Annotated in this window: 52 protein-coding genes (1 of these 52 running past the window's edge); 33 read left to right on the forward strand and 19 right to left on the reverse strand. The window is 67.6% G+C overall.

Annotation, left to right across the window (positions count from 1 at the left end):
* Positions 1-175: 175 nt before the first annotated feature.
* The 3 genes from G3O06_RS12415 to ugpC all read right to left on the reverse strand — a co-directional run bounded on the left by G3O06_RS12415 (position 176) and on the right by ugpC (position 4,642).
* Positions 176-1,435: an extracellular solute-binding protein gene (locus G3O06_RS12415; RefSeq protein WP_174972802.1), complete on the reverse strand. Its 1,260-nt coding sequence runs from the start codon at positions 1,433-1,435 to the stop codon at positions 176-178.
* Positions 1,436-1,498: 63 nt separating this feature from the next.
* The gene (locus G3O06_RS12420) at positions 1,499-3,484 is read right to left on the reverse strand and encodes a beta-galactosidase (protein WP_205816192.1); all 1,986 of its coding nucleotides are present in this window, start codon (positions 3,482-3,484) and stop codon (positions 1,499-1,501) included.
* A gap of 9 nt (positions 3,485-3,493) precedes the next feature.
* Positions 3,494-4,642, reverse strand: coding sequence for a sn-glycerol-3-phosphate ABC transporter ATP-binding protein UgpC (ugpC, locus tag G3O06_RS12425; protein ID WP_205816193.1), 1,149 nt, complete (start codon positions 4,640-4,642; stop codon positions 3,494-3,496).
* Positions 4,643-4,831: 189 nt separating this feature from the next.
* On the opposite strand from ugpC, the gene G3O06_RS12430 reads away from it, so the two are divergent.
* Complete coding sequence (locus G3O06_RS12430; protein ID WP_205816194.1) at positions 4,832-5,872, forward strand: LacI family DNA-binding transcriptional regulator; 1,041 nt, start codon at positions 4,832-4,834, stop codon at positions 5,870-5,872.
* Positions 5,873-6,046: 174 nt separating this feature from the next.
* On the opposite strand, the gene G3O06_RS12435 is transcribed toward G3O06_RS12430, so the two are convergent.
* The gene (locus G3O06_RS12435; protein ID WP_205816195.1) at positions 6,047-6,688 is read right to left on the reverse strand and encodes a GntR family transcriptional regulator; all 642 of its coding nucleotides are present in this window, start codon (positions 6,686-6,688) and stop codon (positions 6,047-6,049) included.
* A 131-nt stretch (positions 6,689-6,819) separates the two neighbouring features.
* Here G3O06_RS12435 and G3O06_RS12440 point away from each other — a divergent pair, with 131 nt between their 5' ends.
* Both G3O06_RS12440 and G3O06_RS12445 read left to right on the forward strand, forming a co-directional pair.
* Entirely contained in the window at positions 6,820-7,296 is a 477-nt protein-coding gene (locus tag G3O06_RS12440; protein ID WP_174984229.1) for an OsmC family protein, read from the forward strand.
* Between the two features lie 29 nt (positions 7,297-7,325).
* The gene (locus G3O06_RS12445) at positions 7,326-7,970 is read left to right on the forward strand and encodes a glutathione S-transferase family protein (RefSeq protein WP_205816196.1); all 645 of its coding nucleotides are present in this window, start codon (positions 7,326-7,328) and stop codon (positions 7,968-7,970) included.
* Between the two features lie 70 nt (positions 7,971-8,040).
* Here the strand turns inward: G3O06_RS12445 and G3O06_RS12450 are convergent, their stop codons facing one another.
* Positions 8,041-8,991 (reverse strand): LysR substrate-binding domain-containing protein, encoded by a 951-nt coding sequence (locus G3O06_RS12450; protein WP_175000118.1) that lies wholly within the window; start codon positions 8,989-8,991, stop codon positions 8,041-8,043.
* 114 nt (positions 8,992-9,105) lie between these two features.
* On the opposite strand from G3O06_RS12450, the gene G3O06_RS12455 reads away from it, so the two are divergent.
* From G3O06_RS12455 to G3O06_RS12485, 7 genes are all read left to right on the forward strand, one after another.
* Positions 9,106-10,857 carry an IlvD/Edd family dehydratase gene (locus G3O06_RS12455; protein ID WP_205816197.1) on the forward strand — a complete coding sequence of 584 codons (1,752 nt, stop codon included), beginning with the start codon at positions 9,106-9,108 and terminating at the stop codon, positions 10,855-10,857.
* A gap of 105 nt (positions 10,858-10,962) precedes the next feature.
* The gene (locus G3O06_RS12460) at positions 10,963-11,892 is read left to right on the forward strand and encodes a dihydrodipicolinate synthase family protein (RefSeq protein ID WP_205816198.1); all 930 of its coding nucleotides are present in this window, start codon (positions 10,963-10,965) and stop codon (positions 11,890-11,892) included.
* Between the two features lie 36 nt (positions 11,893-11,928).
* Positions 11,929-12,858, forward strand: a complete 930-nt coding sequence (locus G3O06_RS12465; RefSeq protein ID WP_174984241.1) for a Gfo/Idh/MocA family oxidoreductase — start codon at positions 11,929-11,931, stop codon at positions 12,856-12,858.
* 74 nt (positions 12,859-12,932) lie between these two features.
* Positions 12,933-13,946, forward strand: a complete 1,014-nt coding sequence (locus G3O06_RS12470) for an arabinose ABC transporter substrate-binding protein (protein ID WP_205816199.1) — start codon at positions 12,933-12,935, stop codon at positions 13,944-13,946.
* A gap of 20 nt (positions 13,947-13,966) precedes the next feature.
* Complete coding sequence (gene araG / locus G3O06_RS12475; protein WP_205816200.1) at positions 13,967-15,529, forward strand: L-arabinose ABC transporter ATP-binding protein AraG; 1,563 nt, start codon at positions 13,967-13,969, stop codon at positions 15,527-15,529.
* Between the two features lie 33 nt (positions 15,530-15,562).
* Positions 15,563-16,582: an L-arabinose ABC transporter permease AraH gene (gene araH, locus G3O06_RS12480; RefSeq protein ID WP_205816201.1), complete on the forward strand. Its 1,020-nt coding sequence runs from the start codon at positions 15,563-15,565 to the stop codon at positions 16,580-16,582.
* Between the two features lie 45 nt (positions 16,583-16,627).
* A complete protein-coding gene (locus G3O06_RS12485) occupies positions 16,628-17,530 on the forward strand; it encodes an SMP-30/gluconolactonase/LRE family protein (RefSeq protein ID WP_205816202.1) in 903 nt (300 codons plus the stop codon).
* A gap of 101 nt (positions 17,531-17,631) precedes the next feature.
* Here the strand turns inward: G3O06_RS12485 and G3O06_RS12490 are convergent, their stop codons facing one another.
* Positions 17,632-18,036: a hypothetical protein gene (locus tag G3O06_RS12490; RefSeq protein WP_205816203.1), complete on the reverse strand. Its 405-nt coding sequence runs from the start codon at positions 18,034-18,036 to the stop codon at positions 17,632-17,634.
* 283 nt (positions 18,037-18,319) lie between these two features.
* Between G3O06_RS12490 and G3O06_RS12495 the strand changes: the two genes are divergently transcribed.
* The 7 genes from G3O06_RS12495 to G3O06_RS12525 all read left to right on the forward strand — a co-directional run bounded on the left by G3O06_RS12495 (position 18,320) and on the right by G3O06_RS12525 (position 27,663).
* Positions 18,320-18,847, forward strand: a complete 528-nt coding sequence (locus G3O06_RS12495) for a MarR family winged helix-turn-helix transcriptional regulator (protein WP_205816204.1) — start codon at positions 18,320-18,322, stop codon at positions 18,845-18,847.
* 232 nt (positions 18,848-19,079) lie between these two features.
* A complete protein-coding gene (locus G3O06_RS12500) occupies positions 19,080-19,910 on the forward strand; it encodes a p-hydroxycinnamoyl CoA hydratase/lyase (RefSeq protein WP_205816205.1) in 831 nt (276 codons plus the stop codon).
* 36 nt (positions 19,911-19,946) lie between these two features.
* Positions 19,947-21,395, forward strand: coding sequence for an aldehyde dehydrogenase (locus G3O06_RS12505; protein ID WP_205816206.1), 1,449 nt, complete (start codon positions 19,947-19,949; stop codon positions 21,393-21,395).
* The gene (locus tag G3O06_RS12510; RefSeq protein ID WP_205816207.1) at positions 21,392-23,293 is read left to right on the forward strand and encodes a feruloyl-CoA synthase; all 1,902 of its coding nucleotides are present in this window, start codon (positions 21,392-21,394) and stop codon (positions 23,291-23,293) included. Before G3O06_RS12505 ends, G3O06_RS12510 begins: the two co-directional genes overlap by 4 nt.
* 201 nt (positions 23,294-23,494) lie before the next feature.
* Positions 23,495-24,700 (forward strand): 3-(3-hydroxy-phenyl)propionate transporter MhpT, encoded by a 1,206-nt coding sequence (mhpT, locus tag G3O06_RS12515; RefSeq protein ID WP_205816208.1) that lies wholly within the window; start codon positions 23,495-23,497, stop codon positions 24,698-24,700.
* Between the two features lie 64 nt (positions 24,701-24,764).
* Complete coding sequence (locus G3O06_RS12520; RefSeq protein WP_174972835.1) at positions 24,765-25,913, forward strand: porin; 1,149 nt, start codon at positions 24,765-24,767, stop codon at positions 25,911-25,913.
* 28 nt (positions 25,914-25,941) lie between these two features.
* Entirely contained in the window at positions 25,942-27,663 is a 1,722-nt protein-coding gene (locus tag G3O06_RS12525; protein ID WP_205816209.1) for a tannase/feruloyl esterase family alpha/beta hydrolase, read from the forward strand.
* 71 nt (positions 27,664-27,734) lie between these two features.
* Here the strand turns inward: G3O06_RS12525 and G3O06_RS12530 are convergent, their stop codons facing one another.
* Positions 27,735-28,211, reverse strand: a complete 477-nt coding sequence (locus tag G3O06_RS12530; protein WP_205816210.1) for an Lrp/AsnC family transcriptional regulator — start codon at positions 28,209-28,211, stop codon at positions 27,735-27,737.
* Positions 28,212-28,369: 158 nt separating this feature from the next.
* Here G3O06_RS12530 and G3O06_RS12535 point away from each other — a divergent pair, with 158 nt between their 5' ends.
* Together G3O06_RS12535 and G3O06_RS12540 are read left to right on the forward strand one after the other, a co-directional pair.
* Positions 28,370-29,602 carry a diaminopropionate ammonia-lyase gene (locus G3O06_RS12535; protein ID WP_205816211.1) on the forward strand — a complete coding sequence of 411 codons (1,233 nt, stop codon included), beginning with the start codon at positions 28,370-28,372 and terminating at the stop codon, positions 29,600-29,602.
* A gap of 49 nt (positions 29,603-29,651) precedes the next feature.
* On the forward strand, positions 29,652-30,839 hold the full coding sequence (locus G3O06_RS12540; protein ID WP_205816212.1) for a M20 aminoacylase family protein: 1,188 nt from the start codon (positions 29,652-29,654) through the stop codon (positions 30,837-30,839).
* 80 nt (positions 30,840-30,919) lie between these two features.
* Here the strand turns inward: G3O06_RS12540 and G3O06_RS12545 are convergent, their stop codons facing one another.
* On the reverse strand, positions 30,920-32,752 hold the full coding sequence (locus G3O06_RS12545) for an amidohydrolase (RefSeq protein WP_205816213.1): 1,833 nt from the start codon (positions 32,750-32,752) through the stop codon (positions 30,920-30,922).
* Positions 32,753-33,032: 280 nt separating this feature from the next.
* On the opposite strand from G3O06_RS12545, the gene G3O06_RS12550 reads away from it, so the two are divergent.
* The gene (locus tag G3O06_RS12550) at positions 33,033-33,242 is read left to right on the forward strand and encodes a hypothetical protein (RefSeq protein ID WP_205816214.1); all 210 of its coding nucleotides are present in this window, start codon (positions 33,033-33,035) and stop codon (positions 33,240-33,242) included.
* A 78-nt stretch (positions 33,243-33,320) separates the two neighbouring features.
* Here G3O06_RS12550 and G3O06_RS12555 read toward each other — a convergent pair whose 3' ends face one another.
* From G3O06_RS12555 to G3O06_RS12565, 3 genes are all read right to left on the reverse strand, one after another.
* Positions 33,321-34,679, reverse strand: a complete 1,359-nt coding sequence (locus G3O06_RS12555) for an aspartate aminotransferase family protein (protein ID WP_205816215.1) — start codon at positions 34,677-34,679, stop codon at positions 33,321-33,323.
* A gap of 295 nt (positions 34,680-34,974) precedes the next feature.
* The gene (locus tag G3O06_RS12560) at positions 34,975-35,484 is read right to left on the reverse strand and encodes a GNAT family N-acetyltransferase (protein WP_174917893.1); all 510 of its coding nucleotides are present in this window, start codon (positions 35,482-35,484) and stop codon (positions 34,975-34,977) included.
* Between the two features lie 127 nt (positions 35,485-35,611).
* Positions 35,612-36,247, reverse strand: coding sequence for an XRE family transcriptional regulator (locus tag G3O06_RS12565; protein ID WP_205816216.1), 636 nt, complete (start codon positions 36,245-36,247; stop codon positions 35,612-35,614).
* 288 nt (positions 36,248-36,535) lie between these two features.
* Here G3O06_RS12565 and G3O06_RS12570 point away from each other — a divergent pair, with 288 nt between their 5' ends.
* The 3 genes from G3O06_RS12570 (at position 36,536) to G3O06_RS12580 (ending at position 39,669) form a co-directional block, all read left to right on the forward strand.
* Complete coding sequence (locus tag G3O06_RS12570) at positions 36,536-36,889, forward strand: RidA family protein (RefSeq protein ID WP_043186509.1); 354 nt, start codon at positions 36,536-36,538, stop codon at positions 36,887-36,889.
* A gap of 31 nt (positions 36,890-36,920) precedes the next feature.
* Complete coding sequence (locus G3O06_RS12575) at positions 36,921-38,171, forward strand: FAD-binding oxidoreductase (RefSeq protein WP_205816217.1); 1,251 nt, start codon at positions 36,921-36,923, stop codon at positions 38,169-38,171.
* Positions 38,172-38,277: 106 nt separating this feature from the next.
* Entirely contained in the window at positions 38,278-39,669 is a 1,392-nt protein-coding gene (locus G3O06_RS12580) for an amino acid permease (RefSeq protein WP_205816218.1), read from the forward strand.
* A 227-nt stretch (positions 39,670-39,896) separates the two neighbouring features.
* On the opposite strand, the gene G3O06_RS12585 is transcribed toward G3O06_RS12580, so the two are convergent.
* Positions 39,897-40,559, reverse strand: a complete 663-nt coding sequence (locus tag G3O06_RS12585) for a glycine zipper 2TM domain-containing protein (RefSeq protein ID WP_205816219.1) — start codon at positions 40,557-40,559, stop codon at positions 39,897-39,899.
* Positions 40,560-41,023: 464 nt separating this feature from the next.
* On the opposite strand from G3O06_RS12585, the gene G3O06_RS12590 reads away from it, so the two are divergent.
* The 3 genes from G3O06_RS12590 (at position 41,024) to G3O06_RS12600 (ending at position 44,029) form a co-directional block, all read left to right on the forward strand.
* A complete protein-coding gene (locus tag G3O06_RS12590) occupies positions 41,024-42,223 on the forward strand; it encodes an amidohydrolase family protein (RefSeq protein WP_205816220.1) in 1,200 nt (399 codons plus the stop codon).
* Between the two features lie 80 nt (positions 42,224-42,303).
* On the forward strand, positions 42,304-43,488 hold the full coding sequence (locus tag G3O06_RS12595) for an amidohydrolase family protein (RefSeq protein WP_205816221.1): 1,185 nt from the start codon (positions 42,304-42,306) through the stop codon (positions 43,486-43,488).
* Between the two features lie 67 nt (positions 43,489-43,555).
* Complete coding sequence (locus G3O06_RS12600; RefSeq protein WP_205816222.1) at positions 43,556-44,029, forward strand: nuclear transport factor 2 family protein; 474 nt, start codon at positions 43,556-43,558, stop codon at positions 44,027-44,029.
* Between the two features lie 107 nt (positions 44,030-44,136).
* On the opposite strand, the gene G3O06_RS12605 is transcribed toward G3O06_RS12600, so the two are convergent.
* Positions 44,137-44,997 carry a LysR family transcriptional regulator gene (locus tag G3O06_RS12605; protein ID WP_011353685.1) on the reverse strand — a complete coding sequence of 287 codons (861 nt, stop codon included), beginning with the start codon at positions 44,995-44,997 and terminating at the stop codon, positions 44,137-44,139.
* Positions 44,998-45,182: 185 nt separating this feature from the next.
* Here G3O06_RS12605 and G3O06_RS12610 point away from each other — a divergent pair, with 185 nt between their 5' ends.
* Entirely contained in the window at positions 45,183-45,857 is a 675-nt protein-coding gene (locus tag G3O06_RS12610; protein WP_205816223.1) for an ankyrin repeat domain-containing protein, read from the forward strand.
* 3 nt (positions 45,858-45,860) lie between these two features.
* Here the strand turns inward: G3O06_RS12610 and G3O06_RS12615 are convergent, their stop codons facing one another.
* On the reverse strand, positions 45,861-46,550 hold the full coding sequence (locus G3O06_RS12615) for a nucleotidyl transferase AbiEii/AbiGii toxin family protein (RefSeq protein WP_174972864.1): 690 nt from the start codon (positions 46,548-46,550) through the stop codon (positions 45,861-45,863).
* Positions 46,547-47,026, reverse strand: a complete 480-nt coding sequence (locus G3O06_RS12620; protein WP_174972866.1) for a helix-turn-helix domain-containing protein — start codon at positions 47,024-47,026, stop codon at positions 46,547-46,549. The genes G3O06_RS12615 and G3O06_RS12620 overlap by 4 nt, the downstream gene beginning before the upstream one ends.
* 490 nt (positions 47,027-47,516) lie before the next feature.
* On the opposite strand from G3O06_RS12620, the gene G3O06_RS12625 reads away from it, so the two are divergent.
* Positions 47,517-48,320: an ABC transporter substrate-binding protein gene (locus tag G3O06_RS12625; RefSeq protein ID WP_174917884.1), complete on the forward strand. Its 804-nt coding sequence runs from the start codon at positions 47,517-47,519 to the stop codon at positions 48,318-48,320.
* Positions 48,321-48,351: 31 nt separating this feature from the next.
* Positions 48,352-49,200 (forward strand): phytanoyl-CoA dioxygenase family protein, encoded by an 849-nt coding sequence (locus G3O06_RS12630; RefSeq protein WP_174972868.1) that lies wholly within the window; start codon positions 48,352-48,354, stop codon positions 49,198-49,200.
* Between the two features lie 81 nt (positions 49,201-49,281).
* Here G3O06_RS12630 and hutC read toward each other — a convergent pair whose 3' ends face one another.
* Together hutC and G3O06_RS12640 are read right to left on the reverse strand one after the other, a co-directional pair.
* Positions 49,282-50,019, reverse strand: coding sequence for a histidine utilization repressor (hutC, locus tag G3O06_RS12635; protein WP_174972870.1), 738 nt, complete (start codon positions 50,017-50,019; stop codon positions 49,282-49,284).
* 30 nt (positions 50,020-50,049) lie between these two features.
* On the reverse strand, positions 50,050-50,592 hold the full coding sequence (locus tag G3O06_RS12640; protein ID WP_174917881.1) for an XRE family transcriptional regulator: 543 nt from the start codon (positions 50,590-50,592) through the stop codon (positions 50,050-50,052).
* A 134-nt stretch (positions 50,593-50,726) separates the two neighbouring features.
* On the opposite strand from G3O06_RS12640, the gene G3O06_RS12645 reads away from it, so the two are divergent.
* From G3O06_RS12645 to G3O06_RS12655, 3 genes are read left to right on the forward strand one after another with little or no spacing between them, the layout of a single operon-like run.
* Positions 50,727-51,509, forward strand: a complete 783-nt coding sequence (locus G3O06_RS12645) for an aldolase (protein WP_205816224.1) — start codon at positions 50,727-50,729, stop codon at positions 51,507-51,509.
* 50 nt (positions 51,510-51,559) lie between these two features.
* Entirely contained in the window at positions 51,560-52,456 is an 897-nt protein-coding gene (locus G3O06_RS12650) for a dihydrodipicolinate synthase family protein (protein WP_205816225.1), read from the forward strand.
* Positions 52,453-53,160, forward strand: coding sequence for an MOSC domain-containing protein (locus tag G3O06_RS12655; protein ID WP_205816226.1), 708 nt, complete (start codon positions 52,453-52,455; stop codon positions 53,158-53,160). Before G3O06_RS12650 ends, G3O06_RS12655 begins: the two co-directional genes overlap by 4 nt.
* A 21-nt stretch (positions 53,161-53,181) precedes the next feature.
* Here the strand turns inward: G3O06_RS12655 and G3O06_RS12660 are convergent, their stop codons facing one another.
* Positions 53,182-53,946 carry an SDR family oxidoreductase gene (locus tag G3O06_RS12660; RefSeq protein ID WP_205816227.1) on the reverse strand — a complete coding sequence of 255 codons (765 nt, stop codon included), beginning with the start codon at positions 53,944-53,946 and terminating at the stop codon, positions 53,182-53,184.
* A gap of 377 nt (positions 53,947-54,323) precedes the next feature.
* On the opposite strand from G3O06_RS12660, the gene G3O06_RS12665 reads away from it, so the two are divergent.
* Positions 54,324-55,031: a YceH family protein gene (locus G3O06_RS12665; RefSeq protein ID WP_205816228.1), complete on the forward strand. Its 708-nt coding sequence runs from the start codon at positions 54,324-54,326 to the stop codon at positions 55,029-55,031.
* A gap of 91 nt (positions 55,032-55,122) precedes the next feature.
* Here the strand turns inward: G3O06_RS12665 and G3O06_RS12670 are convergent, their stop codons facing one another.
* Positions 55,123-56,246: the 3' portion of a hypothetical protein gene (locus G3O06_RS12670; protein ID WP_205816229.1), read on the reverse strand. Its footprint extends 142 nt past the window's final position; only the last 1,124 of its 1,266 coding nucleotides appear in the window; its start codon lies beyond the right edge, outside the window; it ends in the stop codon at positions 55,123-55,125.

Here is a 56,246-nt window from a genome sequence, read left to right on the forward strand (position 1 = left end):
GGTGGCAGGCGGCGCGTTGGGTGGTTCGGCCGGTGCTGTCAGCGGGGCGGGCGGGGCGTTGAGTGCTGATTTGTACAATCGGCAGTTGCATCAGAGCGAACGGGATTGGGCGAAGTCGAAGGCCAAGCCTCCTGAACGGGCGCGGCGGCGCGGGGCCGCCGGTTGGGTCACGCGGTCACTTCTTGTAGATCCGCTTGCGGGTCTGTTCGAGTTGCGCGAGCACCGTATCGAGCTGCGCGGGATTCGCGAGGAACTGCTGCATGCCCTTCATCCCCTCGTCGGCCATTTCCTTCGTCATGTCGCGATCGTAGAACTGCGCGACGCCGCCCTTCGTGTCGGCGAGGATCCGGAACCCGATGCGCGAGATCGGATCGGCCGGCTCGGGCGACTTGCTGTTGGCCGATAGCGAGCCGAGCCCTTCCGCGAGCTTCGCGCCCATCTCGGGCGTTTCGACGAACGCGAGGAACGTGTGCGCGTCGGCCTTGTTCTTCGCCTTCGTCGGGATATGCAGCGATTCGACCGGGCCGTCCTCGGCGGTCGGCACCTTCGGGTCGATGATCGGGAAGCGGTAGTAGCCCATTTCCTGCTTCACGTTCGGCGGAAAGCCCGCCGCGATGAAGGTGCCCATCAGCATCATCGCGGCCTTGCCCTGGAACAGGAACGGCTGCGCGCCGTCGAGATCATAGGACAGCGCGTTGTCGATGAAGTAGCCCGCGTCGATCAGCGATTTCCACGTCGTGTAGACCTTCTTCACGCGCGGGTCGGTGTACGGCACGTCGCCGGCCATCAGTTGCTGGTGGAACGCGTTGCCGTTCAGGCGCAGGTCGAGATAGTCGAACCAGCCGGCGAGCGTCCACGCGTCGCGGCCGCCGATCGCGATCGGCGTGATGCCGGCCGCTTTCAGCTTCTTGCACGCGTCGAGAAACTGGTCCCAGGTCTTCGGCTCGTCGGCGATGCCGACCTTGTGGAACAGGTCCTTGCGGTAGAACAGCCCCCACGAGTAGTAGACGGTCGGCGCCGCATACTGCTTGCCGTTGTACGACGATGCATCGCGTGTCGACGCGTACATTGCCCCCCAGCCGTTCTTCGTCCAGTCGCCGCTCAGGTCCTCGAACAGCCCGCGCTTCGCGTAGTACGCCATCCGCTCGCCCGCGTGCCAGTTCACGACATCCGGCGCGACGGTCGTGAGCCATGCGGGAAGCTGTACCTTGTACGCTTCCTCGTCGACGAAAGTCGCCTTCACGTCGATGTCGGGATGCGCCTTGCGGAACGCGTCGAGCGTCGACTGCCAGACCGCGCGCTGGCTGGCGCCCTTGAACGCGATGTTGATCGTCAGCGTGCCGGCATCGGCGGGCGCCGTCATGCCGAGCGATGCCAGTGCGACAGCGGCGGCCGTGGCGAGCCGGGCGGCGGCGCGAAGGGGGCGATGTGTCATACGTGTCTCCAGTCCTGGGTGTCGTTGTGCGTGACCGGCGCGTCGTGGCGCCGGTGGCGGGTGCTACGAACGGCTTCGATACACGGCCACGTCTTGCGGCCCGACTTGCGCCGTGCCGAGCACGAACGCGGACGGCGGCACCGCGTCGATCGTGTGCGGCGCGTCGCCATAGTTGAAAACGTAGGTCAGGCCGCCGCGCCGGCTCACCCGCACGCCGTCGCCGAGCGACGTCGGCGCGAGGCCGGCTTCGGTGGCGACATCGGCGAACAGCCGGGCGGTGGTCGCGTCGTCGAACAGCGCGGCCCAGTAGTGCAGCGTGCCGTGCGACACGCAGGCCGGGTGTCCGTCGGCGAAGCGCGCACGCACGACGCTGCGCGTGTCGTCGTGCAGCTCGACGAAGTCGCGCCAGTGGCGCGCATTGCCCGAGAGCGGCGCGCCGTCGCGCAGCGTGCCGTCGATTCGCTCGGTCACGTTCGGCCGCAGCGATTCGACGCGCCACACGCGTACCGGCAGGATCGACGCGAGCGGGCCGGGCGGCAGCGTCGGCGGGATCTGCAGGTCGACGGTCTTCGAGCCGGTGCGCGGCCCGAACACCGCATGCGCGCCCGAGGCCGCGAGCCGTGCGGCGAAATCGTCCGGGACGACCGGCAGCGGCGGCACGACGACGACGCGGTAGCCGTCGAGCGGCGCATGCGCGGAAACGATGTCGACGTCGAGGCCGAGCGAGCGCAGCGCCGAGTAGTACTCGAACGCGAAGCGCGGGTAATGGAAATCGGCGCCCTGCGGCTGCACTTCGAACAGCCACTTCGCGTCGTAATCGAAGACCAGTGCGACGGGGGCGCGCACGGCGCCGTTCGCATCCGCGCCGGCGTCGTGCACAGTTGCGATCTCGCGCGCGACGCGCTGCGCCTCGCGGCCGCCTTCGTCGAGCTTGTCATCGGGCGTGTGCAGGCCCGCATGCATCTGCTCCTGCGCGAACGGTGCCTGCCGCCAGCGGAAGTACGACACGCAGCCGGCGCCGTGCGCGAACGCTTCCCAGCTCCACAGGCGCACCATGCCCGGCAGCGGCGCGGGGTTCCACTGCGCCCAGTTCACGGGCCCCGGCTGCTGCTCCATCACCCAGAACGGCAGCTTCGACATGCCGCGATAGAGGTCGTGATTGAACGACGCGAAATCGGGATGGCCGGTGCGCAGCCAGTGCGCCTTGACGTCGGGCGCGAACCATTGCTCCTCGAGCGCGCCGAGCGGATAGCTGTCCCAGGTCGCGATGTCGAGGTCGCGCGCCACATCGTAATGGTCGAACTCGGTGAACAGCTGCATGAAGTTGTGCGCGACGGACCGGCCCGGCGAATGCGCGCGGATCACGTCGACCTGCATCCGGTGATAGCGCGCGACTTCGTCCGACGCGAAGCGCCGGTAGTCGAGGCGATGCGACGGGTGGGCCTCGGTCACGGTGCCGACGGGCGCGTCGACTTCGTCGAAATGGCGATACTCCATGCTCCAGAACACGGTGCCCCATGCGCGGTTCAGCGCGTCGATCGTGCCGTAGCGCGTCTTCAGCCACGCACGGAAGCGCACGAGCGCGGCCGGCGAGTAGCTGACGACGGTCTGGTGGCAGCCCAGCTCGTTGTCGGTCTGCCAGTAGCGCACGGCCGGGTGGCGGCCGTAGCGTTCGGCGACCGCCGTGCAGATCTGGCGCGACGCTTCGAGATAGGTCGGCGACGAGAAGTCGTAGTGGCGGCGCGAGCCGAACGCGCGCGGCCGGCCGTCCGCGCCGATCGCGAGGATGTCGGGGTGGCGATCGACCAGCCATTTCGGCGGCGTCGCGGTCGGCGTGCACATCACGATCTCGAGGCCGGCTGCGCCGAGCACGTCGACTGCGCGATCGAGCCAGCCCCAGTCGTATTCGCCCGGCGACGGCTCGATGCGGCTCCACGCGAATTCGGCGATCCGCACCTGCTCGATGCCGAGCGCTTTCATCCGGCGGGCATCGTCGGCCCACATCGTTTCCGGCCAGTGTTCCGGGTAGTAACAGACTCCGAGGCGCATGCCCGATCCTTATGCGTAGTGGTGAACGTGGACGTCGGCGCACGCGGGCACCGCGCGGCCGTCTTCGGTGAAGAGATGGCAGGCCGCGGCCGGCGCATGTACGAGCACGCGTTCGCCGCTGCGAACCTGCGCGTCGCCGGGCATCTTCGCGATGAGCGCGTTGCCGCCGGGCTGGTCGAGATGCACGTAGGTCTGTTCGCCGAGGCGTTCGACGAGCGCGACGTCGCGTGCGAGTGCTGTCGCTTCGTGCGCGGCGCCGAGCGTCAGGTGTTCGGGGCGAATGCCGAGCGTCACGGTGGTGCCCGCACCGAGCGTCGAGCCGTCGCGCGGCAGTACGAAGGTTTCGCCGGAAGGCGTGAGCGTGACGGTCGTGCGATGCGCATCGCAGGCGGTCACGATGGCCGGCAGGAAGTTCATCCGCGGCGAACCGATGAAGCCCGCGACGAAGCGGCTGGCCGGGTGGTGGTAGAGGTCGAGCGGCGCACCGACCTGCGCGATGCTGCCGTGCTGCGCGGTGTCGGCGCCGGCATGCAGCAGCACGATCTTGTCGGCGAGCGTCATCGCTTCGGTCTGGTCGTGCGTCACGTAGACGACGCTCGCGCGTTCGAACTGCCGGTGCAGCCGCGCGATCTCGATGCGGGTCTGGCCGCGCAACGCGGCGTCGAGATTCGACAGCGGCTCGTCGAACAGAAATACGCCGGGTTCGCGCACGATCGCGCGGCCGATCGCGACGCGCTGGCGCTGCCCGCCCGACAGCGCTTTCGGCTTGCGATCGAGCAGCGTGTCGAGCTGAAGGATGCGTGCGGCGTCGCGCACCTTCCGGTCGATCTCGGCTTTCGGCACGCGCGCGAGCTTCAGCCCGAACGCCATGTTCTCGTAGACCGTCATGTGCGGAAACAGCGCGTAGCTCTGGAACACCATCGCGACGCCGCGCTCGGCGGCCAGCACGTCGTCGACGCGGCGGCCGTCGATCGACAGCTCGCCCGCGCTCAGGTCCTCGAGCCCGGCGATCATCCGCAGCAACGTCGACTTGCCGCATCCGGACGGCCCGAGGAACACGCAGAACTCGTGCGCGCCGATCTCCAGATCGACGTCGCGAATGACCGGCGCGTGATCGCCATAGGCTTTCTGCACGCGCCGCATCGAGATGCTCGCCATTGTCTCCGCTCCATGTTCTAATGCGCTTTCATCATTGATTAAGCGCTTAATCATCGCGATCAAAAAAAGAGGCGATGCGATCGCGGCCGAGTCGCGCCCGTCGGTCGGGCGGCAGGGTGTGCGGCGATAGTGCGCCGCTTCGGTGAGCGAAGCAAATACTGGATAGACGTCTCATATAGTGAGCAGACGATGGCAACCCTGGATGAAGTGGCGCGCCGCGCCGGCGTGACGGCCGCAACCGTGTCGAACGTGCTGCGCGACCGCGGCCGGGTGGGCGAGGCGACGCGTGCGCGGGTGCTGGAAGCCGTGGCGGCGCTCGGGTATCGGCCGCATCTCGCCGCGCGGGCGCTGGCGGAAGGGCGCGCGCCGACGGTCGCACTGATGGTGTCGAGCATCGCGAACCCGTTCTACCCGGAGTTCGCACTGGCGGTAGAGCGTGCGGTGCGCCGCAACGGGCAGTTCCTGATCGTCTGCAATACGAACGAAGATCCGTTGCAGGGGCGTGCGTATCTCGACCAGATCGCCGGCACGATCTCCGAAGGCATTCTCGTGACCAACGCGAACCTGCATCTGCCGGATCTGCTCGACGTGGCGGCGCGCGGCGTGCCGGTCGTGCTGTGCCTGTGGGAGCGGCCAGAGGCGCCGCCCGACGGCTTGCCGTGCGTCGCGATCGATTTCCGCGAAGCGGGGCGGATCGCGACGCGGCACCTGCTCGAGCTGGGCCACGAGCGGATCGGCGTGATCGTCGGCGGGTCGGCGAGCGGTGTGCAGGCGGCGCGCTACGACGGCTTCGTCGACGTGATGCGCGAAGCGGGGCTCGATGCGTCGCTCGTCGCGGCGGAGCCCGATTCGATCGAAGGCGGTGTGCGCGCGGCGGGGCGGTTGCTGGATGCGCATCCGCAGTTGACCGCGCTGGTCGCGACCAACGACCTGCCGGCGATCGGCGCGATGCATGCGGCGGCCGATCGCGGCAGGCGTGTGCCGGATGATCTGTCGATCGTCGGGATCACCGACATTCACCTGGCCAGCGACACGCGGCCCACGCTGACGACCGTTGCGATTCCGACTGCCGAGGCCGCCGGGATCGCGGTCGAGTTGCTCAACACGCTGCGTGAAGCGGGCGGGCAAAGCGACGCGGCGTCGCGCGTGCGTGTCGCGTCGCTGCCGAGGCTGGTAGTGCGTGGTACGACTGGCCGCGCGGCCGACGGGAGCGCGACGCGGTCGACTTGATGCGTGGAGGGGGGCGTACGTTGAGGTCGCCATCGTGATCATTGCGGCCGGGCGTGGACCAGCGCCCGGGATAGCAAACGGCAAGCGGCAAGCGGCAAGCGGCAAACGGCAAACGGCAAACGGCAAACGGCAAACGGCAAACGGCAAACGGCAAACGGCAAACCACCGCCGGCCTCAACCGCCTTCGACGAGCCGCAGCACGATGCGCCTGGCCGATTCGAGATGCGCGACTGTCATCGAACGAGCCGCACGCGCATTGCGTTCGCGGCACGCCTGCAGGATCGCCTCGTGCTCGACCTGGAACGACGGCGTATCCGCGAGCAGCGTGGTCTGCAGGCGCTCGTACCGTTCGACCTGGCTGCGCAGCTCCGCGATCGTCTTCAACTGCCGCGCATTGCCGCAGCACGAATACAGCAGCGCGTGGAATTCGCGGTTCAGTTCGCCCTGCCGGCGCGACACGGCCGCGTCGCCGAGCAGGCGATGGACGAGTTCGGCGCGTGCGAGCGTTTCGTCGTCGAGCCGCTTCACGCTCCGGTAGATCGCGTCGCCTTCGAGCAGCGCGCGCAGGTCGTAGATTTCCCGCACGTCCGATGCACTCAGCATACGCACGACGGCGCCACGATTCCTGAAGATGTCCAGCAAGCCTTCGCGCTCCAGGCGCTGGATCGCCTCGCGCATCGGAATCCGGCTGATGCCGAACCGGTCGGCGAGGTCGCGCTCGACGAGCCGCTCGCCGGCCTGCAGCTCGCCGTTGATGATCATGTCGCGCAACGAGGCGGCGACCGCGTCCGCCGTGGAATCGAGTTTGGCTTCCATGCCTGCATGTTCCGTCAATTTGGAATAATGGTATACCAAATGGGAATCCGGTGCCAAAATGGCGAGCGCAGGCGGGCTTCGCAAAACGACATCCGGCTCGGCCGAAGCAACCCACATCAATGGAGAGCGAGATGGCATCTGGCGAACACAAGTATCGCGTCGCGGTAGAGTGGACGGGCAATCGCGGCACCGGCACGTCGGGGTATCGGGAGTACGGGCGGGATCACGTGATCCGGGCCGGTTCCAAGCCGGATATTCCCGGTTCGTCGGACGCGGCATTTCGTGGTGATGCCGCGCGCTGGAATCCGGAAGACCTGCTGCTGGCGTCTGCATCGGCATGTCACAAGCTCTGGTACCTGCATCTGTGCTCCGAAGCGGGCATTCGCGTGCTCGCCTATGTCGACAACGCGGAAGGCACGATGGTCGATAGCGCTGATGAAGGCCGCTTCACGGAAATCGTGCTGCGCCCGCACGTGACGATCCAGGCCGGCGACGATCGCGAGCGGGCAGCACATCTGCATCATGATGCGCACGCGAAGTGCTATATCGCGAACTCGGTCAACTTCCCGATCCGCTGTGAACCCGTGATCGAGTTCGCCGCCGCGTGATACCGACACCCGCCTGAGTGAAATCGACGATGAAGCTCTTCTACTACCCCAGCAATGCCAGCATGGCGCCGCACATCGTGCTGGAAGAAATCGGCCAGCCGTTCGAACTCGAATTCGTCGACCGCACGCACGACCAGCACAAGTCGCCGGACTACCTCGCGCTCAATCCGAACGGGCTCATCCCGGTGCTGATCGACGGCGACCTGGTGCTGTACGAAGCCGCCGCCATATGCCTGCATCTCGCCGATACGCATCCTGAGCAGCGGCTGGCGCCCGAGCTCGGCACACCGGAGCGCGCGCAGTTCTACAAATGGCTCATGTGGCTCACCAACACGCTTCAGACGACGTTGATCACGTACTTCTATCCGGAGCGCTGGGTCGATGTGGGTAACGCGGCGGGCGGCGCGCAGGTGAAGGCGCGCGCGGAGGCGAAAATCGCGGCGCTGCTGGACCAGCTCGACCGTCAGCTGGAGACGAGCGGCGGCCCGTGGCTGCTCGGCGCGCACTACACGGTGCTCGATCCGTATGCGCTGATGCTGTGCCGCTGGACGCGCGGCTTTGCCGAGCCGGCGCGGCAGCGTCCGGTACTCGGCGGCTATCTGCAGCGAGTGCTCGCGCGCCCGGCAATTCAGCGGGCGTTGCAGACCGAAGGGCTCGCGCAGCCCTGGGTGTAACGCGCGACCCGGGCCGCCTGCGTGTCAGCCGGCGCGCAGGTGCGCCGGGAACGCCGACGAAGCCGCGTCGTCACAGCGCGACGCCATATACCTCCCGCGCAGCCGCGCGAATCGCGTCGGCCATCATCGCGACGGCCGGCGAATGCAGCCGGTCGGTGCGCGTGATGATCCCGAAATCGTCCATCCGGCAATCCATCTCCAGCGGCAGCACCGTGACGATCCCGTGCCGCGCGTAGTAGCGCGCGACGTCCTCGGCCAGCACCGCGATCATGTCGCTCTGTTCGAGCAGCTGCGTGATGAACAGCAGCGCGGACGTCTCGACGAGGTTCGCCGGCGGCGCGAGGCTCGCGCGCTGGAACACGAGTTCGAAGCGGTGGCGCAGCACGCTGCCGGCCGGCGGCACGACCCATGCGGCGCGCTGCACGTCCGCGAGCGACAGCGGCGCCTGCGCGAGCAGCGGATGGCCCGTCCGCACGACGGCAGCCACCGGCTCGCCGGTCAGCGGTTCGTAGCGCAGCCGCAGCTTGTCGTGTTCGGCGGAGAGCCGGCCGAGCACGATGTCGATCTTCTCCTGCGCGAGATGTTCGAGCAGCACGTTGCTGGTGTCGATCTCGACCGAGACGTGCAGGCCCGCATGCGTGCCCTTCACGGCGGCGACGGCCGGCGGCACGAGCCGCAGGCCCGGCGACGTGATCGCCCCCACCGCCACGTGCCCGAGATGGCCGGCCTTCAGCGCGGCCAGCTCCTCGTGCGCCTGGTCGAGGCTGCCGAGCGCCGCGCGCGCGTGGCGGATCAGCGCATCGCCGTACAGCGTCGGCCGCATCCCGCGCGGCAGGCGTTCGAACAGCACCGCGCCGATCGATTCCTCGAGTTCGCGCAGCAGCTTCGATGCGGCTGGCTGCGTCATGTTCAGCGCGGCCGCCGCGCGGTGAATGCTGCCTTCGTCGGCGAGCGCGACGACCAGCAGAAGCTGGCGCGTCTTCAGGCGGCCACGGTTTCCCCACGGGCTGGCTTCGGGCATCGTACGGGTTTATATCGATATCGGAATTGATATCGTAATCGCCAAAAACGTCATTAGCCAGTTATCAAAATTCTGCCTAGACTGCGCCGGTATCCCGTCACCACAGGACTGACGATGTCGGCAACGAAACCCAGGCTGCGCTCCACCCAATGGTTCGGCACGAACGACAAGAACGGCTTCATGTACCGGAGCTGGATGAAGAACCAGGGCATCCCCGATCATGAGTTCGACGGCCGGCCGATCATCGGCATCTGCAATACGTGGTCCGAACTGACGCCGTGCAACGCGCACTTCCGCAAGCTCGCCGAGCACGTGAAGCGCGGGATCTCCGAGGCGGGCGGCTTCCCGGTCGAGTTCCCGGTGTTCTCGAACGGTGAATCGAACCTGCGCCCGTCGGCGATGCTCACGCGCAACCTCGCGTCGATGGACGTCGAGGAGGCGATCCGCGGCAACCCGATCGACGCGGTCGTGCTGCTCGCCGGTTGCGACAAGACCACGCCCGCGCTGCTGATGGGCGCGGCGAGCTGCGACGTGCCGGCGATCGTCGTGTCGGGCGGCCCGATGCTGAACGGCAAGCTCGAAGGCAAGAACATCGGCTCGGGCACCGCCGTGTGGCAACTGCACGAAGCGCTGAAGGCCGGTGAGATCGACCTGCATCACTTCCTGTCGGCCGAAGCCGGGATGTCGCGCTCGGCCGGCACCTGCAACACGATGGGCACCGCGTCGACGATGGCGTGCATGGCCGAGGCGCTCGGCGTCGCGCTGCCGCACAACGCGGCGATTCCGGCCGTCGATTCGCGCCGCTACGTGCTCGCGCACATGTCCGGCATCCGCATCGTCGAGATGGCGCTCGAAGGGCTCGTGCTGTCGAAGATCCTCACGCGCGCGGCGTTCGAGAACGCGATCCGTGCGAATGCGGCGATCGGCGGCTCGACGAATGCGGTGATCCACCTGAAGGCGATCGCGGGCCGCATCGGCGTGCCGCTCGAACTGGAGGACTGGATGCGCATCGGGCGCGACACGCCGACGATCGTCGACCTGATGCCGTCGGGGCGCTTCCTGATGGAAGAGTTCTATTACGCGGGCGGGCTGCCGGCGGTGCTGCGCCGGCTCGGCGAAGGCGGGCTGCTGCCGAACCCGGACGCGCTGACGGTGAACGGCAAGTCGCTGTGGGACAACGTGCGCGAAGCGCCGAACTACGACGACGAGGTGATCCGCCCGCTCGACCAGCCGCTGATCGCGGACGGCGGCATCCGCATCCTGCGCGGCAATCTCGCGCCGCGCGGCGCGGTGCTGAAGCCGTCGGCGGCGAGCCCCGAGCTGCTCAAGCATCGCGGCCGCGCGGTCGTGTTCGAGAACCTCGAGCACTACAAGGCGACGATCAACGACGAGGCGCTCGACGTCGATGCAAGCTCGGTGATGGTGCTGAAGAACTGCGGGCCGCGCGGATATCCGGGGATGGCCGAGGTCGGCAACATGGGGCTGCCGCCGAAGCTGCTGCGCCAGGGCGTGAAGGACATGGTGCGGATTTCCGACGCGCGGATGAGCGGCACCGCATACGGCACGGTCGTGCTGCACGTCGCGCCGGAGGCTGCCGCCGGCGGGCCGCTCGCGGCCGTGCGCAACGGCGACTGGATCGAGCTCGACTGCGAGGCCGGCACGCTGCACCTCGACATTACGGATGACGAACTGCAGCGCCGCCTGTCGGACGTCGATCCGACCGCGGCACCGGGCGTGGCGGGCCAGCTCGGCAAGGGTGGCTACGCACGGCTGTACATCGATCACGTGCTGCAGGCCGACGAGGGGTGCGACCTCGACTTCCTGGTCGGCACACGCGGTGCGGACGTGCCGAGCCATTCGCATTGAGCGGCTGCGCGGCAGCCGGGTTTGGGCTTTTTCCGGGCCCGCGCAACGTGAAACCGTAAACGCATGACGGCCGATCGTCACCGAGGCCGAAGCAGGACGCGAACCATGACATCGAGCAGCACGCCGCGCTATCGCGGCATTTTCCCCGTCGTCCCGACGACGTTTGCCGACACCGGCGAACTCGACCTCGCGAGCCAGAAGCGCGCGGTCGATTTCATGATCGACGCGGGCTCCGACGGGCTGTGCATCCTCGCGAACTTCTCCGAGCAGTTCGCGATTACCGACGACGAACGCGACGTGCTCACGCGCACGATCCTCGAACACGTCGCTGGCCGCGTGCCGGTGATCGTCACGACGTCGCACTACAGCACGCAGGTGTGCGCGGCGCGCAGCCTGCGTGCGCAGCAGCTCGGCGCGGCGATGGTGATGGCGATGCCGCCGTATCACGGCGCGACGTTCCGCGTGCCGGAAGCGCAGATCTTCGAGTTCTATGCGCGCGTGTCGGATGCGATCGCGATCCCGATCATGGTTCAGGACGCGCCCGCGAGCGGCACCGCGCTGTCGGCCCCGTTCCTCGCGCGGATGGCGCGCGAGATCGAGCAGGTCGCGTACTTCAAGATCGAGACGCCGGGCGCCGCGAACAAGCTGCGCGAGCTGATCCGGCTCGGCGGCGATGCAATCGAAGGGCCGTGGGATGGCGAGGAGGCGATCACGCTGCTCGCCGATCTCCACGCGGGCGCGACCGGCGCGATGACGGGCGGCGGGTTTCCGGACGGGATCCGGCCGATCCTCGAAGCGTGGCGCGACGGCAGGCATGACGACGCCTACGCGCGCTATCAGGCATGGCTGCCGCTGATCAATCACGAGAACCGCCAGTCCGGGATCCTCACCGCGAAGGCGCTGATGCGCGAAGGCGGCGTGATCGCGTGCGAGCGGCCGCGGCATCCGATGCCGGAACTGCATCCGGACACGCGCGCGGAACTGCTCGCGATCGCGCGCCGGCTCGATCCGCTCGTGCTGCGCTGGGCGCACTGAACGACCACCGAACGATTCGCGAAGGAGGCATGCACGATGAGTGATCAGGTTTCGCTGGGTGTCGTCGGCGTCGGCAAGATCGCGCGCGACCAGCATCTGCCGGCGATCGACGCCGAACCGGGCTTCAGGTTGACCGCGTGCGCGAGCCGCCACGCGGAAGTCGCCGGCGTGCGCAACTATCGCGATCTGCGCGCGCTGCTGGCCGCCGAACGCGAGCTCGACGCCGTGTCGCTGTGCGCGCCGCCACAGGTGCGCTACGCGCAGGCGCGCGCCGCGCTCGAAGCGGGCAAGCATGTGATGCTCGAAAAACCGCCGGGCGCGACGCTCGGCGAAGTGGCCGTGCTGGAGGCGCTCGCGCGCGAGCGCGGCCTCACGCTGTTCGCGACCTGGCATTCGCGCTGCGCGAGTGCGGTGGAGCCCGCCCGTGCATGGCTCGCGACACGCGCGATCCGCGCGGTGCAGGTGCGCTGGAAAGAAGACGTGCGGCGCTGGCATCCCGGGCAGCAGTGGATCTGGGAGCCGGGCGGCCTCGGCGTGTTCGATCCGGGCATCAACGCGCTGTCGATCGTCACGCGGATCCTGCCGCGCGAGCTGGTGCTGCGCGAGGCGACGCTCATCGTGCCGAGCGACGTGCAGACGCCGATCGCGGCCGAACTCGATTGCGTGGATACCGACGGCGTGCCGGTGCGCGCGGAATTCGACTGGCGGCACGGCCCGGTCGAGCAATGGGAGATCGCGGTCGACACGGCCGACGGCGTGCTCGCGATTAGCCGCGGCGGCGCGCAGTTGTCGATTGCGGGTGAGCCGGTCGAGATCGGGCCCGAACGCGAGTATCCGGCGCTGTACGCGCACTTCCATGCGCTGATCGCGCGTGGAGAAAGCGACGTCGACGTACGGCCGCTGCGGCTCGTCGCCGATGCATTCCTGTTCGGCCGACGCGTACAGACCGAAGCGTTCGGCCGCTGACCACGCGGGCGCGCTGCGGCGCGATCACGCACGACGAATCATTACGGCATGAGCCGACACAAAGGAGACACCGCATGAACCGCACGACCCACACGATTCGCCGCCATACGTTGCGTGCGCTCTTGGCTGCGCTTTGCATCGCACCGCTCGGCATGCAGGGCGCCGCGCGCGCCGACGCGCCGCTGAAGATCGGCTTCCTGGTGAAGATGCCCGAGCAGGCCTGGTTCATCAACGAGCAGAACGCGGCGTCCGCGCTCGGGCAGAAGCAGAATTTCTCGGTCGTGAAGATCGGCACGCCCGACGGCGAGAAGGTGCTCGCCGCGATCGACAACCTCGGCTCGCAGGGCGCGCAGGGCTTCGTGATCTGCGCGCCGGACGTGCGCCTCGGCCCGGCGATCGCCGCGCGTGCGAAGCGCTACAACATGAAGTTCGTGACGGTCGACGACCAGCTCGTCGATTCGACCGGCAAGCCGCTGTCGAACGTGCCGCACCTCGGAATGTCGGCGACCAAGATCGGCAACCAGGTCGGCCAGGCCATTTCCGACGAGATGAAGCGGCGCGGCTGGAAACCCGAGGAAGTCGGCGCGCTGCGGATCACGAACAACGAGCTGCCGACCGCGAAGCTGCGCACCGACGGCGCGACGCAGGCGCTGCTCGCGAACGGCTTCCGCAAGGAGAACATCTTCGACGCGCCGCAGAAGACGACCGACGACGAAGGCGGCTTCAGCGCGGCCGCACCCGTGCTCGCGCGCCATCCGAACGTGAAGAAATGGGTGGTCTACGCGCTGAACGAGGAAACGGTGCTCGGTGCGGTGCGAGCGACCGAGCAGCTGCACATCCCGGCGGCCGACGTGATCGGCGTCGGCATCAACGGTGCGGGCGAGGCGTTCGCCGAGTTCCAGAAGAAGGAGCCGACCGGCTTCTTCGGGACGATCGCGGTCAGCTCGACGAACCACGGCAAGGACAGCACCCAGAATCTCGTCGAGTGGATTCGCGACGGCAAGACGCCGCCGGCCGACACGCAGACGAGCGGCAAGCTGATGACGCGCACGAACTGGCAGGCCGTGCGCGCAGAGCTCGGCATCTGAGCGCACGAGGCGAGAACGCGATGACGACGCAGACGATGACGGCCGTATCCGGCAACGACGGCGACACCGGCGGCGACGCCGGCGCGTCGCGGCCGGGCGGCCCGCTGCTCGCGCTCGACGGCATCACGGTGACGTTCCCGGGCGTGCGCGCGCTCGATGCCGTGTCGCTGTCGGTGCGCGCGGGCGAAGTGCACGGGCTGATGGGCGAGAACGGCGCGGGGAAGTCGACGCTGCTGAAGGTGCTGTCCGGCGTGAACCAGCCACAGGCCGGCACGTTGACGCTGAACGGCACGGTGCAGCGCTTCGCGTCGACGCGCGCGGCGCTGGAGGCTGGCATCGCGATCATCTACCAGGAGCTGCATCTGGTGCCCGAGCTGACGGTCGCCGAGAACCTGATGCTCGGGCAACTGCCGAGCCGGCTCGGTGTGGTCGACGAACGCACGCTCGCCGCGCGCGCACTCGATGCGCTGGAGCGGCTCGGCGAGCACATCGATCCGGGGATTCCGGTGAAGTATCTGTCGATCGGCCAGCGCCAGATGATCGAGATCGGCAAGGCGTTGATGCGCGACGCGCGCGTGATCGCGTTCGACGAGCCGACGAGTTCGCTGTCCGCGCGCGAGACCACCCAGCTGTTCCGGATCATCCGTGCGCTGCGTGCGGAAGGCCGCGCGATCATCTACGTCACGCACCGGATGGAAGAGGTGTATGAACTGTGCGACCGCGTGACGGTGTTCCGAGATGGCCGCCGCATCGACACGTTCGATTCCGTCACCGATCTCGACCGCGACCGGTTGATCGGCTGCATGGTCGGCCGCTCGATCGAGGACGTGTACGGCTATCGGCCGCGCCCGGCCGGTGACGTGCTGATCGAGGCGAAGGGGCTCGCGGGGCCCGGGTTGTCCGAGCCCGTGTCGTTCACCGCGCGGCGCGGCGAGATCGTCGGCTTCTTCGGGCTCGTCGGCGCCGGCCGCTCGGAGCTGATGAAGCTGCTGTACGGCGCCGCGTGCCCCAGCGCGGGGCACGTCGAGCTGAACGGGAAGCGGGTCGCATTCGGAAGCCCGCGCGACGCGGTGCGCGCCGGCCTCGCGCTGTGCCCGGAAGACCGCAAGCAGGAAGGCATCGTCGCGATCGCGTCGGTGGCCGACAACCTGAACATCAGCGCGCGCCGGCATTTCAGCCCGGCGCGGATGCTGCTCGACGCGCGGCGCGAACGCGAGCTTGCGCAACGCTACATCGAACGGCTCGCGATCAAGACCCGCGACGGCGACACGCCGATCGGCGCGCTGTCCGGCGGCAACCAGCAGAAGGTCGTGCTCGCGCGCTGGCTGGCCGAGCGCATCGACGTGTTCCTGATGGACGAACCGACACGCGGCATCGACGTCGGCGCACGCGCGGAAATCTACAACCTGTTCTACGAACTCGCGGAAGCGGGCCGCACGGTGATCCTCGTGTCGAGCGACCTGGCCGAGGTGATCGGCGTGTCGGACCGGATCGTCGTGATGAAGGAAGGACGGATCGCGGGCGAGGTCGCGAAGGCGCAGGCGACGCCCGATGCGCTGATCAAGCTCGCGCTGCCGCGCTAGCGCCCCGCAACGATCAACCGGAATGCAAATGACATGAGCCAGGCAATGCAACCCCAACGCACGTCCCCGTCCCCCGATGCCGCCGCCGCGCCCGCGCGAGCGCGCGGCGGCGTGTGGCAGCTGATCAACCGCTCCGGCATCGTGATGGTGTTTCTCGTGCTGTTCGCGACGCTGTCGCTGACCGTGCCGGACTTCCTCACGTCGCGCAACATCCAGGGCCTGCTGCTGTCGGTCACGCTGATCGGCTCGATCGCGGTGACGATGATGTTCGTGCTCGCGCTCGGCGAGGTCGACCTGTCGGTCGCGTCGATCGTCGCGTTCTCGGGCGTCGTCGCGTCGACGCTGATCACCGCGACGCACAGCGTCGTGCTCGGCATCGCGGGCGGCGTGCTTGCGGGCGGTGCGGTCGGGCTCGTCAATGGCGTGCTGATCGCGCGCTGGCGGATCAACTCGCTGATCGTCACGCTCGCGATGATGGAAGTCGTGCGCGGGCTCGCGTTCATCACGTCGAACGGCGACGCGGTGATGATCTCCGAGGAGCGCTTCTTCGATCTCGGCGGCGGGTCGTTCCTCGGCATCTCGTATCCGATCTGGAGCAACATCGTCGGCTTCGTCGTGTTCGGCTTCCTGCTGCGCAAGACGGTGTTCGGCAAGAACGTGCTCGCAGTGGGCGGTAACGGCGAGGCTGCGCTGCTCGCGGGGCTGCCGGTGATGCGCATCAAGATCACCGTGTTCGTGCTGCAGGGGCTCGTGACGGGCTTCGCGGGCGTGATGCTCGCGTCGCGGATGAGCCTCGGCGATCCGAAGACGTCGGTCGGCCTTGAACTCGGCGTGATCTCCGCGTGCGTGCTCGGCGGCGTGTCGCTGACGGGCGGCGTCGCGACGATCTCCGGCGTGCTGGTCGGCGTGCTGATCATGGGCTCGGTGCAGGATGCGATGAGCCTGCTGAACGTGCCGACGTTTTACCAATATCTGATACGCGGCGGAATTCTGTTGCTCGCGGTGCTGTTCGACCAGTATCGTCGCAACCAGCGGCGCGCGATGAAGATCTGACGAATGCGCGGCTGCCTGCGAATGCGACAAATATCGGGAGACGGCATGCAACAGATTGATCCGGCCGCGTCGGCGACGCTGTTGGCCGACAGCCGCAACACGCTCGGCGAAGGCGCGACGTGGTGCGACAGGACGCACGCGCTGTATTGGGTGGACATCGAAGGCGCGCAACTGTCGCGCTGCCGCGCGGACGGTTCGGACCTTGCGCACTGGCCGATGCCCGAACGGCTCGCATGTTTCGCACTGACGCACGATCCGGACGTGCTGCTCGTCGGGCTCGCGACGCATCTCGCGTTCTTCGACCTGCGCAGCGGCGCGTTCACGCGAATCGTCGACGTCGAGCCCGATCTGCCGACGCGGCTGAACGACGGGCGCTGCGATCCGCATGGCGCGTTCGTGTTCGGGATGAAGGATGAAGGTAGCGAGCCGCCGCAAGCAGTCGGCGGGTTCTACCGGCTCAATGCCGACCTCACGCTGGAGCGGCTCGCGCTGCCGCCGGCCGCGATCGCGAACAGCATCGCGTTTTCGCCGGATGGGTCGAAGATGTATTTCTGCGATTCGCTGGCGCGCGAGATTTTTGTGTGCGATTACCGTGCAGGCGGCGATGTCGCGAACGTGCGGTCGTTTGCGCGGCTCACCGATGCCGACGGCGATCCGGACGGCTCAATCGTCGATCGCGACGGCGGCCTGTGGAGCGCGCAGTGGGGCGGCAGGCGGGTGGTGCGTTATGGGCCGGACGGTGTCGAGACGGATCGCGTTGAAGTGCCGACCGCGCAGCCGAGCTGCGTCGCGATCGATGGTGAAGGCCGGTTGTACGTGACGAGTGCGCGTGTTGACCTGAGCAACGATGCGCTGGCAAACGACGCGCACGCAGGCGGTGTGTTCGTCGCGCAGACGCGCCATGTGGGGCTGCCGACCGCGCGGTTTGCGGGGACACGCACTGGATGAATGGCGGGTGTGGACGGCAGGTTCTATCGGCTGGCAGGCAAAACGAAAGCCCCCGACTTGTGAAGGTTCGGGGGCTTTTCTTTTACACAAAATCACCACAATTAAAATAAAGGTAGTCGGGCGCGAATCCAATCCAATTTGGTGGGCGGAATCGCAAGCAACTGCATCACATCACTGCTTGAGCTATCGTAATATACGATTCCGCCGACGCCATCTACCAGATCTCGCTCAGTTGCCGAATTTACGTAGTATGAAAAATAGCGTTGAGCGCGCAATTCTCCAGTCCCATCAAAAAGCTGAAATCTCACTTCATGCCCATTCCGAATATTCGCGCCGCACAACTTTGCGTAATATTCCACGCCTCCGAATTCCTTCTTCCCCCCGTTCAGTTCTTTTTCAAAAAAATCACACCGACCATAATTTGGCCTGATCATATGAACGGAAAAGCCAATCAGCAAAAACACAAGAATGGCTAACCCAGTGATTCTGGGGGCGCTAATCTGCATATTTCACCAAGTTTTATTTCAACAGGTTTCTTCAACTTCAGATAGTCACTCCACCATGTGAAGGTTGGAGTGAAGCTGTTCTTTTACCCCGTCACGAAGTGTCGAACCATTTTCAAGATGAGAATCGATTGTTTTTGGTAATTTAATTAGTGTGTCCGCCGATAATTTCGTACTTATACGAGGCAACTGAGAACATGGAGGTACGCTGAGAGTGATGTCGCGACTATGCGTTCGCCCCCCGACGTGCTGGTAAGATGGCCCGCAATTCCATCCCGCCCGCACCATGAGTTCCGCACCGACCAAGCCCGCGAATCCGAAAAACGCCGCGACGAGCGCCACGGCAGGCGCCGCGAAAAGCGCCGCCCGCGCCACGGGCGACAAGCCGAAAGCGCGCGTGCAACAACGCCTGACCTACGTGATCGGCGGTCTCGACCGGCTGCTGCGCCGTCACATGACCGACGCGCTCGCACCGCTTGGCATCACGCTCGCGCAATACACGGCGCTGTCGGTGCTCGAGGCGCGCGGCGCATCGTCGAATGCGCAGTTGGCCGAGCGCTCGTGGATCACGCCGCAATCGGCGAACGAGGTGATGAGCGTGATGGCCGCCCGCGGTTTCGTCACGCGCGAAGCCGACCCGTCACACGGCCGCATCATCCTGCTGAAGCTGACCGACGCAGGCGCGGCGATGCTGCGCGAATGCGAAGCCGTGCTGCGCCCGCTCGAGGCACGCATGCTCGGCGACATCCCGGCCGACGACGCGGCCCACGTGCAGCGCGCGCTCGAACTGTTCTCGCGCAACCTGCGCGGCTGATCCGTTCCCGACCCCTCACGACGCGCGGCCCGGGGCGGCGCGCGTCCGCTTCGCTTTCCCGCCGACGGTCGCCTGACCGTTCCCCGATTCCGTCGTTTCCGCCGCTTTCCGATCCGGGTTTACACCGGCGCTCGTGCTGCTTGCAATATCAGGTAGCCTGATATTAAATGAAGCCGTCCGCAGCAGGAATGCTGCGCACCGAATCGCACAGGAACGAACGACAGGAAACGATATGAGCAAGTACGACAACCGCTGGCAGACCGTTGAAGTGAAGGTGGAGGCCGGCGTCGCGTGGGTCACGCTGAACCGCCCGGACAAGCGCAATGCGATGAGCCCGACGCTCAACCAGGAGATGCTGCAGGTACTCGACGCGGTCGAGTTCGACGACGAAGCGAAGGTGCTCGTCCTCACCGGCGCGGGCGCCGCATGGACGGCCGGCATGGACCTGAAGGAATACTTCCGCGAGATCGACGGCGGCTCCGACGCGATGCAGGAAAAAGTGCGCCGCGACGCATCGGAATGGCAGTGGCGCCGCCTGCGGATGTACAACAAGCCGACCATCGCGATGGTGAACGGCTGGTGCTTCGGCGGCGGCTTCTCGCCGCTCGTCGCGTGCGACCTCGCGATCGCGGCTGAAGAAGCCGTGTTCGGGCTGTCGGAAATCAACTGGGGCATCCCGCCCGGCAACCTCGTCAGCAAGGCGATGGCCGACACGGTCGGGCACCGTCGCGCGCTGCACTACATCATGACCGGCGACACGTTCACCGGCGCGGAAGCCGCCGAGATGGGCCTCGTGAACAGCAGCGTGCCGCTCGCCGGGCTGCGCGACGCGACGATCGCGCTCGCCGCGCGGCTGATGGACAAGAATCCGGTCGTGCTGCGTGCGGCGAAGCACGGCTTCAAGCGTTCGCGCGAACTCACGTGGGAGCAGTGCGAGGATTACCTGTACGCGAAGCTCGACCAGGCGCAACTGCGCGATCCGGAGCACGGCCGCGAACAGGGGCTGAAGCAGTTCCTCGACGACAAGACGATCAAGCCGGGCCTGCAGGCCTACAAGCGCTGACGCAACCCGACGAGAGATTGCATGGCAGGAGACAACATGACCGACAGACGGATGCTGATCGCCGGTGAGTGGTGCGCCGCACGTGACGGGCGCACCTTCGACCGACTCAACCCCGCGACGGGCGCGCTGGCGTCACGCGCGCCGGCGGCCGGCCTCGCCGACGCCGACGCGGCGATCGACGCCGCGCACCGCGCGTTTCCCGCATGGTCGGCACTGGCGCCCACCGAGCGCCGCCGGCTGCTGCTGAAGGCGGCCGACCTGATGGACGCACGCATCGACGCGTTCGTCGCGACCGGCGTGGCCGAAACCGGCGCGACGCCGGGCTGGATCGGCTTCAACGTGACGCTTGCGGCGAACATGCTGCGCGAGGCCGCGTCGATGACGACGCAGATCGCAGGCGACGTGATCCCGTCCGACGTGCCCGGCAACCTCGCGCTCGCGATGCGCGTGCCGTGCGGCGTCGTGCTCGGCATCGCGCCGTGGAATGCGCCGGTGATCCTCGGCACGCGAGCGCTGGCAATGCCGCTCGCGTGCGGCAACACGGTCGTGCTGAAGGCGTCCGAGGCGTGTCCCGGCGTGCACGCGTTGATCGGCGCGGTGCTGGACGAAGCGGGGCTCGGTGCGGGCGTGGTCAACGTGATCACGCATGCGGCGGCCGACGCACCCGAACTCGTCGAGCGGCTGATCGCGCATCCGCACGTGAAGCGCATCAACTTCACCGGGTCGACGCATGTCGGGCGCATCATCGCGCGCCACGCAGCGGCTCACCTGAAACCGGTGCTGCTCGAACTCGGCGGCAAGGCGCCCGTGCTCGTGCTGGACGATGCCGATCTCGACGCGGCCGTCGACGCGATTGCGTTCGGCGCGTTCTTCAACCAGGGGCAGATCTGCATGTCGACCGAGCGCGTGATCGCCGCGCGGCCGATCGCCGATGCGCTCGTCGAACGCCTCGCCGCGAAGGCGCGCACGCTGGTCGCGGGCGATCCGCTGGCCGGCCATCCGCTCGGCACGATGGTCGACGTGGCGGCTGCCGCGCGTGCAGCATCGCTCGTCGAGGATGCGCGCGCGCATGGCGCGCAGCTGCCGCTTGGCTGTCGCGTCGAAGGTGCGACGATGCAGCCGGCGATCGTCGATGGCGTGACGCGCGACATGCGCCTGTATCGCGAGGAATCGTTCGCGCCGGTCGTCGCGATCCTGCGCGCGGACAGCGACGACGAAGCGGTCGCGCTCGCGAACGACAGCGAGTTCGGGCTCTCGGCGAGCGTGTTCAGCCGCGATGTCGCGCGCGCGATGGCGGTCGCACGACGGATAGAATCGGGGATCTGCCACATCAACGGCCCGACCGTGCACGACGAAGCGCAGATGCCGTTCGGCGGCACGAAGGCGAGCGGCTACGGCCGCTTCGGCAGCCGTGCGTCGATCGCCGAATTCACCGAGCTGCGCTGGATCACCGTGCAGACCACGCCGCGTCACTACCCTATATGAGCGCCCCGACGATGAATGATGCGACGCGCGCCAGCGGGCCGGTGAACGACACGGATGGCGTGCGCTATCGCGCGGCGGCCGTCGCCGTGGGCGCGGCCGAGATTCGCCGCGCGGAAAACGGCGCGTGGTACCTGAGTTCGCGCGAACCGCTCGGCGACTACCCGACGCGCCTGACCGACTGCCTCGTGCGCGGCGCGCAAGCGCATCCCGATCGCGTGCTGGCCGCGCGGCGCGGTGCCGACGGCCGCTGGGTCGAGATCACCTACGCACAGATGCTCGAACGCGCCCGCGCGCTCGGCCAGGGCCTCGTCGATCTCGGGCTGTCGGTCGAGCGTCCGCTCGCGGTGCTGTCCGGCAACGATCTCGAGCATCTGCAGTTGATGTTCGCAGCGATGCTGGCCGGCGTGCCGTACTCGCCGATCTCGCCCGCGTATTCGCTGGTGTCGACCGACTACGGCAAGCTGCGTCACACGCTCGGCGTGCTGCGGCCGGGCGCCGTATTCGTCGCCGAGCGCGCGCCGTTTGCACGTGCGCTCGACGCGACGTTGCCGGCCGATGCGGCGTTGATCGTCACAAGCGATGCCGATGTCGATGCCGAGGGCCGCGCGGTGCCGCTCTCGCGCCTTCTCGCCACAGCCCCGCGCACGATCGACACGATCCACGCGGCGGTCGGCCCCGATCATCTCGCGAAGATCCTGTTCACGTCCGGCTCGACGAAGCAGCCGAAGGCCGTGCCGACCACGCATCGGATGCTGTGCAGCAACCAGCAGATGCTGCGCCAGACGATGCCCGAACTGACGCGCGAACCGCCGGTGCTGGTCGACTGGCTGCCGTGGAATCACACGTTCGGCGGCAGTCACAATCTCGGCATCGCGCTGTACAACGGCGGCACGCTTTATATCGACGACGGCCGTCCGGTGCCGGGGCGCTTCGACGAAACCGTGCGCAACCTGCGCGAGATCGCGCCGACGATCTACTTCAACGTGCCGAAAGGCTGGGAAGAACTGACGGCCGCGCTCGAACGCGATGCCGCGCTGCGCGACACGTTCCTCTCGCGCGTGAAGCTGTATTTCTTCGGCGGCGCGGGCCTGTCGCAGGCCGCGTGGGACCGGCTCGACCGCGTGACCCATGCGCATTGCGGCGAGCGGATCCGGATCATGGCCGGCCTCGGGATGACGGAGGCGTCGCCGTCGTGCCTGTTCACGACGGGGCCGCTGATGCGCGCCGGCTATATCGGGCTGCCCGCGCCCGGCTGCGACGCGAAGCTCGTGCCGTGCGGCGGCAAGCTCGAACTGCGTTTCAAGGGGCCGAACGTGATGCGCGGCTACTGGCACGCGGACGTCGATCCGCGCGACGTGTTCGACGACGAAGGGTATTACCGCAGCGGCGACGCGGGGGTCTTTGTCGATCCGGAGCGGCCGGAGCTCGGGCTGTTGTTCGACGGGCGGCTGACCGAGGATTTCAAGCTGAGCAGCGGCACCTTCGTCAGCGTCGGGCCGCTGCGCGCGAACGCGGTGTCGAGCGGCGCGCCGTACGTGCAGGACGTGGTCGTCACCGGGATCAATCGAGACGACATCGGGCTGCTGGTGTTTCCGCGCGTCGATGCGTGCCGTGCGTTGGCGGGACTCGCCGCCGATGCCGCCGTGACCGACGTGCTGCGCGCGCCTGCCGTGCGCGCGGTGTTCGAGAAATGGCTCATCGAGTTGAACCGGCATGCGAGCGGCGGTTCGACGTTCGTCGCGCGCATCCGGTTGATCGACACCCCGCCGTCGCTCGATCGCGGCGAAGTGACCGACAAGGGTTCGCTGAACCAGGCGGCCGTGCAGCAACATCGCGCGGCGACGATCGACGCGCTGTACGACTCGGCGCGGCGCGATCCCGACGTGATTTACGCGTAACCGGAAGCATACCGAAGCAAGCAGGTACAACGACCGGCCGGCCACGACACCGGCAGGCATTCTTGCGGCCAGTGAATCAGGCTGCCTGATAAAGTCGGCCGTTCGGACGACACCTTGCGCGCCGCTTCGCCACTGGCCGGCGACGGCGCGCGGCGGCCGTTACCGGGCCGACCGACTACAAGACATGGGACTGGAGACAGGATGAACACTTACGTTGCCGAAAAACCCACGGTCGCGACCACGCTCGCGCTGTGTTTCGCGATCGCCCTCCTCGAGGGGCTCGACCTGCAGTCGGTCGGCGTCGCCGCGCCGCGCATGGCGCGCGAATTCGGGCTGAGCGTGTCGCAGATGGGTATCGCGTTCAGCGCCGGCACCTTCGGGCTGCTACCGGGCGCGATGCTCGGCGGGCGGCTCGCCGACCGGATCGGACGCAAGCGCGTGCTGATCGTGTCGGCCGCGCTGTTCGGGCTGCTGTCGATCGCCACCGCGCAGGTATCGACCTTCGCGATGCTCGTCGTCGTGCGCGTGCTGACCGGCATCGGCCTCGGCGGCGCGATGCCGAACCTGATCGCGCTGTCGTCCGAAGCGGTCGAGCCGCGCTCGCGCAGCAGCGCGGTGGCGACGATGTACTGCGGCATCCCGTTCGGCGGCGTGATCGCGTCGCTGATCGGCGTGCTGCTTGCCGGCGACACCGAGTGGCGGCACATCTTCTACGTCGGCGGCGTGGGGCCGCTGCTGCTCGTGCCGCTGCTGGCGTGGTTCCTGCCGGAGTCGCGCGCGTATCTCGACGTCGCCGGCACGCCGGCTGCGCGCACCAGTGTCGCGCGCACGCTGTTCGGCGACGGCCGCACGACGTCGACCGTCGCGCTGTGGGTCAGCTACTTCTGCACGCTGATCGTCCTGTACTTCCTGCTGAACTGGCTGCCGTCGCTGATGGCCGCGCGCGGGCTCGATCGCGAGCACGTCGGCCTCGTGCAGATCGCGTTCAACGTCGGCGCGGGGCTCGGCGCGCTCGGCATCGGTGCGGCGCTCGACCGGATGCGCGCGTCGCGCGTGGTCGGCGGCATGTACGTCGGGATCGTGCTGTCGCTCACCGCACTGGCGGCGGCGCCCGGCTTCGCGTCGCTCGCGGCCGCCGCGTTCGCGGCCGGGATGTTCGTGGTCGGCGGCCAGTCGGTGCTGTATGCGCTCGCGGCGATCTACTACCCGACCGCGATGCGCGGCACGGGTGTCGGCGCGGCGGTGGCCGTCGGCCGGCTCGGTTCCGTCGTTGGGCCGCTCGCGGCCGCGACGCTGCTGGCCGCCGGCCGCAGCGCGCCCATCGTGATCGGCGCGAGCATCCCCGTCACGCTCGTCGCGGCCGTCGCCGCGCTGCTGCTGATTCGCCGCCCGCAAGCCGGCGACTGAGGGTTCGTTTTTATCAATGCACGCCGTCAGAGCGCGCTTACTCAAGGTCTGGAGACACAACGAAATGAAAACGAAGACAAGGAACGGCCTGCTGGCCGCCGGCGCGTGCTGCGCACTCGCCGCGCCGGTCGCGCACGCGCAGTCGAGCGTGACGCTGTACGGGATCATCGACACGGGCGTCGAATTCGTGTCGCACGCGAACGCGGCGGGCGACCACGTCGTGCGCATGCCGGGCGTGACGGGCGAGTTGCCGTCGCGCTGGGGGCTGCGCGGTGCCGAGGATCTCGGCGGCGGCTACCAGGCGGTGTTCACGCTCGAAAGCGGATTCAACGTGCGCGGCGGCGATCTCGGCCAGGGCGGCCGGTTGTTCGGGCGGCAGGCGTTCGTCGGGCTGAAGGGCGGCTTCGGCACGCTCGCGTTCGGCCGCCAGTACACGATGACCTATCTCGCGCTGCAGGGCGCGGACATCATCGGCCCGGACATCTACGGGCTCGGTTCGCTCGACGCGTATGTGCCGAACGGCCGCGCCGACAACGCGGTGACCTACGTCGGCACGTATCGCGGCGTGACGCTCGGCGCTGCGTATTCGTTCGGCCGCGACGGCGCGGGCACCGGCAACTCGCCGGGGCAGGGCACGTGCGCGGGGCAAGTGCCGGGCGACGCCGTCCAGTGTCGCAACTGGTCGGTGATGCTCAAGTACGACAGCGCGTATTTCGGTGCGGCAGCCTCGTACGAGGAACAGCGCGGCGGCACCGGCGCGGCCGCGAACTTCTTCGACGGTATCGCGCCGGTCGCTTTCACCAGCAGCGGCGGCAAGGACGCGCGCACGCACGTGAGCGCGTACGCGCAGGCGGCCGGCGCGCGGATCGGCGCGGGCTGGATCGGGCGGCGCGTGTCGACCGGCTCACCGGCCGCAGCCGGCGCGCATTCGGACCTGTTCTTCGTCGGCGCGTCGTATGCGGTGAAGCCGGATGTCGTCGTCGACGGCGAAGGCTACCGGATCGTCAACAGCGCGCACGATACGCGCGCGACGATGGCCACGCTGCGCGCGACCTATCTGCTGACGAAGCGCACGGCCGTCTATGCGCAATCGTCGTATCTGTGGAACAGCGCGCATGCGCGCTACGCGGTCAGCGGCGGCGGGGCCGGCACGACGCCCGGCGCAGGGATGGGGCAGCTCGGCGCGATGGTCGGCGTCCGGCACATGTTCTGATGTGGCAGCCTGACGAACGGGAGCTATCTTGAACAGGAAATCTGCATTCCTCTGTATTGCGCCGCTGTCGGCGGCCATGCTCGCCGGTTGCGGCGGCGACGATTCGGTGAACGTCGTACCGACGCACCTGAGCGCCGCGACACCGGCCGCGATGGCACAGACCTGCGACGCGCTCGCCGCGAAGCTGGCGTATGCGAACACGTCGTTCACGTCGGTGACGACCGCGGCCGCCGGCGCGCTCACGGTGGCCGGCAAGCCGATCGCCGAGCACTGCGTGATCGAAGGGAAGATGAACGAGCGCGTGAGCACGGTCGACGGCAAGACCTATGCGATCGGCTTCGAAATGCGCTTGCCGAAGGCGTGGAACGGCCGCTTCTTCTACCAGGCGAACGGCGGGCTCGACGGCAACGTCGTGACCGCGACCGGCGAGATCGGCGGCGGCGGGCCGCTGACCGACGCGCTGAACCAGGGCTTCGCGGTGATCAGCTCGGATTCCGGGCACAGCGCCGCGCAGAACCCGCTGTTCGGCATCGATCCGCAGGCGCGCATCGACTACGGCTACGGCGCGGTCGATGCGCTCACGCCGATGGCGAAGCAGGTGATCCGGCTCGCGTACGGCAAGGCGCCCGACCGCAGCTATTTCGAAGGCTGCTCGAACGGCGGCCGTCACGCGATGGTCACGGCGGTGCGCAACCCGGCCGACTACGACGGCATCATCGCGGGCGATCCGGGCTTTCATCTGCCGAAGGCTGCGATCGGCGAGATGTACGGCGCGCAGCAGTTCGCGAAGATCGCATCGGCGACCGGGTCGAACGGGCTGCCGGATATCCGCAGCGGCTTCACCGATGCGGAGCGGCAGTTCGTCGGTGCGAAGATCGTCGAGAAGTGCGATGCGCTCGACGGCGCGGCCGACGGGATGGTGCAGGACGTCGCCGCGTGCCAGGCGCACTTCAGCGTCGAGTCGGACATCCCGACCTGCGCGAACGGCACGCGCACCGGCGCGTGCCTGACGACCGCGCAGAAGACCGCGCTCGAGAACGTGTTCACGGGCGCACGCAACAGCGCGGGCACGGCGCTCTACGCGGGCTTTCCGTACGATCCGGGCATCGCCGGTAGCGGCTGGGCCGCGTGGAAGCAGTCGAATTCGATCACGCTCGACCCGGCCGCGATGGCGTTCACGTTCATGACGCCGCCGAAAACCGCCGCGACGCTCGCGAACCTGCCCGGCTTCGCGCTCGGCTTCGACATGGACAACGACGCGCCGGCGATCTTCGCGACCAACGGTGTGTACACGCAATCCGCGTGGTCGTTCATGACGCCGCCCGACGAGACCAACCTGTCCGCGCTGAAGGCGCGCGGTGCGAAGCTGCTCGTCTATCACGGCACGGGCGACCCGGTGTTCTCGTTCGACGACACGCGCGACTGGTATGCACGGGTCGCGCAGGCGAACGGCGGCGATGCGTCGGATTTCGCGCGCTTCTATCCGGTGCCGGGGATGAACCACTGCTCGGGCGGGCCGGCGGCCGACCAGTTCGACCTGCTGACGCCGCTCGTCGCGTGGGTCGAGCAGGGGCAGGCGCCCGCTGCGGTGGTGGCCGCCGCACGCGATGCGACGAACGCGGTGCCGAATGCGGACGTGCCCGCGTCGTGGGGCGCGGGGCGCACGCGGCCGCTGTGCCCGTATCCGCAGGTGGCGCGCTACAACGGGTCGGGCGACGTGAATTCGGCGGCGAGCTTCAGTTGCCGCTGACGTAGCCGTCGATGGGAGGCGGCCGGCGTGCGCCATTGCATGCCGGCCGCCTCATGTTTGCAAACGCTCACTCACTCGCCCGGTTCGACCGGCACCTCGAGCCCGACCTTCACGCGGCTCATGCTCACCAGCGTCTTGAACCGCTTCACGTTGTTGTTCGCGAAGAACAGCTCGCGCGTGAGCGCGTTGTACTGATCCATGTTCCGCACGGCCAGGATCAGCACGAAATCCCATTCCCCCGTCACGTAGTAGCACTGCTGGATCTGCGGGCAGTGCTCGAAGGTGCGCTTCATCGCGTCGAGCTGGTCGATCTGCTCGCTTTCGACCTCGACGTTGACGACGATCGTCAGCGGGTGATCGACCTTGTCCGGCGCGACCACGGCTGTGTAGCGTTCGATCACGCCGTCGTCCGCGAGACGTTTCAGGCGCCGGTTCACGGCCGCGGTCGACAGGTTGACGCGCGCGCCGAGTTCGCTTTGCGGCGTTTGCGCGTTGCGCTGGATTTCCATCAGCAGCTTGCGATCGAACGCATCGAGTGGGGTGGGCATGATGGCGCGTGAAGCCTCGAAAGAATGAGAAATTTTTGCGTGACGGCCGCCGAATTGGCGATTTTATTGACCGGCATGCGCAATATTATTTTTCGAACCGGCGGCGCGTGCAACCCGTGCGCGCCCGACCCGAACCGACTCACGGAGTGCTGCCCGTCATGCTGATCGCCAACCCCCGCGCATCGCGCGCCGCCTATCCCCACGCGCTGCGCCGCGTGATGAACATCGCATCGGCCGACGAAAGCGGCGCGTGGCTGTCGCACTGGCCGCTCGTCGGCAACGCACGCACGCCGCTGCGCACGCTGCCGGATCTCGCCGCGCGGCTCGGCGTCGCGAGCGTCAGCGTGAAGGACGAGTCGTGCCGGTCGCCGCTCGGCAGCTTCAAGGCGCTCGGCGCGCCGATCGCGCTGGTGCGGCTCGTGAAGCGCCTGCGGCGCACGCAGGATCTCGATCCGCAAGGGCTCGTCACCGGCCGCTATGCGGCGGAGCTGGCCGACCTGACGGTGATCAGCGCGACCGACGGCAATCACGGCCGCGCGCTGGCTGCGGCCGCGCGTGCGATCGGCTGCGGGTGCGTGATCGTGCTGCACGCGAACGTCGACGCCGAGCGCGAACGCGCGATTTCGGCGTACGGCGCGCGGATCGTGCGCATCGCGGGGAACTACGACGAATCGGTCGTCTGCGCGGCGCAGCTCGCGCAGGCGAACGGCTGGTATGTCGTGTCGGATACGTCGTACGACGGCTACGAAGCGATTCCGCGCGACGTGATGCAGGGCTATGGCGTGATCGCCGCCGAGGCTGCCGCGCAGGCGGCGCAGGACGACGGGCGGCCGTTCACGCACGTGCTGCTGCAGGGCGGCGTGGGCGGCCTCGCCGCGGGCGTCGCGAGTTACCTGTGGGAGCGCGACGGCGTGCAGCGGCCGCACTTCATCGTGGTCGAGCCGCGCCAGGCCGACTGCCTGTACCAGAGTGCGCTGGCAGGGCGCGCATCCAAGGCGACCGGCAGCGTCGATTCCGTGATGGCCGGGCTGGCATGCGGCGAGGCGTCGCCGCTCGCATGGGATTTCCTCGAGATGTGCATCGACTACTTCATGCTGATCGACGACGAAGATGCGGTGCAGGCGATGCGCGGCCTCGCGGCCGGCAGCGAACGCGACGTGCCGCTCGTGGCCGGCGAATCGGGCGCGGCCGGCGTCGCGGGGCTGGAAGTGCTGATGCGCGACCCGGCGCTCGCACGGCAGGTGGGGCTCGACGTGCATTCGCGCGTGCTGGCGATCAATACCGAAGGCGCGACGGCGCCGTCCGTGTACCGGAACTGCGTCGGCGAGACGGCCGATGCCGTGCTCGCGCGACAGCGCGCCTGGCTGGACCGCGCCGCGATCGCGGCCTGAACGACATCGCGACCGATCCCGACCGATTACGACTGACGAGGCAAACGCCATGGACGCAACCGAAGAAAGCACGCTGCAGGGGCAACTGAAGACCTGGCGCCGCCACCTGCACCAGCATCCGGAAACGGGTTTCGAAGAGGTGAGCACGTCGGACTACGTCGCGCGCATCCTGACGACGCTCGGGCTCGACGTGCATCGCGGGATCGGCGGCACGGGGCTCGTCGCGAACCTGACGGCCGGCACCGGCAAGCGCGCGATCGGCATCCGCGCCGACATGGACGCGCTGAACATCGCCGAACACGCGCCGGGCCGCGAACATGCGTCGCGCACGCCCGGCAAGATGCATGCATGCGGGCACGACGGCCACATGTCGATGGTGCTCGGTGCCGCGCAGCTGCTGGCCGAGCGCAAGGATTTCGACGGCACCGTGCGCTTCATTTTTCAGCCGGCCGAGGAACATGGCCGCGGCGCGAAGGCGATGATGGCCGACGGGCTGTTCGAGCGCTTCCCGGTCGACGCGATCTTCGGCGCGCACAACATGCCGGGCATGCGCGCGGGCACGTTCTCGACGCGCGCCGGCGGCATCATGGCGAGCGAGGACAACTTCGTGATCCGGATCGACGGGCGCGGCACGCATGCGGCGCGTCCGCACATGGGCATCGATCCGATCGTGATCGGCGCGCAGGTCGTGCTCGCGCTGCAGACGATCGTGTCGCGCAATCTCGATCCGGGCCAGCAGGCCGTGATCTCGTGCACGGAGTTCATCACCGACGGGCTGCGCAACGTGCTGCCGTCGACGGTGACGATCAAGGGCGACACGCGCAGCTATTCGCGCGACGTGCAGGCGCTGCTGGCGACGCGGATGCGCGAGATCAGCGAAGGGATCTGCCGTGCGCACGGCGCGGCCTGCACGTTCGAGTACACGCACGAGTTCGCGCCGACGGTGAATTCGCCGGAATGGGTCGACACGGCCGTGCGGGCCGCGGCGCAGGTTGCGGGTGCGGATGCGGTGAATGCCGACGTGCAGCCGATGATGATCTCGGAGGATTTCGGCGCGTTCCTGCAGGCGGTGCCCGGCAATTTCGTGTTCATCGGCAACGGCGAAGCGGCCGGGCGCGGCGGCGTGCCGCTGCACAACGCGGGCTACGACTTCAACGACGACATCCTGTCGATCGGCGCGCGGTATTTCGAGGCGGTGGCGCGGCTCGGGCTGCGCGAGCCGCGCCGTGCGGGCTGAAGGACGATCGCCGATCGCCGGTTTCCGAAGCGGAACGCGTGATCGGCGATCGGAACCGCTCAGTGCCGGATCGTGACGGTCTACCCGGTTGACCGTTCGTAAACCTTGCGCCCGCTGACCCAGGTCTCCAGCACCGGGATCTCGCGCAGTTGATAAGGGCTCCCCCCCGGCGTGGCCTGCAGCGGATCCTGTTCCAGGATCACGAGGTCAGCCTGCTTCCCTTCTTTCAGGGAGCCGATCTGATCATCGAGGTGGCATTGCCAGGCCGCGTCGATGGTCACCGCACGCAGCGCTTCGGCCGGGCTCAGGCATTCGGCTTCATTCAACACCGCCCGCTCCGGGTCGGCTTCCATCACCCGCCCGATCGCCTGGTCCATGTAGCGCAATGGCCCCAGCGGCGAGACGAAGCGATCGCTGTGCAGGCTGATGCGAAGCCCTTCGCGCAGCGCCGACTTGCATCGATCGAGCTTCTGCGCGCGCTCTTCACCCAGAATGGTCTTCTGGAATGCGCGCCCCCAGTAGCCGACATGGCCGATCAGGAAACTGGGTGACACGGACAGCCGCTTCATCGTGCGCAGGTCGTCGTCGCTGAGCAGCGACGCATGCTCGATCCGGTGGCGCAACTCGACCGGTGTGTTGGCGGGTTGGGGCGGGACTGACGGCGGGGGCGGAACCTTGCTCAGCGCCAGCTGGTAGGCAGCCAGTACATTGGAGATGGCTTCATCGCCATTGGCATGGGTCATGACCGGCCATTCGGCTGCGACGACCTCCTGCATGATCTGAGCCAGTGTTTCGATCGGGTTGAAGTTGAACAGGCCGTTCGGTCCCACGCCGGGAACGCTGTGTTCATTGCAACACTTGTAGGGCTGGCGTTGCAGGCCGGTCAATCCCTGGTTGGAGCCGTCGGCAATCAGTTTCATGGCCCGGATCGAAAACAGGGCCTCGGGCCCGCTGTCCAGTTGAGGCTTGAAGTGCTTCAGCCACATCGACCAGAGATCGTTGTTGCCGAACAGGGCCGCGCCCAGACGAACCGTCATCCATGGCGTTTGCGCCAGCGCCTTCATCACGACCACTTCGAAAACCCCCATTCCCATTCCGAGGCCGGCATCGAACAGGGTGGTGATGCCGCACTTGTTCGCTTCATGCAACACGTCACGAATGCTGACGAGCAGATCGGCCGGCTTCGGTGACGGCATGCATTTCATCACCTGGTCGACCTGCGATTCGGTCAGCACGCCGTCGGGCTCGCTGTCCTGGAGGCCGGCGGCTTGCAACGCGGCGCTGTTGGCGTAGGCAAGATGCCCGGAGGCATTGACCAGGAACAGGCACACGTCCGTGCTGACCGTGTCGAGCCACGCACGGTCGAGATTCAGCCATTCGTTCATCAGCGACGGATCGACGCCGATGCCGCCCACCCACTTTTCCTGTCGTTGCTTCGCACGGGTGACCGCAGTCTCGAGCCGCTCGCGGATAAACGCTTCGCCGTAGTGGAGACGCAACTTTTGATTTTCGAAAGGTGACAGGTCTGTCCAGGGCTTGATCTGGAATACCGCGCTGGGCAAGACATGCATGTGCGGGTCGATCAGGCCGGGAAGCAAGGTCTGATTGTCCTTGAGCCCCTGCTCGCGCGCGTCGGGGAATTTTTCCCGTACACGTCGGCGCACGTCATCCAGCGTCCCGGCCGCGATGACCTTGTGGTCGGCGATACCCAGCGCGTCGACCTGCTTGCTGGTGTCTTCCGGGTCCGGATAGATATGTCCACCGTGGAAGATCACGGCTTCGGGCGCTCGATGCGCTTCCAGCAGGCTCAATTCCTTGAGCAGATCCTGCCATTCGTGTTCGCCCTGGCCAAGGGCGGTTGCGACCAAATGAGGGCTGCAGCATGCACATCCGAGCTGGTGTCGATGGAACATGATTGAATCCTTTTTGGTTTCTGATGCGTTGGATTGATTTGCTGTCCGTCGCCTATCATTTCGGAATTCGAAATATTTTGAAGAACAAGACACCGGGTATCGCCATACGGCATCGATGTGACTTGTTTCGGGAACCCCGCCCGAGCATGACGCGGACACAGCATCGACGCGATGGTGCCGAGACCATGAAGCGTCAATGCTGAATCGTATGTATAAACACGGCTCGCATACGGATCAAGATCAAAATCCTTACACGTTCTGACGACCTGCGGGATTCGCAATGGTCAACCCCGAAGGTCGCGCCGGGTGGCACGCCGGCTACGTTTGGAAGATCACCCGGGTCAGGCCGTGGAGCAGCGGCTTCGGCCAGATCAATGCCCTGAAGAGCAGCAGGGACGCGCCGGCCCGAAACGGGCGCTATACCGGTGTTCTCGTGTCGCTGTTCAAGCCCGCCGCGGCGTCGGGCGATGGCGAGCAGATCGGGCGGTAAGCGAGCCCGCGAACCAGAGGGCCCGCGGGCGACGCATGGCGCGAGCCGACGCGCACATTCACCCGTTGCGTCACCCCATCACACCAATTCGCCGAGACACGCGTCGAACTGCGTGACAAGCCGGTCGACATCATCGGCCGTCGTTTGCGGACACACGAGCATCATGTTGTGGAACGGCGTGATCAGCACGCCGCGATTCAGCAGGTACAGGTGCACGATGTGTTCGAGTTCGCTGTCGAGCTGCTCACCGGCGAGCGTGCCGTTGCGCGGCGGCGCGGGCGCGAATTGAAACTCGGTGCGCGCACCGATGCGCGTCACGCACCACGGCAGTTTGTGTTTCGCGATCGCCTGCTCGAGCCCCGTCGCCAGCCGCGCGGCGAGTTCGAACATGTGCGCATAGGCGGCGTCGGTCGCGACTTCGGCCAGCGTCGCCCGTGTCGCTCGCATCGCGAGCATGTTCGCGGTGAGCGTCGTGCCGATCCCCGAATGGCCGGGCGGCGCGTTCAGCTTTGCCTGCTTCGCGCGTTCGGCAAATTCCGCGCTGAACCCGTACACCGCGCACGGCACGCCGCCCGCGATCGGCTTGCCGACCACCAGCATGTCCGGCTCGAGATCGTGCGCAACCGCGTAGCCGCCCGGGCCGCTGCTGATCGTGTGCGTTTCGTCGATCACGAGCAGCGTGCCGTAGCGGCGCGTCAGTTCGCGTGCGGCTTCCCAGAAGCCCGGATCGGGCAGCACCATCCCGATGTTCGTCATCGCGGGCTCGGCGAGCACGCAGGCGACATCGCCGCCTTTCAGCGCCGCTTCGAGCGCAGCCAGGTCGTTGAATTCGACGACGCGGGTGTTCGCGAGCAGGTCATATGACTGCCCGAGCAGGCTGTCGCGCTGCACGGGGCGGCCATCGACGAGATCGACGAACACGTCGTCGACCGTGCCGTGATAGCAGCCGTTGAACACCACGATCGTGTTGCGGCCGGTGGCCGCGCGTGCCCAGCGCAGCACGAAGCGGTTCGCGTCGCTCGCGCTGAGCGCGAACTGCCAGACCGGCAGCCTGAAGCGGCGCGCGAGTTCGCGTGCGACCCATGCGGCGTCCTCGCTCGGCAGCATCGTCGTGTAGCCGCGCGTGGCCTGCTCGACGAGCGCACGTGCGACGGGTTCGGGCGCGTGGCCGAACATCGCGCCGGTGTCGCCGAGGCAGAAGTCCACGTAGCGATGGCCGTCGACGTCGGTGAACGTCGCGCCACGCGCCTCCTTCACATACAGCGAGAACGGCGTCGACCAATCCTGCATCCAGTGCAACGGCACACCGAACAGCAAATGCTCCGACGCTTCCGCGGACAGGGCGCGGGAGACCGGCATGGCTTCGGTGAATGCGCGGCGCTCGCGATCGAACAGCGCGCGGGCGCGGATGAGGTCGACTCCGTGGCGGGAAGGCAAAGGCAACTCCTGGGCTGTGAAGGTACGGAAACGATAGCGCGGGCGCCGGGGGGATGAACAGACGCGGAATTACCGAGGCGGGCTGGCGTTGGCGCGGCCGCCAGGGTGGGGCCGACGCGCAGATATTTTTTCTAAAAGTTTTTGCGCATAAACCGGCGAAGGGCGGCCCGGCCTGTTTTATTGCATGGAAAGTGGGTGGGCGCTCACATCTTTGGCGATGGATCCGGTGTGGACGAAGCGGGCACAAGGACGCGTCTGGCTGCACGTCACGATGCCCGTTCGCCGCCGTGTCGCGTTACGCGAGCGTCTTGATCATGTGGTGCTCGTCGTAGAAGCGGCCATCGACGAACATCGAGCGCGGTTCCGTGCCGAACCGGACGAACCCCTGCGACGCATACAGCCGCTCCGCGGTGGCGTTGACCTCGTTCACGCACAGCATCAGCTGCTTGCATTGCCATGCCTGCGCCGCATGCGCGGTCGCGCTTTCGAGCAGCGTCTGCGCGATGCCTTGCCCGCGATAGGCGGGATCGACGAACACGCCCCAGATCGTCGCCTTGTGCGCGATCTTCACGCGCGCATCGCGGCGCACGCCGGTGATGCCGACGAGCGTATCGCCGTCGAACGCGCCGAACACGGCACGTTCGTGGGTCGGCGTGATGCGCGTCGCGAATTCGTCGACCGGCACCTGCGATTCTTCGTCGAGCGTCGGCAGGAACGAGGTGGGCGCGGTGTCGACCGCACGCAGGCGAACGGTCTGGAAATGGGCGGCGTCGGCCGCATCGAGCAGGCGGGTCGTGATCGTCATCGGGGGCGTTCCGGTTGAGGGGCGTGCATGCCGGCGCGGGCCGTTGCGGCCGCGGGATGCATCGTCCTTATCGTAATGGGAATCCGGATGTCGCGCGGCGGCGTCCGGCACCGCCGCGTGCTCGAGTTCAGATCGCGTCGCGCGGCCGCTTTGCATCGCCGTCGACGCAGCACGCGAGCACCTCCGCATCGGTGTCGCCGACGCTCAGGTACACGTGCCCGACCGCGCTGTCGAAATACAGGCTGTCGCCGGCGCCGAGCCGGTACGCATGGCCGTTCTCGAAGCGCAGCTCCAGCTCGCCGCTCAGCACGAACACGAACTCCTCACCGCTGTGCCGGATGTAGTCGGCGAAGTCCGACAGCTTGCGCGCATGGATCCGCCCGCGCACGGGCACCATCCGCTTGCCGGTCAGGTCGTTCGCGAGCATCCCGTATGCATAGTTTGGCGTGTCGTAGACCATCTGCTGGCCGGCCGGCGTGAACGACGGCGTCATCACGCCGGCGGGTGCGGGGCGGCCGAACATCGTGTCGAAGTCGAGCGCGAGCGCATGCGTGAGCGCCGCGAACTTGTCGTAGGTGAGCGCGATGTCGCCGCGCTCGGCCTTCGAAATCGTCGACACCGCGATGCCGGAGCGCTCGGACAGTTGCGCAAGTGTCAGGCCGCGCGACTTGCGGGCGTCGCGCAGCCGCGCACCGACCGTCTGGTGATCGAGCTGCGGCGCGGCGTCGGTGGGCGGCGGAACGGGAACGGTGGATTTGGGCATGCGGATACGGGGGCGCGACGTGCGCGGCGCAAATACGGGTTTTGTCGTATACGAGAATTATTTTTCTCGTATATGATAATTTTCGTCGAAATCGCCGATGGAGGGCGTGACGGCCACTCTAGCATCGGACGACGCGAAACTCGCGCGGCCGGTGCGGCCGGCGTGAACGACACGTGTGCGCATCGGCGCGGCTCGCCCGTGCGGCGGTTGCCCGATCCAGCGCACGGCAGCGGTTTTTCCCAGTCATTTTCCCGGCCGGTCGTGGCCGGACACGCGAAGGTGCTATCCATGTCCAGTGAAATCAAACGTCTGCAGACCGGCGCGCGCATGAGCCAGGTCGTGATCGCGAACGGCTTCGTCCACCTGGCCGGCCAGGTGCCCGATACGGCCGGCGCGCCGATCGCCGTGCAGGCGACCGAAATCCTCACGCGCATCGACGCGCTGCTCGCGTCGGCCGGCGTCGACAAGACGCGCGTGCTGACGGCCAACGTGTGGCTCAGCGATGCCGCGCACTTCGACGCATTCAATGCGGTGTGGGACGCATGGGTGCCGGCAGGCCACGCGCCGACCCGCGCGTGCGTGCAGGCGTTGCTGATGAAGCCCGGTCTCGACGTCGAGATCGCCGTGACCGCGCTCGCCTGACGCTCGCGCCGCGCGCCCCGAGGAACTCTCGATGACATTCGACACGCTCGTCCTGGGCGGCGGCATGATCGGCGTGTCCGTTGCGGTTCACCTGCAACAGCGCGGCCTGTCGGTCGCGCTCGTCGACCGCAAGGCGCCCGGCAACGAGACGTCGCTCGGCAATGCCGGGCTGATCCAGCGCGAAGGCGTGTATCCGTATGCGTTCCCGCGCGGCTTCGGCACGCTGCTGAAATACGCGTGCAATCGCTCGCCCGACGTCCGCTATCACGTCGGCGCGCTGCCGAAGCTGATCCCGTTCCTGTACCGCTACTGGCGCAACTCGCATCCGGCGCGCCATGCCGAGATCGCGCGCGCCTATGCGCCGCTGATCGAACACTGCGTGACCGAGCATCGCGCGCTGATCGACGCATCCGGCGCCGGCGCACTGCTGCGCGAAGGCGGCTGGCTGAAGGTGTTCCGCACGGCCGCGACCCGCGATGCCGAAACGCGCGATGCCGAACGCTGGCGGGCCGAATACGGCGTGACCTTCGATGCGCTCGATGCGGCCGCGCTGCGCGACGCGGAGCCGAACCTGAGCCGCGCGCTGGTCGGCGCGCTGCGTTATACGGGCTCCGATTCGATCAGCGATCCGAATGCACTCGTGACGGCCTATGCGCGCCACTTCGAGCAACTCGGCGGCCGCATCCTGACCGGCGACGCGCTGACGCTGTCGGCCGCGAACGGCTGGCGCGTCGACACCGCGCAAGGCCCGGTTGAAGCGCGCGCCGCAGTCGTCGCGCTCGGCCCGTGGTCGGACCTGCTGTGCGAGCGGCTCGGCTACACGCTGCCGCTTGCGGTCAAGCGCGGCTATCACATGCACTACGCGACGCAGCCGGGCGCACGGCTGAACGGGCCCGTGCTTGACGCCGACAGCGGCTTCCTGATCACGCCGATGACGCGCGGCATCCGCCTGACGACCGGCGTCGAGCTCGGCTATCGCGATACGCCGGCGACGCCCACCCAGCTCGCCGCCGTCGAACCGGTCGCGCGCGAGCTGTTTCCACTCGGCGCGCGCGTCGACGGCGCGCCGTGGCTCGGCCGCCGGCCGTGCACGCCCGACATGCTGCCCGTGATCGGCGCCGCGCCGCGCCGCCGCGATCTGTGGTTCGCGTTCGGGCATGCGCATCACGGCTTCACGCTCGGCCCCGTGACCGGCCGGCTGGTTGCCGACCTGATGACCGGCACGCAACCGTTCGTCGACCCGGCGCCGTTTCGCGTCGAACGCTTTCTGCACGGCCGCTGAACCGGCGACCGTGCGCTGCAGCAGGGCGGCCGGCACACGACGCCGGCCGCTCCATCCAGCGGCCGGCCGATCCGGCCCGCCGCGACGATCAACGACTGGAGACAACATGCAACAGCACACGATGCGGCGCGAGCTCGGCGCGCGCCAGATCTCGTTCATGGCCCTCGGCATGGCCATCGGCGTCGGCCTGTTCCTCGGCTCGGCGTCCGCGATCAAGGCGGCCGGGCCCGGCGCGCTCGTCGCGTACCTGATCGGCGGCGCGATGATCTTCCTGATCATGCGCGCGCTCGGCGAGATGGCCGTGCACCGGCCGGTGTCCGGCTCGTTCGGTGCGTATGCGTTCGAATACGTCGGGCCGTTCGCGGGCTACGTGGTCGGCTGGAGCTACTGGCTGCTGATGGTCGGCGTCGGTGTCGCGGAAACGACCGCCATCGGCATCTACATGGGCTTCTGGTTTCCGGACGTGCCGCAGTGGCTGTGGGTCGTGTCGGCCATCGCCGCGATCTCGGCATTCAACCTGCTCAACGTGAAGGTGTACGGCGAGCTGGAGTTCTGGTTCGCGATCGTGAAGGTCGTGACGATCGTGCTGATGATCGCGGGCGGCGCGCTGATCGTGTTCACGGGGATCGGACATGGCGGCGATCCCGTCGGCCTGTCGAACCTGTGGCGCCACGGCGGCGTGTTTCCGCACGGCGTACTCGGGGTCGTGAGCGCGCTGCCGATCGTCGCGTATTCGTTCGCGGGTGTCGAGATGATCGGCCTCACGGCCGGCGAGGCGCGCGAGCCGCAGAAGATGATCCCGCGCGCGATCAACTCGGTGCTGTGGCGCATCCTGATCTTCTACGTCGGCGCGCTGTTCGTCATCATGGCGCTGTATCCGTGGCACGAGCTCGGCGAGCATGGCAGCCCGTTCGTGACGACGTTCGAATCGCTCGGGCTGCGGCAGGCGGCCGGCATCGTCAACTTCGTGGTCGTGACGGCCGCGCTGTCGAGCTTCAACTGCATCGTGTTCAGCGGCGCGCGCATGCTGTCGAGCATGGCCGGCAACGGCCTCGCGCCCGCGTCGTTCGCGGCGCTGAGCGCCAGCGGGTCGCCGTCGCGCGCGGTGCGGGCGACCGTGCTGTTCATGTCGGTCGGCGTGGTGCTGAACTACGTGATCCCTGCACGCGTGTTCGGCTGGCTGATGTCGTTCCTGTCGTTCGACGTGGCCGTGATCTGGGCGATGATCGTGCTGACGCACATGCGGTTCCGGCGCGTGCTGGCCGCGCGCGGCGAGACGGTGGCGTTCCGCATGCCGTACGCGTCGGTCACGTCGTGGATCTGTCTGGTGTTCGTCGTGTTCGTGTTCGTGATGCTCGGCGTCGATCCGACGACACGCGGGTCGCTGTATGCGGGCGCGGCGGTGATGGCGTTGATGGCGATCATCTACCGGCGTTCGCGGCACCTGCAGGCCGCCGCGCGGTCGACGCGTGTCGGGCTTGGCGTCGAGCGCGTGTGACGGTCATGCGCTGAGTCGCGGCTGTTGGTGCGGGGGAGTGGTCGTGCGACGGAGCGCGTTGGAGGCGGGTGCGAAGGCGCGGTGGCAGGGAGCGGCGGCGCGTCATGCGCGCCGCGCCGGCACGAAGGATGAGGGTGGCGTGAAGCAGGCGCTCGTCGCGCCGGCCCCGCACCCGACGTCAAACGCGCGAAGACGCGCCCGATCGGGTCAGGCGCATCGCATCGAAATCAATACCGCGCCAGCTGATTGCCGTTGATCTGCACGCGATCGCCCGGCCGCAGGTTACCCGGCGACTGCACGTCGAACGAGCGCATCGAGCCGTCGCTGACCTGCACGTCGATCCGGTAGCTGCTCGGGCCTTGCGCGGCACCCATCTGCTGGCCGATCTGGTTGCCGGCCACCGCACCGCCGAGCGCACCGATCACGGTTGCCGCATCGCGGCCGTGGCCGCGGCCGAACTGGTTGCCCACCAGGCCGCCGACCAGCGCGCCGACGACGGTGCCGGCGACACCCGACGTGCCGACCGAGCCGTTGACCGGCTGGATGTTCGAGACCGTGCCGTACTGCGTGCCGTAGCCGTTGCCGTACTGGTTGCCGTATTGCTGCTGATTGCCGTACTGGTCATACGGCTGCGACCCGTATTGCTGCTGGTTGCCGTACTGATCGTACGGCTGCGGCGCCTGGTTCGGATACGGCTGTTGCTGCTGAACGTAGCCGGGTTGCGAGTACGCGGGCTGCGCGTAGCCGGGCGTCGCGTATTGCTGCTGCTGCTGCGGATACCCCGGCTGCGCGCCGTAGTAACCCGGCGCGACGCAGGCGGTCAGCGGAAGCGCCGCGACGGCGACGAGCGAGGCGAACAGAACGGTCTTCGTGGAAGGCATGCGCATCATGATGGTTCCTGCATCGGCAACGGGTTCGCCGACGAAAGCCGGGACGGGTGGCGAACTCGGCGTGAGTATAAGGAATGGCCGGTGGCGCGTCCGGTGCGGCCGGGTAACAACGTGTAAAGTCTGTTGCCGCGTAAATCGCCGCCCTGGCGGGGCGCTGAAGCGAGGCCCGGCAAGGGCGCGACACGGCTCCCGGACGCCCGCATTCCGGTGACGCCGACGCGGCTCGGTTCTCGGCTTTTCCCCCGTTTTCCCCACGATCCCGCCCCATCGCCGTGCCATGCCCCGCAGCCGCGCGCACCGCGCATCGCGAAATCGAATGCGCGGCATCGCGACTTTTAATTGGCCTCGGGCGGTGGCGTCCGATATCGTGGCCGGATTCCCTGCCAACGGTCGCACCGTGCCGGCTGCGGTTCCTTCCCCTGTCCGCGCCGGTGTCGCGCCGCGACCGCCCCACATTCCGAGCCATGACCGATCGTATCTTCATCAACGCCGTCGACGCCGGCGGCCAGCCTATCAACCTCGTCGTCCGTGACGGCCGCTTTACCGCGATCGGCGCCGATTGCGCCGCCGCGCCCGGCGCTGAAACGATCGACCTCGGCGGCCGCGTCGTGCTGCCCGGCTTCGTCGATGGCCACATCCACCTCGACAAGAGCTTCGTCGGCGATCGCTGGGTGCCGCACGAACCGGTCGGCACGCTGCGCGAGCGGCTCGCGGTCGAAAAGCGCCAGCTCGCGGCCGCGCCGCCGATCGTCGAGCGCGCGAACGCGCTGATCGCGCAGGCCGCCGCATTCGGCACGGTCGCGATGCGCAGCCATGTGGACGTCGATGCGACGACGGGCCTGTCGAACCTGCAGGCCGTGATGGCCGCGCGCGAGCAATGGCGCGGGATCGTCGATATCGAACTCGTCGCGTTCCCGCAGGCCGGCGTCGTCACGTGCCCGGGTACCGCCGAGATCCTCGACGCAGCCGTGCGCGAAGGCGCGGACGTGGTCGGCGGGATCGACCCGACGACGCTCGACGGCGATGCGGACGGCCAGCTCGACATCGTGTTCGGCATCGCCGAGAAGCGTGGCGCGAAGATCGACATCCACCTGCACGAGCCCGGTGAAACGGGCATCGCGCAGCTGCTGCGGATCGCGGCGCGCACGCGCGCGGCGGGGCTCGGCGGCCGCGTGAACGTGAGCCACGCGTACGCGCTCGGCCAGGTGAGCGATGACGACGTGCAGCGCACCGCGGCGGCACTGGCTGAAGCCGGCGTGTCGATCCTGACGAATGCGCCGGGCGACTGCGCGTTTCCGCCGGTGCAAGCGCTGTGCGATGCGGGCGTGCACGTGTTCGCGGGCAACGACAATATCCGCGACGCATGGTGGCCGTACGGCAACGGCGACATGCTGCAGCGCGCGATGATGGTCGGCTATCGATCGGGCTTCTACACCGACGAAGCACTCGGCATCGCGCTGGACATGGCGACGCACGCCGGCGCGCGCGTGATCGGCAAGGATAACTATGGAATCTCGGTCGGCTGCGATGCGACGTTCGTCGCGGTGCGTGCGCCGAATGCGGCGGCGGCCGTCGCGGGCGTGCCGGCCGAGCGCTGGGTGTTCCGTCGCGGCGAAAGCGACACGGGTGCGCCGTTCGCCCCCGCGCTGCGCTTCACGCGCTGACCGACCTGACCGGCGACACGGCACTTGCCGTGCCCCTTTCGCACAGACTGACCGCACTGACCGACCACACCGGAACCGACATGACGAACCTGCTGATCCGCAACGTCCGCCCGAGCGCCGACGCCGCGCTCGACATCCTGATCGAAGGCGATCGCATCGCGCGCATCGGCCCGTCGCTCGACGCGCCCGCCGGCTGCGCGATCGAGGACGGCGAGGGCGCGCTTGCACTGCCCGGCCTCGTCGAAGGCCACACGCACCTCGACAAGACGCACTGGGGGATGCCGTGGTATCGCAACCAGGTCGGGCCTCGCCTCGTCGACCGGATCGAGAACGAACGCCACTATCGCGCGACGAGCGGCCATGACGCCGGCGCCGCGTCGCTCGCACTGGCGCGCGCGTTCCTCGCGGCCGGCACGACGCGCATCCGCACGCACGTCGACATCGATACCGAAGCCGGGCTGCGGCATCTGCACGGCGTGCTCGCGACGCGCGAGACGCTGCGCGGGCAGGTCGAGATCCAGATCGTCGCGTTTCCGCAATCGGGCGTGCTCAAGCGGCCGGGCACCGACGCACTGCTGTCCGAAGCCCTTGCCGCCGGTGCCGATCTGCTCGGCGGGCTCGACCCGTGCGCGATCGAAGGCGATCCGGTCGAGGCGGTGGACGTGCTGTTCGCGATCGCCGAGCGCCACGGCCGCGGGCTCGACCTTCATCTGCACGAGCGCGGATCGATGGGCGCGTACTCGCTCGACCTGATCCTGCAGCGCACAGCCGCGCACGGCATGCAGGGCAAGGTGACGATCAGCCACGGGTTCTGTCTCGGCGACATCGCCGAACGCGAGCGCGATGCGTTGCTCGCGCGGATGGCCGAACTCGGCGTGGGGCTCGTCACGACGGCGCCGGCGGCGGTGCCCGTGCCGCCGGTGGCCGCGTGCCGCGCGGCGGGCGTGACGGTCATCGGCGGCAACGACGGCGTGCGCGACACGTGGACGCCGTACGGGTCGCCCGACATGCTCGAACGCGCGATGCTGATCGGCATGCGCAACGATTTCCGCCGTGACGATGCGCTCGAAATCGCGCTCGACTGCGTGACGCACGGCGCGGCGCGAGGTTGCGGCTTCGACGCTTACGGGCTGCAGCCGGGCAGCCGCGCGGACGTCGTGCTCGTCGACGCGCTGACGTTCGCCGAGGCTGTCGTCGCGCGGCCGGTGCGGCGGTTCGTCGTGTCGTCGGGGAAGATCGTTGCGCGTAACGGTGCGCTGGTCTGAGTGAAGCGTGAGCACAGCGTCGCCCCGGTATGATCCGGTTTTCAGCGGGATTTCCCGGGAGACGACGATGCGATGCACGACAGCGGCACGAGCCGCACGATGGATGGCGGCGGCCCTGTTCGCCGTGAGCACCGCGCATGCGGTGGCGGCCGGCCCGACGGACGCGCAGCAGGAATCCAACCGGCGGACGGTGCTCGCGTTCTACGAAAAAGGCCTGAACGAGAAGGATGCGGACGCTGCGCTCGCATACGTCGGCGATCGCTACGTGCAGCACAACCCGAACGCGGCTGACGGCCGCGACGGCTTCCGCAAGTTCGTTGCATTCCTGCGCGACAAATATCCGCAGTCGCACAGCGAGATCAAGCGTTCGTTCGTCGACGGCGACTACGTGATCCTGCACGTGCACGCGGTGCGCGAACCCGGCACGCGCGGCAGCGCGATCATGGACATCTTCAAGCTCGAGAACGGCAAGATCGTCGAGCATTGGGACGTCAATCAACCCGTGCCCGAGCAGGCCGCGAACGGCAACACGATGTTCTGACACGTACTGGGCGCGCGGGCGTTTCCACGCGCCCGCGATTTCGTCGCATCGGCCGTGCCTGCGGCGGCGCGGCGTCCTTCACATTGCCGCCGCATCCTGCCTGCTTGCTACTCCTCGAGCTCCAGCATCGTCGCGAGTGCCTTCGTCAGCTCGCTGACCATCGGGTCGGCCGTCGGCCGATGCAGGATCGCGATGTCCATGTGCTCGATCGGCGCGAAACCCTGCTTCGCGGTCAGCACGACGTGCTCGTCCGTCACCACGCGCGCCGGGAGCACGCTGATGCCGAGCCCGTCCGCCACGGCGGCCTGGATGCCGCTCAGGCTCGACGTCGTGAAGCTGATCCGCCAGCGGCGGCCGCGCTCCTCGATCGCCTTGATCATGTCGTCGCGATAGAGCCCGCGCGGCGGGAATACGACGATCGGCACCGGGTCGAGATCGATCGTCGGATGCTTCGCGCTGTCGATCCAGCGCAGCTTCTCGGGCCAGCGCACGACGGCTTCGCGGCTGTCGCGCCGCTGCTTGATCAGCACGAGGTCGAGCTCGCCGCGGTCGTACGCGGCGCTGATGTCGCGGCTCAGCCCGCACATCACTTCGAGCTTCACCTGCGGATGCGCGCGCTTGAACGCCGCGAGCGCATGCGTCGTGCGGCCCGCCGCGAAATCGTCGGGCACGCCGAGCCGGATCGTCAGCGCGACCGTGGCGCCCGACAGTGCTTCCAGCATCTCGTCGTTCAGCGCGATCATGCGCCGCGCATAGCTGAGCACCGTCACGCCCGCGTCGGTCGGCCGCACGTCGCGCGTGCCGCGGTCGAGCAGGCGGTGCCCGGCGATTTCCTCGAGCCGGCGCACCTTCTGGCTGACCGTCGACTGCGTCGAATGCAGCCGCGCGGACGCGGTCGTGAAGCTGCCGCAATCGGCGACCATCACGAGCGCGCGCAGCAGGTCGAGGTCGAACAGGGGTCTATTCATTTCTGCACTTCGGCGGATTCGAACATTTCATTTTCAAATGCGTGCGACGACTTTTAACATGGCCGGACGCCGCGGGCAATCGCGGTTTCGCCGGATCCGGCGCGGCGTCGCGCCACACCGCCAGGACGTCTGACGCATTGCATCGGCCGCGCTTCGGTGCGCGCGGCACGCAAGGAGGAAACGGGATGTTTTTCAAGCGGATCGCGATCATCGGCTCGTTTGCGTTGACCACGCTCACGTCCGCGGTGGCCGCCGCCGACGGCGGCGCGCTCGAAGGCCGGCTGCGCAGCGCGGCCGATCGCGGCGATGCGGGCGAAGTGCGCACGCTGCTCGAGCGCGGCGCGCAGATCGATTCACGTGACGGGCAGGGCCGCACGGCGCTCTTGATCGCGACGCACGGCAATCATGTCGATGCGGCGCGCGTGCTGATCGACGCGGGCGCGGACGTCAACGCGAAGGATGCGCTCCAGGACAGCCCGTACCTGTATGCCGGTGCGCGCGGCTATCTCGGCATCCTGCAGATGACGCTCGCGCATGGCGCCGACCTGCGCAGCACGAACCGGTATCGCGGCACCGCGCTGATTCCGGCGGCGGAGCGCGGCCATGTGGATACGGTGCGCACGTTGATCGATGTGGGGGTGAACATCGACCATGTAAACCGGCTCGGCTGGACCGCGCTGCTGGAGGCGATCATGCTCGGCGACGGCAGCGAGCGGTATGTGCGGATCGTACAGCTGCTCGTGGACGGGCACGCGAACGTCAATCTGGCGGATTCCAACGGCGAGACGCCTCTGCAGCATGCGCGGCAGCGCGGGTATGGGGCGATCGAGCGGGTGCTGGCGGCGGCGGGGGCGCGGTAGGGGTCATCGGCGGCGTGATTTTTGTTCGGGCGTGCCGCCGGGAAGCTTCTGCAGGAATGCTTCGGCCAGTTCGACGCAATAGTCGAACGACGGCGTGTAGCCGAGTGTCCGGATGTCGTCGAAGCGTGGCTGTACGAACGCACGATGCTCCTTGAGCAAACGCAGAAACGTATCGCGATGCCGGACGAGGAATGCACCGGCTCCCATCAGGTTCTCTGGTTCCCGCTCGATGACCAGGCACAGATCGAACAGGTCCCGCGCGGTCGGTCGATCGCCACGGTGCCACATTTTCTTGGCGACGATCTCCGCGGAAGTCTCGACCTTGACGACGTGATCCATCAGTGTCCATTCGTCGTAGCCGGGAGCCGTCAGATTCCGGGAGACCACGAAATCGACTTCGCCGTCTGGCAGCACGAGCTTCACGAACCCGGCGTGTTCCTCGTAGTTTGTCGTGATGTCGGATGCGGCGTCGCTGATGCGGGGATTCACGTACCCGAGATACTGCGGATCGGGTACGAAGATGTCGACATCCTTGCTGACGCGATGGCCGTGGCGCAGCATCAGGACCGTGCCACCACCAAAAGTCCAGAACGGATTCGACGTGCCGTGCTTCCGTATCTCGTCGACCAGCGTCAGCGCGTGACGGAAAAGACCTTGCCATGGGCCGTCAGGCAAGGGGGATGGTGCAGTCATGCCCATACCTCCCGGTACAGATGAAGATCCTTCGACCATGCGGCAAGGTTTTTCCAGATGGCCCGAAGCGGGGTGCCCGAGCGCTCGGAGGCTTCCTCGGCCGCCTTTACCACGACAGGCAGCGGCACCTCGTCGAGGATGACGGAGAACTGCGATTCGTATCCGTCCGGAATCCGTCCGGTAGCAAGCGCATCGGCTAACAGTCGTTCGGTCAATTCACCCTGATAGCTAACGTTTGAACTCACGACGGCCTTGTAGAGACCGTTTTGCGGCTGCCGCGGTAGCGCCAGGAGTTCAATGCCGAGCACGCTGAGCAACGGGATCAGCTTGTTGATGCCGAGATCCTTGACCTTGCCGGTTTCGAGCTGGTTCACGGTGAGGCGAGACAAGCCGGCGAGCTTTGCAAGTTGGGCCTGCGTGAGGTCGAGTTCCGCCCGCCGTTTCGCGACGGCTTGACCAATTTCATAGAGTTGCATGGCGACCTCCCGGCAGGGTACAGCGATCTAGAATGTAAGGTATATCTTACATCTCGGGATAAGCTTTCGTCCTTGGAAAATTCCATCGTGGTATAGGGCGTATCGCCCGTAACGTTGGAAAAATATGGGCCGAGACCCTGCTGCGATCGCCAGTATAGACATCGTCATCCCACAGATATCCGGAAAAACATGTCCTGTGGCGAGCGTGAGTCGCGCAGGGTAAGCACCTCAAAAAGGCCAGAAAAACCCCACCAGACAGTCATTCTGCAAGTGCCGCCCCATTTCTTCTTTCCCGATTCAAGCCTCCACCCACCCTCAATCCACCCCACCCCCGGTTCCCCCGCTTGCGCTCAAAAATCTAGCGGTCTAGACTGCATCTCAGTTTCATCGAAGTCCCTGTCTTTCGCGCACCGCGTCGGGCGTTCCGGCGCGCCGCTCCCCACCGGACGCCGGCGCTTGCCCGCCGCGTCGAGACTCTCAAGGACATGCCATGAACCGCACTGCAAAGCTCCTCGTTACCGCGCTGGCGTTCGCGCCGCTCGTGTCGTTCGCGCAGGACGCGTCGACGATCCGCTGGGGCATCGACCCCACGTATCCGCCGTTCGAGGCGAAGCAGCCGGACGGCTCGCTCGCCGGCTTCGACATCGACCTGCGCAATGCGATTTGCGAGCAGCTGCATGCGAAGTGCGTGTGGGTCGAGCAGGGCTTCGACGGGATGATTCCGGCGCTGCGCGCGCGCAAGTTCGACGTGATCATGTCCGCGATGACGGCTACCGACGAGCGCCTCAAGCAGATCGACTTCTCGAACAAGCTGTATGCGTCGCCGGGCGCGCTCGTCGCGCCGGTCGGCTCGACGCTGCTGCCGACCGCCGCGTCGCTCGCGGGCAAGCGCATCGGGATCGACCAGGGCACGACGCAGGAGGCGTACGCGAAGGCCGAATGGGCGACCAAGGGCGTGACGATCGTCTCGTACCAGAACCAGGACCAGGTGTACCAGGATCTCGTCAACGGCCGCCTCGACGCGACCTTCCAGGACAAGACGCAGGCCGGCTACTCGTTCCTGAAGACGCCGCGCGGCAAGGGCTACGCGTTCGCCGGCCCCGACGTGACCGACGTGCGGATCACCGGCTACGGCGTCGCGATGGGCGTGCGCAAGGGCGACGAAGCGATGAAGAAGCGGCTGAACGACGCGATCGTCGCGATCCGCGCGAACGGCACGTACCAGAAGATCGCCGCGAAATATTTCGACTTCGACATCTACGGCGCGAAGCAACAGCTGACTTCCGCACCGTGATTCCGTGATTCATTCCATCGACAGGCACACCATGACGAGTATCCAGGATCGCGTCGCGCAAGCCGTGACACCCGAACTGATCGCCGCGTTCCGCGAAGAAGGGGCGGTCTGCATCAAGGGCATCTTCTCGCCCGACGAAGTTGCCGCGCTGCGCGCCGGCATCGACACGAATCTCGCGCAGCCCAGCGAGCGCGCGAAAGTCGCGAGCCGGCCCGACGATCCGGGCTGGTTCTTCGAGGATTTCTGCAACTGGCAGCACAACGACGCGTATCGCGACTTCATCGTGCGCTCGCCGGCGCCGTCGGTCGCCGCCGCGCTGATGGGCTCCGAGCACGTGCGGCTGCATCACGACCACCTGCTCGTGAAGGAGCCCGGCACGCGGCAGCGCACGCCGTGGCACCAGGACCAGCCGTACTACAACATCGAGGGCGACGACAACGTCAGCATGTGGATCCCGGTCGATCCGGTGCCGCTCGAATCGACGCTGGAATTCGTCGCGGGCTCGCATCTCGGGCCGTGGCTGATGCCGCGCACGTTCATGGACAAGGAGGCGAAATGGTTCCCGGAAGGCAGCCTGGCTGACTTGCCCGACATCGAAGGCGATCGCGCGGCCTTCCCGATTCGCCACTGGGCGCTCGAGCCCGGCGACATGGTGTGCTTCCGGATGCTCACGCTGCATGCGTCGGGCGGGACGCAGAATCGCCGTCGCGCGTTCTCGATCCGCTTCGTCGGCGACGATATCCGTCACGCGCCGCGCCGCTGGAAGACGTCGCCTGATTTCCCCGGGCTCGCGGAGCAACTGCCCGACGGCGCGCCGCTCGATCACCCGCTGTTTCCGGTCGTGTGGTCGCGTGGCGCGGGGCAGGCCGGCGCGATCTGACGGCCCTATGCAACGAGCAAGGCGGCCGTTTCGTGGCGAAGCGGCCGCCTTGCGCTTTCATGCGCAGGGTGTAACGAAGGATCAGGTCGGGTGGCGTCCGGCGCCCGGCTTGAAGCGCGAACCGAGCCGGTAGCGGTTGCCCGGATGCAGGAAGTGCACGAACGTGACGGGCAGCCCGTTCGTCCAGGTGCGGCGCGTGAGCGTGAGGCACGGCTCATCGGCGCGCATGTCGAGCAGCCGCGCCTGTTCGCCGGTAGGCAGCGACGCATCGACCACGTGCTCGATCTCCAGTTCGTCGTGCGACACGTTGTTGAACAGGTACTCGGACGGCGGTTCGACCTGGAAATCCTGGTCGATGAAGCCGGGCGCGGCGGCCGGGTTCACGTAGCGATCCTCGAGCTGGATCGGTCGGCCGTTTTCCTCGTGCACGCACACCACGTGAAACACCGGCGTGTTGACCGGCAGGCCGAACGCGGCCGCGACGTCGAACGATGCGGGTTCGCTCGACCGGCTCAGCACGCGGCAGCGATATTCGTGTCCGCGTGCGCGGATTTCGTCGCGGATGTGCGCGATCATCAGCAGGTTCGACTGCGGCTTCACCTCGGCGACGAAAGTGCCGACGCCCGCGATGCGCTTCAGCACGCCTTCCTCGGTCAGCTCGCGTAGCGCGCGGTTGACCGTCATGCGTGCGACGCTGAACTGGGCGGCGAGATCGAGCTCGGACGGAATGCGGTCCCCGGGGCGCCAGTCGCCCGATTCGACGTTCTGGCGAACGAGCGTCTTGATCTGCTGGAACGGTGCGGTGGCCTTCGTGACCATCGGGGATCCTTGCGCGAAGAGGTAACGATGCTAGTCGTCGTGACTGACGACGACCAGGATCTCCGCCTGCGCGGCGCCGAGGCTGCGCGTGCGGTGCGGGATGAGTGCGTTGAAATAGACTGAATCGCCGGTCTTGAGTTGCACCGTCTCGTTCGGAAATTCGATTTCGACGCGCCCCTTGTGCACGAACAGGAATTCCTCGCCTTCGTGCTCGCGGAACGTTGACGCGACGAATTCGTGCGGCGGATGCACGACGAACGGCAGCATCTTCTTCGGCGCGACGCCGGCCGCGATGCTTTCGAAGCGGTGCGCCTGGCTGTCGGCCGCCGCGCCCATCGCCGTGCGCTCGCCGGCGCGCGTGACCGTGATCAGCTCGCGGTTGTGACTCTCCGAGAACAACTGCTCGACGTCGACATTCAGTGCCTTCGACAGCTTCAGCGCGACCGCGATCGACGGCACGCTCAGGCCGCGCTCGACTTTCGACAGGTAGCTCTTGGTGAGGCCCGTCTCGTCGGCCAGCACATCGAGCGTCCAGCCCTTCTGTTTTCTGAGCAGCTTCAGGCGAATCGTCATGGGGCGCCAGGTGTCCTTCGAAAAACCGATTGTAACGCATGACACAGAGTGTCCTGTGGTGTATCGTGTGTCATGTGTTCCGGGAAAAGCGGCTGCGGACGGCGCGGCCGACCCGATCCATTCAGGAGGTGAACATGGCGGAAACGCTGAATCTGACGAAGGAGGCGCTGGTCGCGCTGGCGGAGCGGCGTCTCGACAACGAGGTGGGCGACAGCGGCTGGTCCGCGCGGCAGAAGCTCGCGCTCACGTGCCGGATCCTGTTCGACGCCGGTCACGACTCGGGCCTGGCCGGGCAGATCACCTGCCGCGCGGGCGACGCCGGCACGTACTACACGCAGCGGCTCGGGCTCGGTTTCGACGAGATCTCGGCCGCGAATCTGCTGCGCGTCAACGAGGATCTCGACGTCGTCGACGGCGAAGGCATCCCGAATCCGGCCAACCGGTTCCATACGTGGATCTACCGCGAGCGCCCGGACGTGAACTGCATCATCCATACGCATCCGGCGCATGTCGCGGCGCTGTCGATGCTCGAGCAGCCGCTCGTCGTGTCGCACATGGATACCTGCCCGCTGTACGACGATTGCGCGTTCCTGAAGGACTGGCCCGGCGTGCCGGTCGGCAACGAGGAGGGCGAGATCATCTCGAAGGCGCTCGGCGGCAAGCGCGCGATTCTGCTGTCGCATCACGGCCAGCTCGTGGTCGGCAAGACGATCGAGGAGGCGTGCATCCTCGCGCTGCTGATCGAGCGGGCCGCAAAGCTGCAGCTGCTCGCGATGTCGGCCGGCGAGATCAAGCCGGTGCCGGCGGCGCTGGCGCGCGAAGCGCACGACTGGATTTCGAAGCCGAAGCGCGATGCGGTGACGTTCGACTACTACGCGCGCCGGGCATTGCGCACGCACCAGGACTGCGTTGCATGAGCGGGCGATTCGTCGCCGCCGTGTCCGACCATCACTGAGGAATACCTATCGTGTCCATCTTGCTGAAAGGCATCATTGCCTATCCGGTTACGCCGTTCACCGTTGACGGTGACATCGACCTGAAAACGCTCGACGCGCTGATCGAGCGCCTGATCGCCGACGGCGTCCACGCGATCGCGCCGCTGGGCAGTACCGGCGAAAGCGCGTACCTGTCCGACGCCGAATGGGAGGCGGTCGCCACCGCGTCGATTCGCGCAGTGCGCCGGCGCGTGCCGACCGTCGTCGGCATTTCCGATCTCACCACAGCGGGCGCGGTGCGCCGCGCGCGCTTCGCCGAACAGGCCGGCGCCGATGCGGTGATGGTGCTGCCGGTGTCGTACTGGAAGCTCGGCAACGACGAGATCGTCGCGCACTATCGCGCGATCGGCGACGCCATCGGCATCCCGATCATGCTGTACAACAACCCGGCGACGAGCGGCGTCGACATGTCGCCCGACCTGATCGCGACGATCTGCCGGACCGTCGAAAACGTGACGATGGTGAAGGAGAGCACCGGCGACATCGGGCGGATGCACCGGCTCGCACAGCTGAGCGACGGCGCGATCCCGTTCTACAACGGCAGCAATCCGATGGCGCTCGCCGCGCTTGCAGCGGGCGCGGCCGGATGGTGCACGGCCGCGCCGAACCTGAATGCGGCGTTGCCGCTGGCGCTGTTCGACGCGATGCGCGTGGGCGACCTGGCGCGCGCGCGGACGGTCTTTCATGCGCAGCTGCCGCTGCTGCAGTTCATCGTCAACGGCGGGTTGCCGGTGACCGTGAAGGCCGGGCTGCGCCTGCGCGGCTTCGATGCCGGCGAACCGAGGAAGCCGCTGATGCCGCTCGGCGACGCGCGCACGCGCGAACTAGAACGCCTGCTCGCGGCACTGCCGGACGGTGTGACGACATGAGCGATGCGGCACGGCCGGCGATCTCGGCCGCCATCGGCGCGGTGCGGGTCGGCAAGCGCCGGCCGCTGGCCGGCACGCCGCACGCCAGCGCGATCGACAAGCAGGCGGTCGGCTCCCGTCTGTGGCTGGGCACGCTCGGCTTCGCCGGCGATGAGCAGGGCGATGCACGGCATCACGGCGGCCCCGACAAGGCCGTTCACCACTACGCGCACGATCACTATGCGTGGTGGTCGGCGCAGATCGGCGCGCGCGACGTGCTCGCGCAACCGGGCGCGTTCGGCGAGAACCTGTCGACGCACGGCGTGACCGAGCACGACGTGTGTCTCGGCGACGAGTTCACGCTGGGCGGCGCCGTGCTTCAGGTGTCGCAGTCGCGGCAGCCGTGCTGGAAGCTCAACGCACGTTTCGATCATCCGCGGATGGCCGCGCTCGTGCAGCAAAGCGGCCGAACCGGCTGGTACTACCGTGTGCTGCAGGAGGGGTGGGTGACGACGGGCGACGTGCTCGCGCTGCATCGGCGCGACTATCCGCAATGGTCGCTGTCTAGCGTGCTCGACGTGCTGTACCGGCGCACGCTCGACATGACCGCGCTCGATGCGCTGTGCGACGTGCCGATACTGCCGCCCGGCTGGCGCAAGATGCTCGAAAAGCGCCGGACGGAGCGGCAGGTAGAAGACTGGACGAAGCGGCTCGAAGGGCGATGACGGGCCGCGTGGCCGCGTGACTCAGTGGCTCGGCAGTTCTCGCACGTCGGTGGTCGGCACCGAGCCGAACGCGTCGCTCAGCGCATAGCCGATCAATTGTCGCGCGGCTGCCTCGGGCGTCGCGAGCACGCCGCTTGACTTCAACTGGTCGAATTTCTCGCGCATCGGGAAATTGTCTTCGCTGGTCGAGCGGATCGTTGCCTGCATGCCCGTATCGACGACACCCGGCGCGACGCTGCAGATCCGCAGCGCACGGTTCGCGTCGAGCGCGACCGCGCGCGCATGGTGATCGAGCGCGGCCTTGGTCGCGCAGTAGATGCTCCAGCCCGCGTAAGCGTTGCGTGCCGCGCCGCTCGACACGTGCAGGATCCGGCATTCGGTCGTGGCCGATACCGCCTGTGCAAGCGCGGCCGACAGCATCAGCGGCGCCGCGACGTTCACGCCGACCGCGCGCGCGACGATCGCCGGGTCTTGCGCGGCGAGCGGGCCGATCGGATCGACGATGCCTGCGTTGTTGAACAGCAGCACGATCGACGCGCCGTCGACGAAGCGGCGCAGCGTGTCGTCCGCCAGCCAGGCCGCGACGGCCGGCGTGTCGGACAGGTCGAGTTCGATTTCGGCGAAACGGTCGCCGGCTTGCGACGCGAGCGTCGGATGACGGCTGCGCGACACGCCGAGCACGGCGACGCCTTCCAGCAGCAGTTGTTCGGCGAGCGACGCGCCGAGGCCGCGCGTGTGTCCGGTGACGATGGCGCGCACGTGCGGTGCGGAAGAGGATGCGGTCATGGCGGTGAACGGGTCGAAGGGGTGAACGGGATGAGCGGCGTCGACGAACGGTGCGCATGCGCGGCGGCATGGCGTGCGGGACGGGCGATGCGTGGCTGGCGTGCGAAGGCGGTCGTGCTGCGCTGCGGACGTCGGGGTGACGCATATCGTAGCGCCCGCATGCGCGTCGCGCAAACGCCGCCGTGCGGCGCGCATCCATTGCCGTACGGCACCGGCCGGCCGATACGTTGGACGAAAGCCTGCTGCGGCAAGTGCGCGCGCCGGCACGTCGCGCGGCGCCGGGCCACGCGACGCGAGCTATCATATGGCTCGCCCGTGCGCGATGCCGGACGGGCCGCGACCGTTTCCCTTCACTGCTGCATGCTGCGACGCCACCCATGAACACCACGCCGGATACGCCCACGCCACGCGCCCTTCGCGAACTCACGCCCCTCGAGGCCCGCATTCTCGGTGTGCTCGTGGAGAAACAGCACACGGTGCCGGACACCTATCCGCTGTCACTGAATGCGCTGACCGCGGGCTGCAACCAGAAAACCGCGCGCTCGCCGGTGATGAACGTCAGCGAGGATGAAGTCACGACCGCGCTCGACGGGCTGAAGCACCTGAGCATCGTGATGGAAGGCAGCAGCAGTCGCGTGCCGCGTTTCGAGCACAACATGAACCGCGTGCTCGGCATCCCGAGCCAGGCGATCGCGCTGCTGACGATCCTGTTGCTGCGCGGCCCGCAGACGGCCGCCGAGCTGCGCCTGAACAGCGCACGCCTGCACGGTTTCGCGGATATCTCGTCGGTCGAGGCGTTCCTCGACGAACTCGCGGCGCGTGCGCAGCCGCTCGTCGTCCGGCTGCCGCGTGCGGCGGGCGCGCGCGAGAACCGCTGGATGCACCTGATGTGCGGCGAAGTGAACCTGGCCGACTTCGCGAGCGCGGATGCCGGTGGCGCCGATTCCGTGCCGCCTTCGGAATTCGAAGCGCTGAAGGCCGAACAGAAGCGCCTCGCGGATGACGTGGCGCGGCTGAATGCGCTGGTTCTGCGCATGGCCGGCGAGCTGGGCATCGACGTCGACGCGCAAGGCGACGCGTCCTGACATCAGCGGCTGCGGTGCGTGTGCATTGCCCGGCCCCGTCGCCAGGCGGCCGGGCCGGTGTGCGATGCGGATACCGCCATGCACCGCCGCGTTACTTCAGCTTGACGCCCGGTACGAGATAGCGCGAACCGCCCGGTTTCAGGATCGGTGCGAGCGCCGCAAATGGCGCATCGAGTTGCGGCCCGAGACAGGCACCCATTGCGTGCCCGATGCCGGAGACGCTGAACGACAGCTTGCCGGGCGCATCGAGTTCGAACGCCAGATACTTCGGGAACACATCGGCACACGCCATCGAATCGCCGTCGCCATCCGTCGGGTGAGCGCCGGATTCGGCTTTGCCGCGCAACCGCGTAATGAAACTTGCGAGCGCGGGGCTCGTTGCCGGGTCACCATTCTTGCCTGCCGTCGTCGCGTCGATCACGCGATTCCAGTCGAGGTACGCGCCACGCAGCAGGTCGAACGTGACCGGATCGTAGTGATTGTTCGGATGGGCGCCGCCGCAGTATGTACTGCCCGATTCCACGATGCCGAGTACCGCAGGCGACAGCCACGTGACCGTCACCTGTTCGTCGTCGTAGCCGCCGAGCGAACCGGCAGCCGGCCCGTCGTCGGAATAGCGGGTCGACGCGCATTCGAGCGCAGCGAGATTCATCTGCCAGTGCTGCTGCTCGAGCAGGCGGTTGACTCGGCTCATGACCGCAGGATCGGGATGGCGGCGCAGGCGCGGATACATGAGCTTCGTGCGCGGGTCGCGCCACATCCGGTACGCGACGGTGCCGTCTCCGATCTCGGGGCCGGCCGGCTGCGCGTGCCCGGTGAGCTTCAGCGTCGCATAAGGTGCCTGCCGCATGTCGATGGCCGCGCTGCTTGCGATACCGCTGCCGACGCCGCCGGCGATGCTGTTGGTGATCGCTTCGACGGCGCCGGGCGCGACTGCGTCGGGATCGTATTCGGCGACGCGGCGCAACGCGAAGGCACGTGACTTGCCGGAACGCGCATCGGTCCAGCGGCCGCGATAGCCGGCTTTGTCCCGCGTGCCCTGCCAGGTGGCCGCGGCATGATCGAAATCGGCTTGCTCGCGGTATCCCAATGGACTACGGGCATCGTCCGGCAACTGCGTTCGCACGAGCGGCTCGACCAATTGCGCTGGCATGCCGTGCAGCGGAATATCGACACCGTGCTGCGCGTAGAAGTAGCGGCCCGAGATCGAGCCGT

The sequence above is a fragment of the Burkholderia sp. Ac-20345 genome (assembly GCF_017104825.1).
GTDB classification, from domain to species: Bacteria; Pseudomonadota; Gammaproteobacteria; order Burkholderiales; family Burkholderiaceae; genus Burkholderia; species Burkholderia lata_B.

Coding starts and splice junctions, on each gene's coding strand:
- G3O06_RS12625 (WP_174917884.1), top strand. CDS start 47,517: ATGAACCGCACTGCAAAGCTCCTCGTTACCGCGCTGGCGTTCGCGCCG.
- G3O06_RS12470 (WP_205816199.1), top strand. CDS start 12,933: ATGAACCGCACGACCCACACGATTCGCCGCCATACGTTGCGTGCGCTC.
- G3O06_RS12665 (WP_205816228.1), top strand. CDS start 54,324: ATGAACACCACGCCGGATACGCCCACGCCACGCGCCCTTCGCGAACTC.
- G3O06_RS12560 (WP_174917893.1), bottom strand. CDS start 35,484: ATGACGATCACGACCCGCCTGCTCGATGCGGCCGACGCCGCCCATTTC.
- ugpC (WP_205816193.1), bottom strand. CDS start 4,642: ATGGCGAGCATCTCGATGCGGCGCGTGCAGAAAGCCTATGGCGATCAC.
- G3O06_RS12500 (WP_205816205.1), top strand. CDS start 19,080: ATGAGCAAGTACGACAACCGCTGGCAGACCGTTGAAGTGAAGGTGGAG.
- G3O06_RS12630 (WP_174972868.1), top strand. CDS start 48,352: ATGACGAGTATCCAGGATCGCGTCGCGCAAGCCGTGACACCCGAACTG.
- G3O06_RS12450 (WP_175000118.1), bottom strand. CDS start 8,991: ATGCCCGAAGCCAGCCCGTGGGGAAACCGTGGCCGCCTGAAGACGCGC.
- G3O06_RS12545 (WP_205816213.1), bottom strand. CDS start 32,752: ATGTTCCATCGACACCAGCTCGGATGTGCATGCTGCAGCCCTCATTTG.
- G3O06_RS12455 (WP_205816197.1), top strand. CDS start 9,106: ATGTCGGCAACGAAACCCAGGCTGCGCTCCACCCAATGGTTCGGCACG.
- G3O06_RS12520 (WP_174972835.1), top strand. CDS start 24,765: ATGAAAACGAAGACAAGGAACGGCCTGCTGGCCGCCGGCGCGTGCTGC.
- G3O06_RS12435 (WP_205816195.1), bottom strand. CDS start 6,688: ATGGAAGCCAAACTCGATTCCACGGCGGACGCGGTCGCCGCCTCGTTG.
- G3O06_RS12415 (WP_174972802.1), bottom strand. CDS start 1,435: ATGACACATCGCCCCCTTCGCGCCGCCGCCCGGCTCGCCACGGCCGCC.
- G3O06_RS12420 (WP_205816192.1), bottom strand. CDS start 3,484: ATGCGCCTCGGAGTCTGTTACTACCCGGAACACTGGCCGGAAACGATG.
- G3O06_RS12485 (WP_205816202.1), top strand. CDS start 16,628: ATGCAACAGATTGATCCGGCCGCGTCGGCGACGCTGTTGGCCGACAGC.
- araG (WP_205816200.1), top strand. CDS start 13,967: ATGACGACGCAGACGATGACGGCCGTATCCGGCAACGACGGCGACACC.
- G3O06_RS12530 (WP_205816210.1), bottom strand. CDS start 28,211: ATGCCCACCCCACTCGATGCGTTCGATCGCAAGCTGCTGATGGAAATC.
- G3O06_RS12430 (WP_205816194.1), top strand. CDS start 4,832: ATGGCAACCCTGGATGAAGTGGCGCGCCGCGCCGGCGTGACGGCCGCA.
- G3O06_RS12460 (WP_205816198.1), top strand. CDS start 10,963: ATGACATCGAGCAGCACGCCGCGCTATCGCGGCATTTTCCCCGTCGTC.
- G3O06_RS12465 (WP_174984241.1), top strand. CDS start 11,929: ATGAGTGATCAGGTTTCGCTGGGTGTCGTCGGCGTCGGCAAGATCGCG.
- G3O06_RS12620 (WP_174972866.1), bottom strand. CDS start 47,026: ATGCAACTCTATGAAATTGGTCAAGCCGTCGCGAAACGGCGGGCGGAA.
- G3O06_RS12445 (WP_205816196.1), top strand. CDS start 7,326: ATGAAGCTCTTCTACTACCCCAGCAATGCCAGCATGGCGCCGCACATC.
- G3O06_RS12660 (WP_205816227.1), bottom strand. CDS start 53,946: ATGACCGCATCCTCTTCCGCACCGCACGTGCGCGCCATCGTCACCGGA.
- G3O06_RS12605 (WP_011353685.1), bottom strand. CDS start 44,997: ATGAATAGACCCCTGTTCGACCTCGACCTGCTGCGCGCGCTCGTGATG.
- G3O06_RS12640 (WP_174917881.1), bottom strand. CDS start 50,592: ATGACGATTCGCCTGAAGCTGCTCAGAAAACAGAAGGGCTGGACGCTC.
- G3O06_RS12645 (WP_205816224.1), top strand. CDS start 50,727: ATGGCGGAAACGCTGAATCTGACGAAGGAGGCGCTGGTCGCGCTGGCG.
- G3O06_RS12600 (WP_205816222.1), top strand. CDS start 43,556: ATGCGATGCACGACAGCGGCACGAGCCGCACGATGGATGGCGGCGGCC.
- G3O06_RS12610 (WP_205816223.1), top strand. CDS start 45,183: ATGTTTTTCAAGCGGATCGCGATCATCGGCTCGTTTGCGTTGACCACG.
- G3O06_RS12595 (WP_205816221.1), top strand. CDS start 42,304: ATGACGAACCTGCTGATCCGCAACGTCCGCCCGAGCGCCGACGCCGCG.
- G3O06_RS12495 (WP_205816204.1), top strand. CDS start 18,320: ATGAGTTCCGCACCGACCAAGCCCGCGAATCCGAAAAACGCCGCGACG.
- G3O06_RS12570 (WP_043186509.1), top strand. CDS start 36,536: ATGTCCAGTGAAATCAAACGTCTGCAGACCGGCGCGCGCATGAGCCAG.
- G3O06_RS12510 (WP_205816207.1), top strand. CDS start 21,392: ATGAGCGCCCCGACGATGAATGATGCGACGCGCGCCAGCGGGCCGGTG.
- G3O06_RS12580 (WP_205816218.1), top strand. CDS start 38,278: ATGCAACAGCACACGATGCGGCGCGAGCTCGGCGCGCGCCAGATCTCG.
- araH (WP_205816201.1), top strand. CDS start 15,563: ATGAGCCAGGCAATGCAACCCCAACGCACGTCCCCGTCCCCCGATGCC.
- G3O06_RS12505 (WP_205816206.1), top strand. CDS start 19,947: ATGACCGACAGACGGATGCTGATCGCCGGTGAGTGGTGCGCCGCACGT.
- G3O06_RS12440 (WP_174984229.1), top strand. CDS start 6,820: ATGGCATCTGGCGAACACAAGTATCGCGTCGCGGTAGAGTGGACGGGC.
- G3O06_RS12590 (WP_205816220.1), top strand. CDS start 41,024: ATGACCGATCGTATCTTCATCAACGCCGTCGACGCCGGCGGCCAGCCT.
- G3O06_RS12575 (WP_205816217.1), top strand. CDS start 36,921: ATGACATTCGACACGCTCGTCCTGGGCGGCGGCATGATCGGCGTGTCC.
- G3O06_RS12535 (WP_205816211.1), top strand. CDS start 28,370: ATGCTGATCGCCAACCCCCGCGCATCGCGCGCCGCCTATCCCCACGCG.
- G3O06_RS12615 (WP_174972864.1), bottom strand. CDS start 46,550: ATGACTGCACCATCCCCCTTGCCTGACGGCCCATGGCAAGGTCTTTTC.
- G3O06_RS12655 (WP_205816226.1), top strand. CDS start 52,453: ATGAGCGATGCGGCACGGCCGGCGATCTCGGCCGCCATCGGCGCGGTG.
- hutC (WP_174972870.1), bottom strand. CDS start 50,019: ATGGTCACGAAGGCCACCGCACCGTTCCAGCAGATCAAGACGCTCGTT.
- G3O06_RS12540 (WP_205816212.1), top strand. CDS start 29,652: ATGGACGCAACCGAAGAAAGCACGCTGCAGGGGCAACTGAAGACCTGG.
- G3O06_RS12550 (WP_205816214.1), top strand. CDS start 33,033: ATGGTCAACCCCGAAGGTCGCGCCGGGTGGCACGCCGGCTACGTTTGG.
- G3O06_RS12565 (WP_205816216.1), bottom strand. CDS start 36,247: ATGCCCAAATCCACCGTTCCCGTTCCGCCGCCCACCGACGCCGCGCCG.
- G3O06_RS12490 (WP_205816203.1), bottom strand. CDS start 18,036: ATGCAGATTAGCGCCCCCAGAATCACTGGGTTAGCCATTCTTGTGTTT.
- G3O06_RS12585 (WP_205816219.1), bottom strand. CDS start 40,559: ATGATGCGCATGCCTTCCACGAAGACCGTTCTGTTCGCCTCGCTCGTC.
- mhpT (WP_205816208.1), top strand. CDS start 23,495: ATGAACACTTACGTTGCCGAAAAACCCACGGTCGCGACCACGCTCGCG.